Source organism: Bacillus sp. 05T22, from assembly GCF_056396765.1.
This window is the reverse complement of the sequence record NZ_JBFTMC010000021.1, coordinates 57,672-102,919: the sequence shown is the minus strand read 5'-3', so window position 1 is coordinate 102,919 and position 45,248 is coordinate 57,672. Positions and strand designations below refer to the sequence as shown.

Annotated in this window: 48 protein-coding genes, 4 pseudogenes and 1 riboswitch; of the genes and pseudogenes, 35 read left to right on the top strand and 17 right to left on the bottom strand. The window is 33.8% G+C overall.

Annotation, left to right across the window (positions count from 1 at the left end):
- Positions 1-184 precede the first annotated feature (184 nt).
- Together AC1DIT_RS09890 and AC1DIT_RS09885 are read right to left on the bottom strand one after the other, a co-directional pair.
- Positions 185-889 (bottom strand): alpha/beta hydrolase, encoded by a 705-nt coding sequence (locus tag AC1DIT_RS09890; RefSeq protein ID WP_033671245.1) that lies wholly within the window; start codon positions 887-889, stop codon positions 185-187.
- 412 nt (positions 890-1,301) lie between these two features.
- On the bottom strand, positions 1,302-1,691 hold the full coding sequence (locus AC1DIT_RS09885; protein ID WP_016115303.1) for a hypothetical protein: 390 nt from the start codon (positions 1,689-1,691) through the stop codon (positions 1,302-1,304).
- A gap of 508 nt (positions 1,692-2,199) precedes the next feature.
- On the opposite strand from AC1DIT_RS09885, the gene AC1DIT_RS09880 reads away from it, so the two are divergent.
- Positions 2,200-2,322: a hypothetical protein gene (locus AC1DIT_RS09880; RefSeq protein ID WP_016115302.1), complete on the top strand. Its 123-nt coding sequence runs from the start codon at positions 2,200-2,202 to the stop codon at positions 2,320-2,322.
- A gap of 139 nt (positions 2,323-2,461) precedes the next feature.
- Here AC1DIT_RS09880 and AC1DIT_RS09875 read toward each other — a convergent pair whose 3' ends face one another.
- The 6 genes from AC1DIT_RS09875 to AC1DIT_RS09850 form a co-directional block, all read right to left on the bottom strand.
- Entirely contained in the window at positions 2,462-2,767 is a 306-nt protein-coding gene (locus tag AC1DIT_RS09875; protein ID WP_016115301.1) for an iron-sulfur cluster biosynthesis family protein, read from the bottom strand.
- A gap of 97 nt (positions 2,768-2,864) precedes the next feature.
- Positions 2,865-3,374, bottom strand: coding sequence for a GNAT family N-acetyltransferase (locus AC1DIT_RS09870; RefSeq protein ID WP_016115300.1), 510 nt, complete (start codon positions 3,372-3,374; stop codon positions 2,865-2,867).
- Positions 3,371-3,697, bottom strand: coding sequence for a GNAT family N-acetyltransferase (locus tag AC1DIT_RS09865; protein ID WP_229161728.1), 327 nt, complete (start codon positions 3,695-3,697; stop codon positions 3,371-3,373). Before AC1DIT_RS09865 ends, AC1DIT_RS09870 begins: the two co-directional genes overlap by 4 nt.
- Positions 3,698-3,717: 20 nt before the next feature.
- Positions 3,718-3,942, bottom strand: a complete 225-nt coding sequence (locus tag AC1DIT_RS09860; protein WP_016115298.1) for a GNAT family N-acetyltransferase — start codon at positions 3,940-3,942, stop codon at positions 3,718-3,720.
- A gap of 136 nt (positions 3,943-4,078) precedes the next feature.
- Complete coding sequence (locus AC1DIT_RS09855) at positions 4,079-5,542, bottom strand: amino acid permease (RefSeq protein WP_476998165.1); 1,464 nt, start codon at positions 5,540-5,542, stop codon at positions 4,079-4,081.
- A 112-nt stretch (positions 5,543-5,654) separates the two neighbouring features.
- Positions 5,655-5,847: riboswitch (Lysine riboswitch) on the bottom strand.
- A 359-nt stretch (positions 5,848-6,206) separates the two neighbouring features.
- Positions 6,207-7,106, bottom strand: coding sequence for a sulfite exporter TauE/SafE family protein (locus tag AC1DIT_RS09850; protein WP_016115296.1), 900 nt, complete (start codon positions 7,104-7,106; stop codon positions 6,207-6,209).
- A gap of 211 nt (positions 7,107-7,317) precedes the next feature.
- Between AC1DIT_RS09850 and AC1DIT_RS09845 the strand changes: the two genes are divergently transcribed.
- The 4 genes from AC1DIT_RS09845 (at position 7,318) to AC1DIT_RS09830 (ending at position 11,211) form a co-directional block, all read left to right on the top strand.
- Complete coding sequence (locus AC1DIT_RS09845) at positions 7,318-8,121, top strand: VOC family protein (protein WP_016115295.1); 804 nt, start codon at positions 7,318-7,320, stop codon at positions 8,119-8,121.
- 14 nt (positions 8,122-8,135) lie between these two features.
- Positions 8,136-9,077, top strand: coding sequence for an aminoglycoside phosphotransferase family protein (locus tag AC1DIT_RS09840; RefSeq protein WP_016115294.1), 942 nt, complete (start codon positions 8,136-8,138; stop codon positions 9,075-9,077).
- A 13-nt stretch (positions 9,078-9,090) separates the two neighbouring features.
- Positions 9,091-9,828: a metallophosphoesterase family protein gene (locus AC1DIT_RS09835; RefSeq protein WP_476998164.1), complete on the top strand. Its 738-nt coding sequence runs from the start codon at positions 9,091-9,093 to the stop codon at positions 9,826-9,828.
- Between the two features lie 495 nt (positions 9,829-10,323).
- Complete coding sequence (locus tag AC1DIT_RS09830; RefSeq protein ID WP_016115292.1) at positions 10,324-11,211, top strand: DMT family transporter; 888 nt, start codon at positions 10,324-10,326, stop codon at positions 11,209-11,211.
- A gap of 390 nt (positions 11,212-11,601) precedes the next feature.
- Here AC1DIT_RS09830 and pdxR read toward each other — a convergent pair whose 3' ends face one another.
- On the bottom strand, positions 11,602-13,044 hold the full coding sequence (gene pdxR / locus AC1DIT_RS09825; protein WP_016115291.1) for a MocR-like pyridoxine biosynthesis transcription factor PdxR: 1,443 nt from the start codon (positions 13,042-13,044) through the stop codon (positions 11,602-11,604).
- 127 nt (positions 13,045-13,171) lie between these two features.
- Here pdxR and AC1DIT_RS09820 point away from each other — a divergent pair, with 127 nt between their 5' ends.
- The 5 genes from AC1DIT_RS09820 to AC1DIT_RS09800 all read left to right on the top strand — a co-directional run bounded on the left by AC1DIT_RS09820 (position 13,172) and on the right by AC1DIT_RS09800 (position 15,752).
- Positions 13,172-14,083 (top strand): DMT family transporter, encoded by a 912-nt coding sequence (locus AC1DIT_RS09820; protein WP_016115290.1) that lies wholly within the window; start codon positions 13,172-13,174, stop codon positions 14,081-14,083.
- Between the two features lie 89 nt (positions 14,084-14,172).
- Positions 14,173-14,241 carry a DUF3980 domain-containing protein gene (locus AC1DIT_RS09815; protein ID WP_139350021.1) on the top strand — a complete coding sequence of 23 codons (69 nt, stop codon included), beginning with the start codon at positions 14,173-14,175 and terminating at the stop codon, positions 14,239-14,241.
- Between the two features lie 362 nt (positions 14,242-14,603).
- Complete coding sequence (locus AC1DIT_RS09810; protein WP_033671254.1) at positions 14,604-14,810, top strand: helix-turn-helix transcriptional regulator; 207 nt, start codon at positions 14,604-14,606, stop codon at positions 14,808-14,810.
- A 2-nt stretch (positions 14,811-14,812) separates the two neighbouring features.
- Positions 14,813-15,247: a hypothetical protein gene (locus AC1DIT_RS09805; protein WP_016115288.1), complete on the top strand. Its 435-nt coding sequence runs from the start codon at positions 14,813-14,815 to the stop codon at positions 15,245-15,247.
- Between the two features lie 28 nt (positions 15,248-15,275).
- Positions 15,276-15,752 carry a small multi-drug export protein gene (locus AC1DIT_RS09800; protein WP_016115287.1) on the top strand — a complete coding sequence of 159 codons (477 nt, stop codon included), beginning with the start codon at positions 15,276-15,278 and terminating at the stop codon, positions 15,750-15,752.
- A gap of 316 nt (positions 15,753-16,068) precedes the next feature.
- Here the strand turns inward: AC1DIT_RS09800 and AC1DIT_RS09795 are convergent, their stop codons facing one another.
- Both AC1DIT_RS09795 and AC1DIT_RS09790 read right to left on the bottom strand, forming a co-directional pair.
- Entirely contained in the window at positions 16,069-17,040 is a 972-nt protein-coding gene (locus AC1DIT_RS09795; RefSeq protein ID WP_016115286.1) for an ornithine cyclodeaminase family protein, read from the bottom strand.
- Positions 17,041-17,182: 142 nt separating this feature from the next.
- Positions 17,183-17,752 (bottom strand): annotated as a pseudogene (locus AC1DIT_RS09790) (MFS transporter); the annotation flags it as partial.
- A 183-nt stretch (positions 17,753-17,935) separates the two neighbouring features.
- Between AC1DIT_RS09790 and AC1DIT_RS09785 the strand changes: the two are divergent.
- The 8 genes from AC1DIT_RS09785 (at position 17,936) to AC1DIT_RS09750 (ending at position 24,997) form a co-directional block, all read left to right on the top strand.
- Positions 17,936-18,406 (top strand): GNAT family N-acetyltransferase, encoded by a 471-nt coding sequence (locus tag AC1DIT_RS09785; protein WP_016115284.1) that lies wholly within the window; start codon positions 17,936-17,938, stop codon positions 18,404-18,406.
- A gap of 31 nt (positions 18,407-18,437) precedes the next feature.
- Positions 18,438-19,007 carry a histidine phosphatase family protein gene (locus AC1DIT_RS09780; protein ID WP_016115283.1) on the top strand — a complete coding sequence of 190 codons (570 nt, stop codon included), beginning with the start codon at positions 18,438-18,440 and terminating at the stop codon, positions 19,005-19,007.
- A 714-nt stretch (positions 19,008-19,721) separates the two neighbouring features.
- Positions 19,722-20,759: an SDR family oxidoreductase gene (locus AC1DIT_RS09775; protein WP_016115282.1), complete on the top strand. Its 1,038-nt coding sequence runs from the start codon at positions 19,722-19,724 to the stop codon at positions 20,757-20,759.
- A gap of 257 nt (positions 20,760-21,016) precedes the next feature.
- Positions 21,017-21,358 (top strand): PadR family transcriptional regulator, encoded by a 342-nt coding sequence (locus AC1DIT_RS09770; RefSeq protein ID WP_033671244.1) that lies wholly within the window; start codon positions 21,017-21,019, stop codon positions 21,356-21,358.
- Positions 21,355-21,867, top strand: a complete 513-nt coding sequence (locus tag AC1DIT_RS09765) for a hypothetical protein (protein WP_016115280.1) — start codon at positions 21,355-21,357, stop codon at positions 21,865-21,867. The genes AC1DIT_RS09770 and AC1DIT_RS09765 overlap by 4 nt, the downstream gene beginning before the upstream one ends.
- A gap of 8 nt (positions 21,868-21,875) precedes the next feature.
- Complete coding sequence (locus AC1DIT_RS09760) at positions 21,876-23,345, top strand: serine hydrolase domain-containing protein (RefSeq protein ID WP_016132951.1); 1,470 nt, start codon at positions 21,876-21,878, stop codon at positions 23,343-23,345.
- A gap of 31 nt (positions 23,346-23,376) precedes the next feature.
- Entirely contained in the window at positions 23,377-23,844 is a 468-nt protein-coding gene (locus AC1DIT_RS09755) for an NUDIX hydrolase (RefSeq protein ID WP_016115278.1), read from the top strand.
- A gap of 169 nt (positions 23,845-24,013) precedes the next feature.
- Positions 24,014-24,997 carry a DUF4003 domain-containing protein gene (locus AC1DIT_RS09750; protein WP_476998163.1) on the top strand — a complete coding sequence of 328 codons (984 nt, stop codon included), beginning with the start codon at positions 24,014-24,016 and terminating at the stop codon, positions 24,995-24,997.
- A 261-nt stretch (positions 24,998-25,258) separates the two neighbouring features.
- Here AC1DIT_RS09750 and tet read toward each other — a convergent pair whose 3' ends face one another.
- Positions 25,259-27,232, bottom strand: a complete 1,974-nt coding sequence (gene tet / locus AC1DIT_RS09745) for a tetracycline resistance ribosomal protection protein (protein ID WP_016115276.1) — start codon at positions 27,230-27,232, stop codon at positions 25,259-25,261.
- 294 nt (positions 27,233-27,526) lie between these two features.
- Here tet and AC1DIT_RS09740 point away from each other — a divergent pair, with 294 nt between their 5' ends.
- Genes AC1DIT_RS09740 through AC1DIT_RS09730 form a run of 3 tightly spaced genes read left to right on the top strand, consistent with a single transcriptional unit; the run spans position 27,527 to position 28,956 of the window.
- Positions 27,527-27,955: a MarR family winged helix-turn-helix transcriptional regulator gene (locus tag AC1DIT_RS09740; protein ID WP_016115274.1), complete on the top strand. Its 429-nt coding sequence runs from the start codon at positions 27,527-27,529 to the stop codon at positions 27,953-27,955.
- Positions 27,956-27,985: 30 nt separating this feature from the next.
- Positions 27,986-28,624 carry a nitroreductase family protein gene (locus AC1DIT_RS09735; protein ID WP_016115273.1) on the top strand — a complete coding sequence of 213 codons (639 nt, stop codon included), beginning with the start codon at positions 27,986-27,988 and terminating at the stop codon, positions 28,622-28,624.
- A gap of 38 nt (positions 28,625-28,662) precedes the next feature.
- Positions 28,663-28,956, top strand: a complete 294-nt coding sequence (locus AC1DIT_RS09730) for a putative quinol monooxygenase (protein ID WP_016115272.1) — start codon at positions 28,663-28,665, stop codon at positions 28,954-28,956.
- 47 nt (positions 28,957-29,003) lie between these two features.
- Here AC1DIT_RS09730 and AC1DIT_RS09725 read toward each other — a convergent pair whose 3' ends face one another.
- From AC1DIT_RS09725 to AC1DIT_RS09715, 3 genes are read right to left on the bottom strand one after another with little or no spacing between them, the layout of a single operon-like run.
- Positions 29,004-30,107 carry a DUF4018 domain-containing protein gene (locus tag AC1DIT_RS09725; RefSeq protein ID WP_016115271.1) on the bottom strand — a complete coding sequence of 368 codons (1,104 nt, stop codon included), beginning with the start codon at positions 30,105-30,107 and terminating at the stop codon, positions 29,004-29,006.
- Entirely contained in the window at positions 30,082-31,245 is a 1,164-nt protein-coding gene (locus AC1DIT_RS09720) for a DUF58 domain-containing protein (protein WP_016132950.1), read from the bottom strand. Before AC1DIT_RS09720 ends, AC1DIT_RS09725 begins: the two co-directional genes overlap by 26 nt.
- Positions 31,242-32,171: an AAA family ATPase gene (locus tag AC1DIT_RS09715; protein WP_476998162.1), complete on the bottom strand. Its 930-nt coding sequence runs from the start codon at positions 32,169-32,171 to the stop codon at positions 31,242-31,244. The genes AC1DIT_RS09720 and AC1DIT_RS09715 overlap by 4 nt, the downstream gene beginning before the upstream one ends.
- Positions 32,172-32,386: 215 nt before the next feature.
- On the opposite strand from AC1DIT_RS09715, the gene AC1DIT_RS09710 reads away from it, so the two are divergent.
- From AC1DIT_RS09710 to AC1DIT_RS09700, 3 genes are all read left to right on the top strand, one after another.
- Positions 32,387-32,704, top strand: coding sequence for a PadR family transcriptional regulator (locus AC1DIT_RS09710; protein ID WP_016115268.1), 318 nt, complete (start codon positions 32,387-32,389; stop codon positions 32,702-32,704).
- A gap of 7 nt (positions 32,705-32,711) precedes the next feature.
- Positions 32,712-33,248, top strand: coding sequence for a DUF2812 domain-containing protein (locus AC1DIT_RS09705; protein WP_016115267.1), 537 nt, complete (start codon positions 32,712-32,714; stop codon positions 33,246-33,248).
- Positions 33,249-33,628: 380 nt separating this feature from the next.
- Positions 33,629-35,014 (top strand): vWA domain-containing protein, encoded by a 1,386-nt coding sequence (locus AC1DIT_RS09700; RefSeq protein WP_154214592.1) that lies wholly within the window; start codon positions 33,629-33,631, stop codon positions 35,012-35,014.
- 78 nt (positions 35,015-35,092) lie between these two features.
- Here the strand turns inward: AC1DIT_RS09700 and AC1DIT_RS09695 are convergent, their stop codons facing one another.
- Positions 35,093-35,338, bottom strand: coding sequence for a hypothetical protein (locus tag AC1DIT_RS09695; RefSeq protein ID WP_003198313.1), 246 nt, complete (start codon positions 35,336-35,338; stop codon positions 35,093-35,095).
- 335 nt (positions 35,339-35,673) lie between these two features.
- On the opposite strand from AC1DIT_RS09695, the gene AC1DIT_RS09690 reads away from it, so the two are divergent.
- From AC1DIT_RS09690 to AC1DIT_RS09665, 6 genes and pseudogenes are all read left to right on the top strand, one after another.
- Positions 35,674-36,057, top strand: a complete 384-nt coding sequence (locus AC1DIT_RS09690) for a VOC family protein (protein ID WP_016115265.1) — start codon at positions 35,674-35,676, stop codon at positions 36,055-36,057.
- 14 nt (positions 36,058-36,071) lie between these two features.
- Positions 36,072-36,614, top strand: a complete 543-nt coding sequence (locus tag AC1DIT_RS09685; protein ID WP_016115264.1) for a GNAT family N-acetyltransferase — start codon at positions 36,072-36,074, stop codon at positions 36,612-36,614.
- The gene (locus tag AC1DIT_RS09680) at positions 36,614-37,198 is read left to right on the top strand and encodes a kinase (RefSeq protein WP_016132948.1); all 585 of its coding nucleotides are present in this window, start codon (positions 36,614-36,616) and stop codon (positions 37,196-37,198) included. Before AC1DIT_RS09685 ends, AC1DIT_RS09680 begins: the two co-directional genes overlap by 1 nt.
- Before the next feature lie 210 nt (positions 37,199-37,408).
- Entirely contained in the window at positions 37,409-37,912 is a 504-nt protein-coding gene (locus AC1DIT_RS09675; RefSeq protein ID WP_016115262.1) for a GNAT family N-acetyltransferase, read from the top strand.
- Between the two features lie 162 nt (positions 37,913-38,074).
- Positions 38,075-38,992, top strand: coding sequence for a phosphotransferase enzyme family protein (locus tag AC1DIT_RS09670; RefSeq protein ID WP_016115261.1), 918 nt, complete (start codon positions 38,075-38,077; stop codon positions 38,990-38,992).
- A gap of 3 nt (positions 38,993-38,995) precedes the next feature.
- Positions 38,996-39,220: pseudogene (locus tag AC1DIT_RS09665) on the top strand (hypothetical protein); the annotation flags it as partial.
- Positions 39,221-39,445: 225 nt separating this feature from the next.
- On the opposite strand, the gene AC1DIT_RS09660 reads toward AC1DIT_RS09665, so the two are convergent.
- Positions 39,446-40,981, bottom strand: coding sequence for a glycosyltransferase family 2 protein (locus AC1DIT_RS09660; RefSeq protein ID WP_016132947.1), 1,536 nt, complete (start codon positions 40,979-40,981; stop codon positions 39,446-39,448).
- 217 nt (positions 40,982-41,198) lie between these two features.
- Here AC1DIT_RS09660 and AC1DIT_RS09655 point away from each other — a divergent pair, with 217 nt between their 5' ends.
- From AC1DIT_RS09655 to AC1DIT_RS09635, 5 genes and pseudogenes are all read left to right on the top strand, one after another.
- Complete coding sequence (locus tag AC1DIT_RS09655; protein WP_016115258.1) at positions 41,199-41,441, top strand: hypothetical protein; 243 nt, start codon at positions 41,199-41,201, stop codon at positions 41,439-41,441.
- A gap of 279 nt (positions 41,442-41,720) precedes the next feature.
- On the top strand, positions 41,721-42,965 hold the full coding sequence (locus AC1DIT_RS09650) for a nucleotide sugar dehydrogenase (protein ID WP_016132946.1): 1,245 nt from the start codon (positions 41,721-41,723) through the stop codon (positions 42,963-42,965).
- A gap of 23 nt (positions 42,966-42,988) precedes the next feature.
- Positions 42,989-43,117 (top strand): annotated as a pseudogene (locus AC1DIT_RS09645) (PPC domain-containing protein); the annotation flags it as partial.
- A 133-nt stretch (positions 43,118-43,250) separates the two neighbouring features.
- Positions 43,251-44,108 (top strand): annotated as a pseudogene (locus tag AC1DIT_RS09640) (glycosyl transferase); the annotation flags it as partial.
- A gap of 78 nt (positions 44,109-44,186) precedes the next feature.
- Positions 44,187-44,951, top strand: coding sequence for a glycosyl transferase family 2 (locus AC1DIT_RS09635; protein ID WP_229161723.1), 765 nt, complete (start codon positions 44,187-44,189; stop codon positions 44,949-44,951).
- Positions 44,952-45,248 lie beyond the last annotated feature (297 nt).

The window sequence follows — 45,248 nt, the reverse complement described above, 5'->3', positions numbered from 1 at the left end:
ATGTATGGACGTGCGAGTAGCAAACTATTAACACAARGGGTGTTATTAACTTTGTAGAGAGAATGCTTTTCTGAAAAAATATCTAAATCTCTTTACATAGGGACATATAGATCATCACCAAAAGTGCGTCAGAACCAATTCTACTTGACGGTTACAATATTCACCCAAGATAAATTGTAATTTGTTAATCGATATGTTTGTGTAACCACTGTTCAAATATCTTTAACTGTTCTTCAGTATGAAAGTAATGTTCACCTGTTTCCATGACTTCTAATTCACAACGATGTTTTTTTGTAAAATAGTTAATAGTTTCAAATTCGCACAGTTCATCCTTGGCTCCATACATAATATATGTATCTGTATTCCATGTATTAATAGGATGTTCTTTTACATAGCATAAATAATCCCAATATAACTTTTGACCAACAGGTGTTTCTATAGTCATTTCTTTTTGCAAAAGCTCTGGTGTTACATTAAACCATTTCATCATATTTTCGATAATTCGTTCCATGTTAACTACTGGTGATAAAAATAATGCCTTTTCTAACACATCATTTTGATAGGCTAAAAGGCTAAAATAAGCTCCCATACTACATGCAAACACGCTTACTTCTTTCCAATGTTCTTTTGCGTAATTCATAACTATAGATAATTCACTAACACAAAACTGTACTTTGCAAGGAGTATTATCATTTTTTCTTTCTCCATGCTCAGGTAAATCAAAGCTTAATACTTGATAACCTTTTTGATTGGCTTCTTCAGCTAATATTTCAATAACTGCATCTTCCTTATTTGACATACTTCCATGTACTGCAATAAAAATTTTTTCACTCTTATCTCCCCATAAAACCGTGGGAATATTACTAATTTTAAAATTATCTTTAAGCATATTTCCTCCAAAGGATAAGACATATAGGACTTGGCAAAAAACCGCACACACTTTATAATCCTCTACTCAGTTTTAAACAAATCAAACTATTCCTAATTTATCACAAATGAATTATAATATCTCTCTACCCCTGTATAACAGAGTCTACTTTGTATTTAAAACCTTTCTTTTTTCCATTTCTTCAGAAGCTACAAATTCTTATTTGTGAAATGAAAATAAAGTTATTTAATTTTAAAAGCTCAAACAAGCATACCCCGTTCTAATTTAGGACGGGGTTAAAAATAAAGTTGTTTAATTTACAATAAAGTCATTTGAAAAATAATAAAGGCATTTAAAAATGTTAGTCATACTATTCATCAAACGAGCCATTTAATGGAGGAACTCCTTTAAAGAAACTTGAACCTCAATAGTGTCATTCTACGCTCTCAAGAGATTCTTTAAGGAATTGAAATTCAAACTTGGTAGCTTCTAATATATCTTTAATATATTTTTCCTGATTTTCAACTCCCGTTACTAGATCTAGTTTATTAAAAAAGATTATCCAGTTTAAATTCTTCTTTGTTTCGAATCTGTATTTTCCTTCTATATCTTTGTTAGGGTAAATTTCGAAATAAACTCTCTCAGCCTTATTTAGGTTCCAATAAAAATGTTTGTAAATATAAGGAAGCCGAGCATCAAGCATACTCTTGTTTTTTTGTTTGGATAATGTTCTATTTAGAGACGCTAAATAGTCATTGATATTTTTAACAATTGCTTTTTCATCTTTTTCGCTACTTAGAATCCCAAATTCAATTTTCGTCATTTAGTAGTCCCCTTATTAATAAGTTATTTTCACTAATATTAACATTTTTATGAAAATAACTTAAACCAAAAGAAGTTGCTATAAAAGTACAATCCTTACTTAAGTATAGGGAGCGATTGTTCAATAAAATTTAGATTTTCAAACGACTTTATTGTTATATTTTTTAGGATAGTGAAGTATCTTAAATTAAAAATTAAACAACTTTATTATCTGTATACATTATTTTGATTCCTTATTGAGCTAATCTACTCCGTTAGTGGAAGAAGGATTTTTAAACAATTATATTATTTTTCAAATGACTTTATTGTAAATTAAACAACTTTATTATCTCTGCACACATATTAGAAGCATAAGTTGGCTGCAAGCTAAAGGAAGCATATGTTGACCAAAACGGCCATCTTATGCTTCTTTTCACATATAATATTATATCCTTTGACTCTATTTTATCCTATAATAATACTTTTTTGGTGTAATTTAGATAATAAGAGAGAAAAAGAGAATAGGAGGGATGGCGTTTTCTATTTCAGATGAAATGAATCTATTCTCTCAAGAACTTCAAAATTACTTATCTTCACTTTCTATTCAACAAATAGCTAAAAAAGTTGGTTTCATTCAACGTACAAGTAAATAAAATCGATTCTTTTAGTTTACTGTAAATGTGTGTCTATCAGATGCTTTCTATTAAACTTTAATTCAAGGAAGCATATTGATAAGATTAGGTAAAAATGAAGAATCCCCCATGCTTCGGTTAAGAAACAAGGGGGGACTCTTCATTTTTTAATTGATAAACCATATACAAGCGTTTCGCTAGGAGTCGTAATACTAAAACCTGTCATTTTATAATCAAGCTTTAATGTATTTCCTATATAGTCTTTTGTAAAATCATCCATTTGAATAATAAGTTGCTCATCTTCATAAGCGATTTCATTTGGATTATACTCATCGAAAATTAAATCCACATCAACAAATATACTACAAGAATTTGTCATTGTACCTCTAATACGTATGATGTTTTTGTTATTTGCGTTTGATTTATGTAATACGGCTTTTGCTTCATCCGTTACGCGAATGTTCATGGAATCCCAACCTTTGTTTATATTTCTCATTCTATTATTGCAAAAACATAAGAAATAGGGAAGTAAAGGGCCTCAATGAATGATAAGCGTATGGGGATTACGATTTGAAAAGTAAGGATGGAACTGTAAATGTTTGTGTTAAGCATAACTCGTCATCACTTATTTTTTCAACTTCTTGATACTTTATCTCATTCTTTTGATAGAATTTTTTCCAAAAGTTCACCGCTGTTTTATTGTTTTTTAATTGCATTACATAATAAGTTCCTTTGTGCTGTTTTAACAGTTCTAAAATTGCTTGATCTGCTATCTTTTTTCCGTGGTACGCTTTTAATAAAAAAAGATCATTAATACAGAAATCTGTTTCAGGTGCTGTGAATGGTGATTTCGCGAATAGGAGAAACCCGACATATTTTTCTTCATATTTAATAAAGTAAGGAGAAAGCTCATCTCGGTTACAAATAAGTTCAAAGGCATCAAATTCAAAAAATCCATTTTCATTCGGATGAAGGGTAGGGGAGAATTCGGATAAATCATGTAAATAGAGAGCATAAAAATTTTTTAACATCTCCATTTGTTCTGTGGAAACAGTTTCTAAGATAATATTCATTTTAATACCGCTTTTTGTAGAAATAACTCTTTCGTAATGTGAAAATAAAGCATACCTTCATACTCTTTGAGTGTCTCTTCTAAGTTTTGTACAGTTTCTTTAAATTGAAATCCAAGCTTTTCTAATACATGAATAGATTTTTGGTTTTCTGGAAAGACAGAAGCGATGATCATTTCCAGTCCAATTACCGAGAACCCATATTGTAAAAGAGCAGACGTTGCTTCGGTAGCATAACCTTTTCCCCATATATCACGAGAGAGTGCGTAATGTAGTTCAGTTGAAGTTGGTTCGAAATCCGATGGTCCTAATCCGCAATAGCCAATTAATTTTTGAGAAGATTTTTCTATAATAGAAAGATTAAACTTAGCGATATGGTTTTTGGAATTTTTTTATTCATTTCGATGCTCCAGTGGATAATATCTTCTATTTCTTTAAGTGAATAAATGGGCTCTGGAATATAGAAGTTTACTTCAGGTTGTTTTTGTAATTCGTATAAGGCGGATGCATCGTGGATCCTATAAGGTCGTATATGTAATCTTTCTGTTTCAATTTGAGAATTTACAAACATGTCACACCTTCTTTATGTTGAATTTCTTACATCTAATACATCATTCGACATAAAATAAACATATCCTTTGAATGTAAAGAGTCATTCTAATAAAAAAATCAGCAAACATGAGTGTGTTTGCTGATTTTTTATCACCTTATAGTTCACATTTATCAAGAGGAATTACTTTTGTTTTCTTTGTAAATTTATATCCTAACCACATCACAAGGAAGAGAGGTAAGCCGATATAGGAAACAAGTACACCATTCCAATCGATAGACTCGCCTATAAATGCTCCGTAATTTTGTCCTAAAATGACAATGACACAAAGTGCAAATGCGAAGATTGGACCAAATGGGAACCATTTTGCTTTATACGGTAAATCATTTAAATCTTTTCCCTGTGCAATATATGCTTTTCGGAAACGATAATGACTAATAGCAATTCCGACCCATGCAATAAATCCGGACATTCCAGATGCATTTAATAACCAAATATATACAACACCGTCGCCAAATAAGGAAGCTAGGAAAGCGGCACAGCCAACTACTGAAGTTGCGATTAACGCGTTAACAGGTACGCCGCGGCTATTTAATTTACCTAAAAATTTCGGTGCTTTTCCTTGTCTTGCTAAATCCCAAAGCATACGAGCTGATGCGTACATACCTGAGTTACCAGCAGATAAAACTGCAGTTAAAATAACTGCGTTCATAACAGAAGCGGCAAATGCAACGCCTGCTTTTTCAAATACAAGTGTAAATGGACTTACTGTTACATCGCTAGCTGCAAGRCTTTCAGTYGTATATGGAATTAATAAACCGATAACRAGAATTGCWAARATGTAGAATAATARAATRCGCCAAAAGATTGAGCGAATTGCTTTTGGAATGCTACGCTCTGGATCGGCAGTTTCACCAGCAGCTACACCTAATAATTCAGTTCCTTGGAATGAAAAACCAGCAGCCATAAATACACCGATAATTGCCATAATACCACCGTTAAATGGTGCGTCTGCAACAGTAAAGTTTTTAAATCCAACAGGTTCGCCACCCATAATACCAAAAATCATCATAAATCCAACGATTAAAAAGATAATAACAGTAGCTACTTTAATAAGTGCGAACCAATATTCCGCTTCACCAAACCCTTTAACAGATAAGTAATTTAAAAGAAACATAATGACTAAACAAAGGCCACTCCAAATAAGGGAAGGTGTATTTGGGAACCAAAACTTCATAATTAATGTTACGGCTGCAAGTTCAGCGGCAATGGTAATTGCCCAGTTATACCAATAATTCCAGCCGAGTGCAAATCCAAGTGATGGATCGACAAATTTTGTCGCGTATGTGCTAAAAGATCCAGTGACAGGCATGTAAGCTGCTAATTCGGCTAAGCTTGTCATTAAAAAGTAAACCATAATTCCGATTGCCGCATATGCGACGAGAGCTCCGCCAGGCCCTGCTGTGTGAATGACACCACCGCTGGCAAGAAAGAGTCCGGTACCAATTGTACCGCCAAGAGAAATCATTGTAAGGTGACGAGATTTTAACCCGCGTCTTAATTCACCTTGTCCTTGTGTAGATTGAGTTTTAGAGGTAGCTTGATTCGTTGCGCTATTCATGTTCAACACTCCTTTTCTTGCAAGATTAGGAAGGAACGGGGAGAAAAATACAAAAAACCGCCAAAGGAATTTGGCGGAACGTTTCACAAATAACCACCCCATCATACCCTTCCGTTAAGATAGCACCCCACGTTTACACGGTACTTTGTAAACGTGACAGTTCTGTTCCTATTCGGAGACAGCCCCAGCTCGTACTTCCAGAGAAGAAATACAAACTTCGGCAGCATTTCCTTTCAAACGGAGTCGTTGACATTCTCTGTGTCTAAGCCGTTCTACTAATAAAAGCCGCAACCTCTACCTCATCGGATTGATGAGGATTTATTTATTGCTGTGATTTTTAATATATGGCAATTGTAATTAGTTTCTGAAAATATTGCAAGGAATTTTTGTAGGAAAATATCAAAAAAATCGGTTATTGTATAGGAAACGTTTTCGAAATTCCACCCGAACCTACTTGATATGTAAAAAATTAAGAAAAAATTGTTATACAAATGTTTCGCAAAAAGATATGGAAAATCCTCTAAAATTAAAAGAAAATTCAGAAAAAAATAAATTCGACACTGATTATAAGCAAAATAAAGTGTGCTAAAGAGATTAAAAAAGGTAAGCAAACTTATCATTTGCTTACCGTAGTATTTCACACCACTTTATAATTATTTCTGTTTTAAGGCAAAACCCGTTTTTGTCCAGTCGTATATCCAACGTTCTGTTTTGTAAGCTGGGAGTGATTTCTAACCGAAATGAAAAGTGCAATGATAACGACAAGACCCACTGCAATATAGGAAAGGTTAATAATTGTTGGATCCACTTTAAATGATGTAAGCAGTGTCCGGATATTTGTAAAAATAATCAGTCCACCAACGAGTACACCAAGTAAATGTGAAGGTACAATTCGTACTAACCATGCAGCAATTGGAGCGGCGATAATGCCGCCGAGCATAAGAGCAAATACCCAAAACCAGCTTACTTGTTCCCAGCCTAATGAAATGAAAAATCCAATAGTTGCAGCTAATGAGACAGGAAACTCACTCGTATCAACGGAACCAATGACTTTTCTTGCTTCATTTCCACGTGCGAGAAGTACTGGTGTAGTGATAGGTCCCCAGCCACCTCCACCAGTTGAATCAACAAATCCCGCAAACAATCCGAGTGGTATAAGTTGCTTACTAGACATACGTTTATTTGATTGGACAATTTGTTTTTGAATAATAAATCGTAATAAAATATAGACACCTAAAGTAAATAAAAAGATAGAAATGTACGGTTTAATTAAATCACCCGGTAAATTGCTTAAAAAACAAGCACCAACAAAAGCACCAATTGCACCTGGTAATGTTAGTCTGGAAACAGTGTATTTATCAACGTTTCCAAATCGAATATGAGATACGCCAGAAGCTGCAGTGGTAACAACTTCAGCTAAATGAACGGATGCGGAAGCGATAGCAGGTGCAATTCCAAACATTAATAATAATGAGGAAGACGTTACTCCGTAAGCCATTCCAAGTGCCCCATCAATCAGTTGAGCAAAAAAACCAATAATAGCAAAGACAATTAATTTTTGCATATAAAATCCCCCTGTAATAATAAATAAAAAGGCTCTTTTCTCGAGTGAGAAAAGAGCCTTTGGTTTTTCCAATCAGCTTAACGTTAATTTTTTTATTATTATAATGCATATTAATCTCATAAATCAACTAGGTTTTAAAAGTTTTTTAAATTGATTGAAATAACGGAATAGTTATATAATAAAAGGATGTAAATAAAGGGAGGGGAAAATTATGTTAGCATTTGATCATCTCGTTCATACCGTTAGGTGCACACCAAAGGAAGCAGAAAAGCGAATGGAGGAGCTTGGATTTCATACGGTACAGGGCGGAGAACATACAAACTGGGGGACATGGAATAGTTTATGTTATTTTGACTTATCTTATATTGAATTTTTAGCAGTGCAACATGAAGATACAGCGAAACAAGCGGATAATCCACTTGTTCAGGAAACTGTAGAGAAATTACGAGATAGAGAAGGAATGCTGCAAATTGCTCTTCGTACAGATCATATTGAAGAACTTGCGGTAAGGTTCATGGAAGAAGGGTTACAAGTTAAGGGGCCGTTTGAAGGAAAACGAATGAGAAATGACGGTCATCTTATCGAATGGAAAATGTTATTTGTGGAACAGGAAGATAGTGGACCGAAATTACCTTTCTTTATACAGTGGGAAGAATCTGATGAGAGTAGGAGATTCGATTTACAAGAAGTGGGCGTCATTGTCCCGCATAGCAACGAGGTAAAAGAAATTCAGACAATATACTATGCTGTGAAAAATGTACATGAAACCGTAGAAAGATGGAAGAAGATACTCGAAGTACAAGTAAGCCTTTCCGAAGTTCATAAAGAATGGAATGCGATTTGTCAAAGTGTATTGTTTGAAAATATAAATATTCAATTTTGTGAACCGATTGGTGAGGGCTTTGTACAAGAACAGTTAGTAAAACATGGAGAATATCCTTTTGCCGTTGAATTTCAAGGGACGAATAAGCAGAAGAACAAAACACATGTGTTAGGTAGCTCATACATATATTAATCGGGGGAATCAATGTGAATGAAGTGTTAATGGAATTAGAAAAACAATTAGATTGGCCTCGTATCGTAAAATGTACGGCTATTCCAAAAGGCTTTTCGCTTGATCAAAAGTATAAAATTGAACTAGCAAATAATGAACGTTATTTTATAAAAGTGTGTGATATTTCAAATCGTGAACGTAAGCTCGAAGAATATGAATATATGAGCCGTTTTGAATTATTAGAGGTACCAATGCCAAAACTGTTTTATTTCATAGATCTCGTTAAATTAAATCAATGTGTACAAGTATTTGAATGGATTGAAGGAGAAGACGGGAAAGACATACTTGGTAAATTGACTGAGAAGGAGCAATATTTAGCTGGAAAACGGGCGGGAGAAGCATTAAAGACAATTCATACAGTGAAGAAAAAGAATGTAGAAGAATCTTGGGGAACAGCTCGATGGAATAAATATGAGAGATATTTGCAAGCATTAGAAGAATATAAGACTGATTTTATTGATCTGAAATCGGTGTTACTCTTTGTAGAAAATCATAAAAATTTATTACAAGGTCGTCCTATCGTATTTTTACATGACGATTTTCACCCAGCGAATCTTATGCTTCATCATAAAGAATTTCGTGCTGTCATTGACTTTGCTAGATTTGATTTTGGAGATCCCATTCATGATTTTTATAAGATGGCTTTATTTACAACTGATATAAGTGTACCATTTGCAGTCGGGCAAGTTCACGGGTATTGTGATGGTGAGCCGCCACTTCATTTTTGGAAATTATATGCATTGTATGCAGCGATGATATTTCCAGCGGATATTGTATGGACAAATCGAATTACGCCTAACTTAGTAGATGAAATGAAAATGAGGTTAAGAAGAATCTTAGAAGAACATAATAATTTTACTTCCTATATTCCAAATTGGTATAAATCTGCTAATAAAGATATAATGAATGTAGAATAATGGAGGTGTACATGTGGATAAAATAGCGGTTATTTCAGATATTCATGGTAATATTCCTGCTTTAGAAGCTGTTCTTGAAGATATCAAATTAAGAGGGATAGAACGTATTATGTGCTTAGGAGATTTGGTAGGGAAAGGGCCACATTCTAGTGAAGCGATTGAGGTCATTCGGAAAGAGTGTAAGCATGTTGTAATGGGAAATTGGGATGATTTTATTACAAGACCTAGTGAATTTGAGACTTTACAATGGCATCAAAAACAATTATCAGAAGAACAATTGAATTATTTAAGGGAATTACCATTTTCAATTGAGTTCATAATGAGTGGGAAATTAATTAGAATGTTCCATGCATCACCTAGAAGCTTATATGAAAGAGTTCAGCCGGGAGCTCCGAGCGAACAACGTATAAGTTTATTTGAAAATAGTGATCTTACAGAAAATATTGAAGGTGAACGAGAGCCTGATGTYGTTTGYTACGGWGAYRTTCATCARGCKTATGTGCAAAATTTTAGAGGGAAAACRTTATGTAATGTCGGGAGCGTAGGTAATCCGCTTGAGATTACACAAGCTTCTTATTTGATTTTTGAAGGTGTATATGGCCAAAAAGAGGCAGCAAGTTTCTCAATTCAACTTGTTCGCGTTCCTTATGATATAGAGCTTGCGATCCGATTGGCTAGAGAAGAAGAAATGCCTGAGATTGATGCGTACATACAAGAATTGACGACAGCTAAGTATCGGGGATTAAAGTAGAATTAGACAAAATATATTCGATAAATCAGTATACAGTTCTGGATAAATACTTGAAAATATTAAATATAGGGGAGATTCAAAAATGATTATTTCGAATATTTAAAACAGGAAGTCGGATGAATGATAGGGAGAGGAATTATAACTTCTAAATAGAGAGAATTAAAGGCTAGTAGCTAGATTTTTCATTACGAATTGGAGAAATCCTTAAATGTTTATATCAATAAGTATTTGTAATGCTAATTTTTCATATTATGGATACTGAATATGAAATTATTTCTTTAAATACTGTTCTTAAAAATAAAGGGATTGAATCTTCCTTATTAAGAAAAGGAAAAGAAATAGTGAAATCATTGGATACAATGGTTTTGCTCTAAATAGACAGGGTTAGAAATCCTAAGGTTAGGTCGACAGCTAATGTCTGTATTCAAAAGGTGTATAGTAACTCTAATCAATTATGAAATATTCTAAAAGCTAAAAATTAACGAGGGAATAGAGATGAAAATACAATTAAAGGCGGATTTAATGTTACTAATGGTTGCATTTTTTTGGGGTGCATCCATCTTACTTACAAAAGTTGGCCTCAATTACATGCAAGAATATAATTTAATATCATTACGTTTTATTATTGCTTTTCTTTTGTCGGGTATAGTGTTTTATAAGCATTTAAACAAAATTGATTTTAGAACTATTAAATATGCTTTTATATTAGCTGCTATCTTGTTTATCGTTTATATTTTTGCGACTTTTGGTACAAAGTATACATCGGTTTCTAATGCTGGTTTTTTAATGAGTCTTACAGTGATATTTATTCCAGTATTATCATCTATCTTTTTAAAACAAAGACCTGAAAAAAAAGTTATATTGGGAGTTGTTTTAACAATAGTAGGGATAGGATTATTAACATTAAATAGCCAATTAAAAATAGGTTATGGCGATATATTATGTATTCTATGTGCTCTATTTTATGCAGTCCATATCATCATTACTGGAACAATAACTAAGAAGGTTAATTCAATTAGCCTTGGAGTTTTACAACTTGGTTTTGTCGGTCTATTTAGTATTATTTTCTCAATGTTTATGGAAAATCCTAAACTTCCTAGTACTGTTGAATCATGGTTTTCGATCTTAGTATTAAGCATATTTTGTACAGGAATGGCTTTCATTGTTCAAATCATTGCACAGAAATATACGAGTCCTACACATACAGGTCTTATTTTTTCATTAGAACCTGTGTTTTCAGCAGGCTTTGCTTTCTTTTTCACAGGTGAAACTCTCACAGTTAAAGGTTATTTAGGTGCAACTCTTATATTATTAAGTGTAGTAATCGCTGAACTAGATTTTAAAAGTTTATTAAAAACAAATTATAGAAAAAATATAGGATAGATGTTTTTTAGAATACGTTCAAGTTGAGAATATTCATTTATATCATTTTAGCTTATATAAATCAGATTTACTTTTGATAAGTAGTTTTATGCTAATAGTTAGTGTTTGTAGCAAATATGATATAATTTTTATAGCAATAAAAATCAACGATAAGATTTCTCAATATTCCGCAAATATCTAACTGAGGTAGACTATTTTTGAAAAAATGTGCTTATGAATTTTTAAAAATAAAAACTTTAAGTAAATAATATTTGATTATAGTAACCAAAAGGTGTTTTCACGTCTAGAAAGCACCTTTTCAGTCCACAGTTATTTGTTATAGTTTCATACTTGTTTTCATAGTATAAAGCATTTTTCATGGAGCATTAATGCTCCATGAAAAGTGTTTTTTTATTTTTGACAAAATTCGATAGCGGTATGTAAACGAGAAATTCCGTCCTCTATTTGATTGATATTTACTTTCCCATACGATAACCGAATATAGCCATCTTTTGCTCCAAAAATACTGCCAGGCATAAAGGCTACTTGCTGTTTTAAACTTTGTATTATAAGCTGTTTTTCGTTAATAGGCTCCTTTAATTTTCCCCATATGTAAATCCCACCATTAGGATTTGAAAAAGAAATCTTATCTTGAAGATAATAATCTAGGGCATCGACAATGACATCTCTTTTTTGTGCTAACTGATTGCGTAATTGTGTTATATGCGTATCAAATGGAACAGTTTCAAAAAATTGCTGCATGAGCCATTGAGGAAATATACTCAGTCCTAATTCCATTTGATGCCGTGCATCTGATAACCGTTCTACTACTGACTGTGGAGCAACAAGCCAACCGATACGAAGGCCAGGTGCAATCATTTTGGATAGTGAATGCACATAGATGACGGTTCCATTTTCATCAATGGATTTTAAAGTAGGGCAAGGCTGTTTATTTTCTAATGTTAATAAACTAGATGGATCATCCTCAACGATTGGAATACGTAGGTCTGCGCATAACGATAAAAGTTTTTTTCTTCGATTTGGATGAAGCATCGTACCTGTTGGGTTTTGGAAATTTGGATTTAAAAAAATCATTTTAATTCGGTGCTTTCGATATAGTTCATGCACATCTTCAGGATTCACTCCATGTTCATCAACAGGTAACGGGAAAATACGAATCCCCGCTGATTGGAAGAGGGGCAATGAGTAACAATGTGAGGGGCTTTCAAATGCTACCGCATCACCTGGGTTTAATAAGCATTGAACGATAAGATGAAGCGCTTGTTGGGCCCCAGAAGTAATCATAATCGATTGTTCTGTTGCTTCAATTTTTAGATAATCTCTCATATATTTCGCTGCCGTTTGTCTTAATGGTAGATAGCCTTGTGGATGATCATAGCTAAGTGATTGCGTTAAAGGTTGCTCACGTAAAATATTTTGTAACTGTTCATGAGGAAACAGGTTACAACCAAGCTCTCCATTTGCGAAATCAATTATATTTTCATTTTGCTGGACTTGCTCTCGAATATGTCGAAGTAGTGGTAAATTCGGTAAAAAAGTACCACCTTCTACGAATCCTCTCCAGTTCGGTGTTAATGTTGGAGAAACGCCCCACATATGTGTACTTACACGTGTACCTCTTCCAGTTGTGCTGTCCACAATTCCCATAGCACGCAGTTCATTATAAGCAGTTGTAACAGTACTTCGGTTTACATTTAGTTGGATTGCTAGTTTTCGTTCCGAAGGGAGAAAACTACCAGGAGGAAGCTCTCCATACATAATACGTCTTTCAATAAAATCAACAACTTGTTGATAAATCGGAATCTTGCTGTCATTATCTAACTTCCATTCCATGTATAACGTCCCCTTATTCTTTATCTAGTTTCATTATAACAAATTGGCTGGGTGAAAAAACAGCCAATTGGACGGTGTGGTATCCAGCCAATTTTACTATGCTAAGATAGTGGAAGGGGAGATTCGGATGAAACGATGGCAAATGGAATGGCTCCTAATAGCAGTTGCTTTAGTATGGGGAGCGAATTATACAATTGGAAAATATGGAGTGGCGTATATGTCATCCATTCAATTTAATAGTTTACGATTTTTAGTTGCATCTCCGGTATTATTATTGATTACATTTTTTATGGAACGATCGCTACGAATTGAGAGAAAAGATTGGTTAAGGTTACTAGTCGTAGGTATAGTTGGCACTACACTTTATCAAACATTATTTATGTTATCTGTAAAATATACATCAGCAACAAATGCGTCACTATTAATTGCGATGTCACCTATTTTTACAGGGATTTTAGCAGTGTTACACAAACAAGAACGTTTTTCGATGAAGATTCAAATTGGTTCTTTATTATCCTTTAGTGGGGCAGCACTTGTTTTATTAACAGGGCATACGAATCAATCTACATATGAGTATGCTTGGCTTGGAAATCTAATTGGATTAGTTGCTGCGATTGCTTGGGGTTGGTATCCAATTCTTGCACAGCCACTTATTACAAAATATTCGGCAATGCGAGTAACTTCTTGGTCTACATTAATTGGTATTGTGCCACTTGTCGTATATTGTTTATGTAACGTAAGTACACTGACATGGCCAACAGATACATTAAGCTGGGGATCATTAGGTTATTCGATTGTATTTGCAACGGTCTTTGGACTAGCGATGTGGTACGTTGGTATTAGCAAAATCGGTTCAACAAAAGTAATGGTATATATGTATCTTGTCCCATTGTTTGCTGTCATTTTTGCCGCAGTAATAATTGGAGAAAGAATAAATACGATGCAATTAGTCGGCGGATTCGTTATCTTTATCGGTTTATATGTTGTGAAAAAAGGAGCTGTAAAAAAGCCAGCTCTCAATTTGAAAAAAGTAAGTTAATGTTAAAATGACCTCTTTCTGTAGAAAGGGGCCGTTTTCATTTTAGGAATGACAAGGCTTGTTTCACTGCCCACTGCTGATGTTCGTGCATAAGTAGATTTTGGGTATTTATTGTTTTAGTAGAAACGGTTATTAAAATTTATGAGAAAATGAAGTGAGAGGATACAGAGGAATAATTTTCAATTCCCCCAAAACGCATTGATTATGTAAGAGGTGTTTTGGGGTGAGCGTGCAAAATGAAAATACATAATAATGCAATGAAAATGTGCAGAGATGATTGCATAAAAAAAGGTTTGTCAAGGCGACTAAACCAATGATAATGATGCTCTAATCAAAATGTTTCATTCCTTTTGTACTAAATTAAATTTAAAAATTCATATAAATGAAACAACACCATTTTAGTTATAGATGGTGTTGTTTATGTTTGTTTAAGCAATTATTCATTACAAAATGAAAATGATTGTTTACATTTTTTTGGTAATCATTTACAATGGTGATAGAAAATGAGGAAAGGGAAATTGTGATGCTTGAAAACAGAGTTAGAGAATTACGGGCACGATTTAGGTGGACTCAGCAAGACTTGGCCGATGCAGTTGGAGTGACAAGGCAGACAATCGGATTAATTGAAAAAGGTGATTATTCTCCATCTGTCACTATGGCGTTAAAAATAGCTGCTGCGTTTCATGTTACTGTAGAAGATGTTTTTTATTTAAAAGGAGAGGAATGATTATGATGAAACATATTTTGAAATCTCCGCTTATAGGCGCGAGTTTATTTGTATTAATCATTGCATTTTTACTGTTTTCTCTTATGAACACACAGGTCGTTCTGGCTAGACTGTGTTTTGGGATTTTGGTAATGTTTACTTTTTTGTGGTTCATTCTTACAAAGCTTTATAATCGAAGGAATTCTGATGATAAGATTAGACTATTTGGATTTACACCGTCCGAATTTCGTGAAATAGATGAAGGTCAACAATGGGTAACCTATAAGGCTTGCAGGAATGTATATATGTACTATAGCTTTGCACTTCCAGTAACGGCGGGAGTTTGCTTCCTCTTTTCTCATAATATTCTTGTTCCGTTTATGTGTATTGGTGTACTGGGTGTAGGTCAATACATTGTCTATTGGTTAACTACCATTCGTGTTTTAAATCGCATTTAATCTGAACAAAAAAGGAGGGGAAACAGGTATGTTGGAGTGGGCTCAAAATGCAGGTGAATTATGGCAATATGTAGTTTTATTTTTATTAGCTTTTGCGCCATGGATGGATGTGTCTATCGTTGTACCACTCGGTATCGCATGGGGATTACAACCATTTGCAGTAGGACTTACGGCGTTTGCAGGGAATCTTATCTTGGTTCTATTACTAGGCTTCTTCTTTAAGCAGTATGCAAAATGGCAAACAGCAAGAAGGTTAAAAAAAGGTATAACAACACCTTCTAAAAAGGAAACTAGATCAAGACGAATATGGGAACGATATGGTATTCCAGGTTTGGCACTGCTAGCTCCAATTCTTGTAGGAACTGATATTGCAGCCGTATTAGCTTTAACATTTGGATCTAACCGGACACACGTCATTAGTTGGATGACGGTCAGTCTAGCAGTATGGACACTTATTTTTGTAGTTGCTTCGATGTATGGATTTAGCTTTTTAAATATTATTTAGTTTAATAGGAAGAGTTTATCCCGCATTAACGGACAGTAACACTCCTACCTCAAAATTCAGCGAAGGCAAAGAAGTTAGGTGGGAGATGAACTGTCCGTAAAAGCCCGATTCGTTCAACTAATAATCAGTGGGGGATGAAGAAAACCCCCACTGATTAAAGTTTCACTTTATGTAATATAAAATCGTTCACTCTTGTACAGAAGTGACTTTTGGTGACAAAAATAATAGAGCGCATAAGATTGCGCTCATATACACTAAGTTATTCCGTATAAACGTTGATTGTTACAGAAGTGACATATGTTTATTTTATCTTATATTAACAGGTCACTTCTATATATTTTTGATAGATCGAACTGGCCACTACTGTATCTAAAAAAGCTACCCCAACAGATTTAAATAAAGTAATTTCATCAGAGTTTGTTCGTCCTTGTTTATGTCCTAAAATAATATCGCCAAGCTCACTGTATACATTTGAAAAATCCCATTCGTTTTTTTCACTCGCAATCAAGAAATCTCCAGCTTCGTGCTGAACTCCTTCTAGTGTATCTACAATAATTTTATCGCTACGCTGTAATGTTGTGAAATCGAGTTCTTGCATATGAGGTTGATAAGACCCAATTCCATTAATATGAGTACCGGGTTTTAAGTGTTTTCCATCAAACACAGGAGTAGTTGAAGTTGTACTACAAATAATAATATCTGCTTCCATAACAGCATCATCAGCTGATTCTATAATCTCAATTGTTCCGTTCCAATTTGGATACAAGGAGAGTAAATGATTTTTAAATTCAAAAGCTTTTTGTATTGTCCGATTAACGAGAAGAATACGAGTTAGAGAACGAACTTCCATAACAGCTTGTATTTGTCCAAGTGCTTGAGCACCACAGCCGATGACAACGCAGACGCTAGAATCTTGACGAGCGAAATGTTTTGTTGCAATACCGCTCATCGCTCCCGTACGAAGTGTTGTTAAATAGGAAGCTTCAATTGTTGCGACATGCTCACCAGTATTCGTTTCTGTTAAAACAATCAAGCTTTGTAGTGCTTTTTTTCCTTTTTGAGTATTTTTAGGGAAGATACTAACGATTTTTGTAGATGCAAATTCGATTGGGGCTACATAAGAAGGCATATAAAGAGAGTTTGCATCTTCTTGAGAGTGTTGTATATTCAGCCTTACTGGTGTTGTAATTTCGTTGTTCATATAATACTGGAATGCCTTTTCTACATCTTGTAAGCAGTCTTTCATTTTATAAATATCTTTTACCATTTCTTCTGTAATATGAATCATTTAGATCATCCTCCTTTTTAATAGAAGAGGGGGAGTTGAAAATCCCCCGATTGACTTAGGCTTGTACATCTTGATTTTGTATATTCTCTGCGATCTGCTTCGTTGAAACGGCAGCGATCGCAATTAAAGAAATACAGCAAGTTAGTACAATATATAAAGCTACTGGAATCCAAGAATTGTTATAAATATTCATGGTCATGAAAGATATAGCAGCAGTTCCCAGTAACATTCCAATTGTAACACCCGTTTGAGGAATACTACCAAAAAATCCTTTTCTTTCCTTCGGTGCATATTCTACAGCTAATAACAATGCACCGCCCCATTCTCCACCAATTCCTAATCCTTGGATAATTCTTAGTAATATTAAAAGAATAGGAGCTAGTATACCGATAGTTTCATATGAAGGAAGCAAACCAATGCATACTGTCGCCCCTCCCATGAGAGATAGTGTTAACACAAGTGTCTTTTTCCTTCCAATTTTGTCACCAATATGACTGAAAATAATGCCTCCAAGTGGACGGATAAAAAATGGAATACCAAAAGAAAGATAAGAAAGCATAAGTGCGACAAGAGGATCCTCGTTTACAAAAAACAATTTGTTAAATACAAGTGCGGCGGCAGTTCCGTATAAGAAGAAATCAAACCATTCGATAGAACTACCAATTAAACTAGCGATGAGTGCTTTTCTTTGGACAGAACTTTGTTGTTGCATAAATTCACCTCTTTTAATTTATTTTTCTAACTATTATGAATATTTTATATAAAAATGATTTTTATGTCAAAATTTGAAGATGGAAGGAAGTAATACAATAAGTAGCAAATATTATAAAGAGTTGCTTTTTATTAGGATGTTACGGTTCTATGTATAGAAAATAGTAGAATGAGAGGGAGAAAAATGAAAGTTAGAAACATACAAGTGGAAGATTATGTCGCAATTCATGCTGTAATTAACGAATGGTGGGACGGGAGAAATATGGCGGATATGCTGCCAAAGTTATTCTTCGTTCATTTTCAAGAAACGAGTTTTGTCATTGAAGAGGATGGAGAGATGTTAGGGTTTTTATGTGGATTCTTATCGCAAACATATGCCGATGAAGCATACGTTCATTTTATTGGAGTGAATCCAAAGTATCGAAGAAAAGGTATAGCTTCTGCGCTCTACAGCTATTTTTTCGATGCAGCTCGCGCAAATGACCGTCACATTGTAAAAGCGGTAACCTCTCCAGTAAATAAAAAATCAATTCAATTTCATCAGGATATTGGATTTGAAATTGAAACAGGTGATGGAGAAGTGAATGGGGTATCGGTACATTTAAATTATGATGGGAATGGGGGGAGTAGGGTATTGTTTATGAAGAGGCTATAAATAACGATAAACTATGTTAAGGAGGGGTATTATGAAAACTTTCATTTACATGGTGAGACATGGTGAATCACCAAAAATAGAAGAAAATGAAAGAACAAGAGGCTTAACTGAAAAAGGGGAATTAGATACTTATCGAATAACTGATATATTACAAGGGAAGGGTATTGATGTTTTTGTTTCAAGCCCATACCATCGATCCATCCTAACGATTCAGGGATTAGCTAAACATTTAGGGCAAGAAGTTATAGTATTTGAAGACTTGAAAGAGAGAATTTTTTCTGCTGAAGACAAGCGAATATCTGATAAGGAATTATTGCCTTTGTTACAGAAGTCGTTTTCTGATCCAAACTTTGCTTTAAAGGGAGGGGAGTCTAATGCAGTTTGTCAGAAACGAGCTATAAAAGTTTTCAAAGAATTATTAAAGACTTATCGAGGGCAAAAAATAGTATTAGGCACTCATGGAGCTGTTATGACTTTGATGATGGGGTATTATGACAGTCAGTACGATTTGAATTTTTTACTACATACATCAAAACCAGATATATACAGAATGGAATTCAATGGTGAGGAATTGGAGGAGGTTAAAAGATTGTGGAAATAAAGTGAAACTTAAAGGTCTCCCCTTACCAAGGGGAGACCTTTAAGTTTAATTGCCCTTGATAAAATGGCATGCTGTTTAATTAAAGGTGGAGACTATTATGTTGAGCAATTTTCACCTGAAATACTTGGAACATACAAAAATGAAGTTGAGCAAGTATTAAATGATTATTATTAAAAAGATGGTGTTCCTCGTGTGAAAATGAAAGTAGTTAGAATAGTGGAGAACAAAGTAGAAATATTTGAATAAAAGATGATTTTTTGGTTATCCCTATGTTATTTGCAAAAAAGGCGTGTGTTTATATGCATACGCCTTTTTTGCTTCTGTTTTTAATGCTAATTAGTACGTTAAATTCTTGTGAATTACAATGCTATTCAGTCGGTTATTTTGTAATTCTGAACCGAACTAGTTAATGAATCAGTAGCCTCTTTTTCTATATGAAATGTTAGTGTTTCTTTTCTGATTTCCAGTTTTGTTTTTTTAGAACGATTAAGGGAAATGAATAGAATAGTAATATGAGCCCTGTAATCCATATACCAAACGGATACAGACTAGGGAAAAATAAACTAGGGATACTATGTAAATCGTTCGGGTAGTATCCTACACCGACAGGGGGAATTTAATTTTTTCGTCATCCCCATAACTTTTTAAGTAGGAAAATCGTTAAATTAAATGAATGCTAATTTTATAGATTATTAAAATGAATGGGGGAAAATTATGAAGGTCCTTATATTAGGAGGTACGCGTTTTTTAGGAAGAGCTTTAGTAGAAGAAGCATTGAAAAGAGGGCATGAAGTCACCTTATTTAATCGTGGCACGAATAAAGATGTATTTCCTGAAGTAGAGCAGTTAACAGGCGATAGAGACAGTGATGTATCATGTTTAGCAAATCGAAAATGGGATGTTGTAATGGACACATGTGGATTTGCTCCTCATCAAATTAAAAAAATTGCTGCTGTACTTGGAGATAACATCGAACATTATACATTTATATCAAGTATCTCTACTTATAAAGATTGGATTCCATTTCATATTAAGGAAGACTATCATGTACAGTCTATGCCGTCTAAGGATAAGTTGAAAGCGGTTGAGGATGGGAAAATATCTCCTTACGAGTATTATGGAGCACTTAAAGTTTTATGTGAAGAAGAAGCAGAAAAACATTGGCCGGGGCGTGTTTTGCATATAAGAGCAGGGCTTCTTGTTGGACCATTTGACTATTCAGATCGACTCCCGTACTGGGTTCAGCGTGTAGCACAGGGTGGGGAAATAATGGTGCCAGGGCGTTCAGACCGTCCTGTTCAACTGATTGACGTGAAAGATGTGGCAACCTGGGCATTCGATATGGCAGAAAACAGAAAAGTAGGCAAGTTTAATGTAACAGGGCCGAATAATGAATTGACGATAGAAGAACTATTAAATACTTGTAAAGCAGTAACAAATAGCGATGCTGAATTTGTATGGGTAGAAGAACAATTTTTAATTGAGAATAAAGTAAAGCCATGGACGGAGTTGCCTTTATGGATTCCTGAAAATTTTCCACTAGAAGGAGAGACAGAACCGTGGAAAGGTAGTTTTTTCATCAGTATAGAAAAAGCTGTTAACGCTGGTCTTTCTTTTAGACCTATTGAAGATACTATTTGTGATGTGTATCTATGGGAGAAATCGAGGCAGGATACAGAACGAAAAGCAGGTATATCCAGAGAAAGAGAGGCGGAATTGCTAGAGGTTTGGTTTCAGAAGGAGAAATTATGATGAGAGTATATACTCATCAAGCTGAGAAAAAATTTGCAAGGAAATAGATTCTGCTAGATTGGGAGTCCAAAAGATCTGATATGATTGTGTAATAAAATTTAGATTTCAAAAAAATATTTTGCCCCGTCTTAAAATTAGACGGGGTTATAYGTATTTGGAGATTCAAAATTTAGTGCGTGTGCTTTCGATTTTAGAAAAGTTAATATTTTCAAAAAAATATACTTGAATGAAGTATATATTTTTGTTAAATTTATCTTATGGATAGAACAAGTTTAATTAAAGGTCATTTAGAGATGTGTGTGTTATCTATTTTGTCAAAGGGAAAAAGCTATGGATATGAAATTATGAAGGAGTTAGAAAAACACAATTTAAAACTGAAAGGAGTAGGAAGCATTTATCCGATTTTGACCAAGCTTAAAGATCAAGAATGGGTTCATACTTACCGTGAAATGACAGAAAGTGGTAAGGTTAGAGTTTATTATGAAATTAATGAACAAGGGGAAATGTATCTTCAGAAAAAAATCAACGAGTGGTTGGAATTACAACAAGATATAAAATCCCTACTGCAAAGTGATTTGAAGGGAGAGCATTTGGAATGAACATGAATTTGACCAAGGAAGAAAAACGGTTTGTAAAAGAAGTTCTGGAAGAATTAAAACAATATCAAGTCAGTTCAAAGAACAGAAGAATCATTAGGCAGCAGCTTTTAGAGCATATACAAGAATGTCGTGAACACGGCCAAGATAGTCTAAAAGATTTAGGAAATACAACAACATTTGTTAAAGATTTTTTAGAAATGAATGGAATAGATCTTCATTCTGAAATAAAACAGATACGAAAATCAAAAAATAGAACAGGAATTTTATTTGTGAGTGGATTCCTTACTTCCATCGTTACCTACCTCACTTCACAACTCTTACTATCTATGTTTTTAACAGAATCATTTAACCCACTACATACTAATAATTCGTTTGACTATAATATTTTGTATCACATAGCAGATAATTCTTGGTGGAATTCCTTACTAATGATTACTAGCATTTCAATTTCCTTACTAATCTCTATGTTGGTAGTGTTTCGTATACGAAAAATAAATATTAGTAGGTGAAACTTTATATGAAACTACTAAAATTCACTATGATTTTAATTTGCTTATTATTTAATGCATGCACTTTATTCCTATCAGCCTCAAAAGTCTCCGCAGAACAAGATATGAAAGATACTATAGACAACTATGTAGAAGCTTTTTTAAAGGAACATCGAATTCCAGGAGCTTCGATTGCTATTGTTCATGGAAATGATTTGTATTATTCAAAAGCATGGGGTGTAACGGGAGAAACTGAAGAAAGAGTAACGATTGAAACTCCCTTTACTATTGGATCGATAAGTAAATCATTAACAGGTTTAGCCATAATGAAATTAATGGAAGAAGGTACCGTTCACTTAGAAGATCCAGTCCAAAAATATATTCCGTGGTTTGCACTTAAAGATAAAGAAGCAACATCAAAAATAACAATTAAACATTTGCTTACCCATTCAAGTGGAATTAGTACTTATTCGGGTTTATCAATATCAGATAAAGAATCTAAAGGTTTCAATGCTATAAAAGACAATGTGAAAAGTCTATCAAACGTTACACTTACCGCTTCACCCGGAGAAAAATATCAATATAGTAATGCCAATTTCTTAATTCTCGGTGCTCTTATTGAAGAGGTTACCAATCAAACATATTCTGACTACATGAAGCAGGAAGTATTTTTACCATTAGGTATGAAGAATGCAGCAGCTGATTATGATACTGCATATAAAAAAGGATATTTAGGTGGCTATCAGTCATGGTTTGGAATCCCTCGGAAAAGTTCGGTAACTTATGATAATGGAGGAGCACCATATGGGTACATAACGGCAAGTGCAGAAGATATGATTCAATACATTAAATTTCTTAGCCGACAAGAGAATGACAATTTTTTAACTGAAAATACTAGGAATCTTTATGTATCACCTCATCTTCAAACCGGTGAAAACCGCTTCTATGGCCTAGGGGTAAGAATCACAAATCCAGATTCTGAGGAGAAAATGATATGGCATTCAGGTTCAACCCCTGATTCACATGCAGAAATGTTTTTTATACCAAAAACAGGTTGGGGCGGCGTGATTCTTACCAATAAAAATCATATTCTAGAAGAAGAGGCGCTTTCATATTTGAAGCAAGGTATTATAAATATAATAAATGGAAATGAACTAGTTGATATACCTTCAAATACTCCAATTGTTCAACTGATTACATTGGGGATAATTTGCTTGCTTTTTATCATGCTTATTTATCTATTGGTAAAGATGAAATCAAAAAAATTTCGTAAAAGAAGTATAGGGTGCATTTCCGGTATCATTTTCTTAGTGCTATCTATTGCTACAATTCCAGTACTAATTTATAGTACGGATTCTCCATGGCATGCGATTTTTGTGTTTTCTCCAGATTTAGCTTATTTATCAATTGGAGTAGTTATTCTTTTTGCACTTAATGGATTGTTTTCTATCATCATCGCTTATAAACAAAATTTACAAGTAAAATATTTTAATAGTTAAATTTCAAATCATATGAAGGTGGCACATAATAATGGATCTTACATTCAAATTAGAGAAAACTTGTTTTAACTACCGAGTTGGTGCAATATGCAAACAAGAAAATAAAATCCTCATGATTCAAAATGAAGGGGAAGATTTCTGGTATATACCAGGCGGACGAGTGCAGATGCTAGAAAGCAGTGAAACGGCAGTGAAAAGAGAGCTTAGAGAAGAGCTAGGAGTAAATGTTGATGTGAAAAAACTGTTATGGACGGCTGAAAATTTCTTTACATATGATACGCATCAGTTCCATGAAATTAGTTTTTATTATGAAGTGAACTTGCTTGAGTTGCCTGCAAAAGGAGAGGATACTTTTGTTCTTGAAGAAGACGGCAGAAGGTATGTATTTCAATGGGTGCTATTAGAACGAATAAGTGAATATAACTTGAAACCGGACTTTCTAAAAGATAAAGTGAATGATTTGCCTATTCATATTGAACATATTGTTAGGAGTGAGTAAAAAGAGATAGAAAGACGGAAATGGGGATTTTACTTATAACTAATAGGGGTATTGTGGAAAAAATACTAAGGGAAGTATAAGCTTACAAATTTTGTATCAAAAACAGTGTTCCTAAATATGGAATAATAGTATGATAGAAGAGAAGCACAAGAAAAACGGGGGGACCACTATGATTACATTGCAGCAGAAGTTGGAGCAGTATACACACATATATACACAGTTGAAGGGAGAACTAAGGTGGAAAACTAGTGATTCTCGGACTGGGATGATGATTGCCGCTATGTATGCAGGCAGCGATAAGCCGTTTGATCTTGGGCGGTTTTTAGAAATTAGTAATTATATTAAGGATCAGGTAGGGATGTTTTCCTATTTGAAGTCYTATCATCGCTTTGTGGTKGCMGCAACATTAGATATTCACTTTACAKATTACAARGAAGCKTTTCARCAGTTTYTAGAYTTATATGAACRATTGGTCGCTGGTGGCTTTAGCCGGAGTATATTYACTTATCTGGCAGCAGCAGTGCTTTTACCAGAAGACAATGGACAGCATGACACACGCATTCAGCGGTCGCTGCAAGTATATAAACGCATGAAAGAGGATCACTTCTTTCTTACAAGTACAGATGATTACCCGCTCGCTGTTTTACTAGCAGGACAATCAGAGAAAGTAGAGACGCTTATGGATCGAGTGGAACGTCTCTACCAGAAGCTGGCGGCAGCTGGTATGTACAAAGGAAATAATCTTCAATTTTTAAGTCATATTCTTTCTCTAAAGAAGGATGTCAGTGAAGATATTTTAGTAGCACGATACACAAACATATGGAATCTGCTAAAGCAAGAAAAGGTAAAAGTGAAACAGATGCATTATCCGGCTATCGGGCTACTAGCGTTGCTTGAGGATAGAGAGAAAGAAGTTCATTCTATTCGAGCATTCATTGAAAAACTGCAGGGGGACAAATTATTCCGCTGGCATACGGATGCAAATATTCTGATTGCCATCCAACTGTTCGTAAGTCAGAAAGGTGCGGAAAGTCACGCTGCCAACACAGGTTTACAAACAATGATAGAGGTTCTCATACAGGCGCAGCAGGCAGCTATGATAGCAGCAATTACCGCTTCCTCTGCAGCAACCTCTGCCAGCAGTAGTTCATAACGTACAATGTGCTACATGAACGCTATATGTAGGATTTCCCAAAAAGGGTTACATACATCATGCTTAACTCAAAAGTCGATTGTCTGCTGACAATCGATTTTTTCAGTTTATCCCGCTATTTTAGGACAGTAACACTCTCACCTCAAAATTCAGCAGATGCAAAGAAGTTAGGTGGGAGATGAGCTGTCTGTAAAAGCCCCATTGGTTCAACTAATAATCAGTGGGGGGAACCACTGATTATTAGTTTCACTTTATGTTAAATTAATAAGCACGAAGCACATGCAATAAATAATCTTTTCGATTAAGTGGATTATAGTCTACTCGTTTTCGTGATGGGAAATTTGATTCGATTTTACTATATCCGCAAGGTCTAGCGATAAAGACACCTTCGCCTTCAGTAAAAGAATGTAGGCCACGCTTAAAGTTCTCTGTTTTGGCCATCGGCAGAGTTCCTGTTAAATAAAAGGAATTGTTATGCAGTACAGGGTCTTTAAAAGTAGCGTGTATTGCCGATAATTTATACATTGCTGTGCTAATTGAATTTGTTGGTACTGTTAATTCAAATTCATTTACTGGTTCGTATACATTTGTTCCAGCTTGCTTTAAAGCATCCATCAAGACAAGAGGTGTTAGTTTTCTAAAATCACCAGCTGTAGTTACCGGACTTGCATAACCGGTATGGGTTAATGTTACGGCAATGTCAGTGACTTCCCATCCATATAAGCCTTGTTTTAACGTTTGGAATACAGTGTCTTCAATAGCTTTATGAAATGCTAAAGGCAATGAGCCAAGCTCGACTTCTAAGTTATAAGTGATACCAGAACCTGGTGCACCAGGTTTCATGTGAAAACCAATTGTTGCATAGAAAGGGTTATTCTTTTCACCCATTATTTCTAGTGCATTTCCGATTCCAATTGGCTTTTCTATACATACAATTCTTGTGTCTGAGAAAGAAACATTTAAATTATATTTTTCCTGTAAAGTTGTTTCAATCACTTCTTTTTGAACTTCACCAAAAAGCCGAATATAGATTTCATTGTGAATATCATCTTTCACTACTTTTATAAGTGGATCTTCTTCTGAGAGTTCTACGAGTGCTTGATATAGGTTGTGATTTTTCCCTTTTGGCCGTGCTTCAATTGCAGCTTCCATTTGAGGTTCTGCAAAGTGAATATCTTTCATTTTATCTGACCATTCACCGATCACGTCACCGATTCTAATGTCGCTAAGCCCCCATACTTTACAAAATTCTCCCGTTCCAGCAGTAGGGGATTGAATAGCACTTCCATTATGAAATATATGAAGCTTTTTGATTTTTTCTTTGTGTGAAAGGGTCTTTAAGTCACTTTGTTTTCGATTAATATCAACATATTTTCTTACGTGTAAACAACCTGAGAATATTCGTACGTAAGCAATTTTTTCCCCGGTAAGTTCTCTTTCGATTTTAAAAACAATACCAGACAAAGGTGTATTTATATCATTGCCACAATCATTTTGGGGAATCATTACTGAAATACTTTCGAGTAATTCAGTGATTCCTATTCCAGTCATTGCTGAACCGAAAAAGATTGGATATACATTTGCATGCTGAATTTGATCCCATAATTCATTTCTTAAAGTGGCTGTAGTTAATACTTCGCCATTTACATAGGATTCAAGTAACGATTCATTATGTGCTGCTAGAAGTTCAATATATTCATCATATATATCAGCATGTACTTCATTTTGAATCATACATGCGTCTTTTGTCCCTTCATTTTTCACTTTATATAATGGGAGTACTTGATTGGTAAGCATTTCCCGTATTTGTTGGATCACTTTAGTAGTTTGGGCACCACTCCGATCAATTTTATTGACGAATAGTATGGTCGGAATGCGCAGTTTCTGCAGAGTTCTCATTAAAATTTTGGTTTGTGCCTGAATGCCCTCAACTGCAGATATAACTAAAACTGCTCCATCTAGAACACGGAAAGATCGCTCCACTTCAGCAATAAAATCCGCATGGCCGGGTGTGTCAATTACATTTACCTTCAGATCATTTATAAAAAATGAAACGACAGATGCTTTAATTGTGATACCACGTTGCTTTTCTAACTCCATCGAATCTGTTTGTGTGCTTCCTTTATCTACTTGGCCGATTTCCTGAATCACATTAGTTTCATAAAGAATACGCTCAGTCAAACTCGTCTTTCCAGCGTCTACATGCGCCACAATCCCTATATTTATTGTTTTCATGTGTTAAAACCCTCATTTCATTTTTCATGTTCATTTCCTCATTTCTTTTCGTAATAAATTGCCGCATTACAATCACTCTCCAGTCTTTTATGATATTTCTATTATAGGGAAATTCGCGTTATTTGTAACGTGATGAAATACTTAATTTTGGAAAATTAACAGGAGGGCAATACTAAAAGTAAATAAGCAAAAACAAAATGAWTGCATTTTAAATTATAATCCGGTATATTAATTGACATATCAATTATTGATGTATCAATTAATATTTGAGATCCTTAATAACGGAGGGGTTATTTGACAAATTCATGCTCAAAGGAAGCCATTATTTTATATAAGCTACACTTTCTAAATAAAGAAGTTAGTTCGAAATTTGAGGGGTGTACTGGTATTAGTCAATCAAGACTAGAGCTGTTACACCAACTATATCAAGTTGAAGAAATGAGTCAAAAGGCGCTTCAACAAGAAGTGAATATTGATAACGCGGCGATTACACGACATTTAAAACAGCTTGAAGCAAATGGAATGATTACAAGACGTAAAAATCCAGATGATAACAGGATTACGCTTGTTCGTTTAACGAAGGACGGACGAGATAAAATCCATGCCTTTCAAGAGGAGAAAGAACGATTCGCAGCTTCTACGTTAAAAGATTTTAGTGAAGAAGAGCGAGATAATCTTTTAAGTATGTTAAATCGCATGCAAAAAAATATAAATGAAGTCTAAATAAGTGACTGAAAAAGGGAGATTACATCTATGAGTAACATAACAAAAACAAATGATTTTACAGAAATTCTTACGGGACGTCGTTCGATTCGTAAATATGATCCATCAGTGAAAATTAGTAAAGAAGAAATGACAGAAATTCTGACTGAAGCAACACTTGCACCATCTTCAGTTAATATGCAACCATGGCGCTTTCTTGTTATTGATAGTGCGGAAGGAAAAGCGACACTTGCGCCGCTTGCTAAATTCAATCAGCTTCAAGTAGAAACATCATCAACTATGATCGCTGTATTTGGTGATTTACAAAACTTTGATAATGCGGAAGAGATTTATGGTACAGCGGTTGAACACGGGTTTATGCCAGCTGAAGTGAAAGAAGATCAAATGCAAAAGCTTTCCGCTTATTTCTCTATGGTTTCACCAGAGGTGATGAAAGATACAGTTTTAATTGATGGTGGTCTTGTAGCTATGCAATTTATGCTGGCAGCTCGCGCTCATGGATATGACACATGTCCAATTGGTGGCTTTGAGAAAGACAAAATTGCTGAAGCATTTGGATTAGATAAAGACCGCTATGTACCAGTTATGTTGATTTCAATTGGAAAAGCAGCTGATAGTGGATACAAATCAGTTCGTCTGCCAATTGATACAATTGCCGAGTGGAAGTAATTTTATAAAGATACGTAGAATATGAGAGGGGAAGCACTATGATTATCATTCACGCAGTATTTCAAGTAGATCCAGCAAAACAACAAGCATTTTTAGAAGAAATTCAACCGTTGATTCATGGTTCAAGAGAAGAAAGTGGAAACGTATCATATGATTTATATAAAGATACTGAAAAAGAAAATGTATATACAATGGTAGAAGTTTGGCAAGATGCAGAAGCGGTTGCTAGCCACAATACGAGTGAACATTTTACTTCTTTTGTTAGTAAAGCAAATCAATTTTTGACAGCTCCATTAGATATTAAGGTTTATGATGGGCAACCAGTAAAATAATAAATACCCCCTCGACTACTCTAAAATAGAGCCCTCGAGGGGGTGTTTTATTTTTTCTTCTTTTTTAAAGTCTTTTGATAGACGTAAAGTTTATTTATTTCTTCTTTAAATTCCCGGAATAGTTCAGTATTCTCCTGATTAGCGTAGCGCACAGTATTGTATGCTTTTATAATTGTATCAATTTCAATAGAGATATCTTCTTCTGTCTGAATTCGCTCCATCCATGCGTCAACCGTTTCACCGCGATTTCTGTTTAAAGGTGGTTTTAATTTCTTTTCTAGTTTGAAAATTTCTTTGCGAATGGCGTTCGTTGGTGGGCGTGTCATTCTAGTTGCTTTTTGTAATATACCTTCTTCTTGCATAACTGTACCAGAGTTATAAAGGGATATATTCTCAAGGTGAAAGGATTTTCTCTTTTTGTACAGCTTCCAAATTACAAATGCAGCAATGATTCCAATGATAGAAGCAGTAACGGATTGAGCAACAAAGGCATCGTATGGGTGATCGGGCTTTGGAAGTTCTGGACTCGTTCCACCTAACTTTTCTATGGCAGCTGTAGCATCATTTGGATTTGTAATAGATAATAAAGCTTCAATACCATAGCCAAAACCAAGTGATACCCAGTAGAAAAGATACGAGAGTACGATGCGTATATACGGAATAAATAAGAAGAACAGAAAACTGATTGTTCCGATTCCTGTGATAGATACAAAACGAATTGCTTTTTGATCTTTATTATAACTAGTAATCCAAAGTGACAGTAGAATAAATAAAGCGAATAAGCCTAGTACCCATAGAGAAGGTAACTTCATTAAATGAAGAAAATAAGAAACAATGAACCATAAAAAGGCACCTAGCATTTTATGGTATGCCGTTAGGTCATCACGTGCATGTACGATGTAAAAGAAGAACGGGAGTAAGATAGAGCTAACGATAGAAAAGATAGAAAATACGTAACAAAGTATAACTTGTAGAATAAATAGTAAAATGAAAGCTCTTCGTTTATTGGTCTTCATTTTATGAATGAGAATCGTACAAAGAAAGCTAATGACTAAAAATAGGATGATGGGAAGTGTTCTTCCTTGCTCCGTCAATAGAGAAAGAAGGAGTAGAAGAAGAAAATCATTAACGTAATGGAGCCATGTTTTCAAGTTGTTCCACCATCCCTTCATCAGTGATGAGATACGTTTGCTGCATCATATTTGGTAAATTGGCTTTTCTTATTCCGACAAAAAATAGTATTGAGGAACGCTCTTTTTTCCTATTCAAATAGTGCAGGAAACTTTCACGAGGGAGTAAAGTACTATCCTCTGAAATTCGGGCAAGTTCTTCTAATGCTTTCGCATATTGTACATGACCATCATTTAATGCGAGATGTAAAGGGCCTTCTTCAGTGAATATGCTAACAAATAATTCAAAAGGAATATTTTTCTCTGTTGCAAATTGACATAAATACGTCGTGTAAGAAATAAGATCCTCGATATTTTCTTTCCAACCAAACCCACGATCTGCTCCTAAGCAAAGAGAAATTGTCCAGCTGTAATTTTTTATCGCTTCATATTGTTTTGCTTGTAAAGTTTGCATTTTAGCAGATGCTTTCCAATGAATACTTCGAAAAGATTCCCTCTCATATTTCTTTATACCAACAATGGAAGATTCATCATGAAAATAAGAAAAGTTTGTTTTATAAGTACCGATTGCTAATTGATGTATCTCCTGTAACCCTGCAACATGCTTTAAAGTAGGATAAACGATAATTTCAGTCTTCAATTTATCTACAGTAGGCAGATGAACTTGAATGATATGAAATGGATCACCTATAATACATTCAAATTGCTCAACTTTAAAAACACCACGCTTTGTAGCTGTAAACGATAGTTCCCATTTTTGTTCTGACTTTGCAGGCTGTGAAAAGCGAAAAGAAAATAACGTTTTAGATATTTGCTCAACACCAGTTGTCTTATTGGGTATTAAGGTTGGATTGATATGTAAAAAGCAAGCACCATTCACTAAAGGAAGCTTAGCTTTGTTTTGTAAATGAATCGATAAACTGCCTGTTTCATCAGGAAATAAGCGTGTTGTTTGTTTTTTATCGATAATTTGAAAATGCTTATCTATGTATGCTGTATAACGATAAATAAAATAAGCAAATAAATAATAAAACAAAAATGGGACAACTAAATATGAATTTGTTACATAGAACGCTAGAAATAAAGCAACTGGAATTGTTAATTTAATAATATGATGCTGGAAAAATAATGGAACAGTTACAATGCGTGTATAATTCATGATTGCTCGATCTCCACAGGAACGTCCACTTCAGTTAAAATACTTTCAATTAACTTCTGTTTTGTTGTTCGCAGCRCACCCTCCATTGATAAAATGAGACGATGTTTCCATACGTAAGGAAGTAAGAATTGTATATCTTCAGGCGTACAGTATTCACGACCATGTAAAAAGGCCAATGCTTGTATCGCCCTGACTAAGGCAAGTGTTGCACGCGGGCTGACACCGTTGGCGATATAATCATGATTTCGTGTAGCGTTGGCTAGTTGAATGATATAGTACTCTAACGATTCAGATACGTATATTTCATTTACTTTTTGTTGTACTTGTAAAATTTCTTCTAAAGTGATAACGGAACGAATGGCATCTAAAGGCTTGTTATTTCGAAAACGGCGCATCATTTTTAGTTCATCTTCTGGAGAAGGATAGCCAATTGAAATGGTCATTAAAAAACGATCTAGCTGTGCATCCGGAAGAGGGAAAGTCCCTTGTGATTCAATAGGATTTTGCGTTGCAATAACAAAGAACGGTTTAGGAAGAGGTGTGGACTGCTTTTCGAGTGTGACTTGACGCTCTTCCATTGCTTCTAATAAACTAGATTGTGTTCTAGGCATAGCACGATTTATTTCATCCGCTAACAATATATTTGTCATGACTGGCCCAAATCTTAATTCGAATTCACTCGTTTTAGGATTGAAATATTCAATCCCTGTCACGTCACTCGGAAGCACATCGGGAGTGAATTGAACGCGAGAAAATCCGCCGCCAATACTTTTTGCAATTGTTTTAGCGAGTAATGTCTTTCCAGTACCAGGTACATCCTCAAGCAATACATGACCATCCGCAAGTAATGAAACAAGGAGTAAATCAACCACGTTTTCTTTTCCGACAAAAACAGAACTTATATTTTCTTTTAATGTATTTATCATATGTATCATCCTTTCAAAAGTAGGCAATTGTATTGTTATATTTTAACAAATTTTTCTGAAAATTAATATAATAATATTTTTGTATAGAATAAATATAAAATTCCTAAGAAAAATTTCATTTTTAGTTGTATTTATTTGGAATACGCTATACAATATCGATATACGATGTATCGCTAGTCGATATATCATATATCGATGTATCGGAGGTAGTTATAATGAGTGTGAAAGCGCAGAAATATATTCCATTAACAGAGGCAACCTATTATATTTTGTTGTCATTAGTGAAACCTTTGCATGGCTATGGGATTATGCAAATGGTGGAAGAAATGACGAATGGAGAAGTAAAACTCGGACCTGGTACGTTATATGGGAATACGACAAAGTTATTGAAAGAAAAACTGATTGTAGAAGTAGCCTCTACAGAGAGAAAGAAATGTTACGTGTTAACTCCATTTGGGAGAGAAGTGTTAGAACTTGAATTTAAAAGGTTACAACGTTCTGTTCAAAATGGGGGAAATATTTTAGGAGAGTGAAGACAGTATGGAGATAAAGAAGACATTAAAATTTTTTGCGGCGTGGAACCTAGAAAAAGAAGAGGCGTATTTAAGAAAAATGCACCAAAAGGGCTGGGCATTCCAAAACTACAATTTTATGTACACATTCAAGAAAACGGAGCCGAAGGATGTTGTTTATAAAGCCGATTTCAAACTGGATAATCGAAACTCACAAATGAATCAAAAAGAATACATTGAAATATATGAGATGTCTGGTTGGAAGCATGTAACCAGCTTTACGAAATGGCACAATTTTTGTAAAGAAGTAGATGATGATAATGAATTACCTGATATTTATTCTGAGAAAGAAACGAAGATTGAAAAACTTATGGATTTAATGAGATTTTTTGCGATTATCTTTGTCATTGAGATGCTAGGGATGTATTTGAATTACTTAGGACCTTCAGAAGCCAATAGTCCCGTTTGGATAAAACTTGTGCTGGGGCTTTGCGGATTTATAAATGTATATGTATTTGTAAGGTTATTTTGGAAGATACGAAAATTGAAAAAAGAGGTTTTGTGAATGACTCGGTTCTAAAACAATAGTACAGTTGCATCTCACTGAGTGTTACTTCGAACAGTTCCTCACGATTGTATGTGACCATAGGATCTATTTATCCATCCATGCTACTACATATAACAATTGATTTACTTGTACTCGTTCGATTATTTGTATTAAAGGGGAAAGTAACTTTACAGTGAGTTTTAAGAATATATGGAGAATGAAAAAAACGTTGCTTGGAAAACAAGTGGCGTTTTTTATTGGTTTAAGAAAGATTTTTTAAGGAACTTTTATAGGAGTATATGTAGTTTTTGAATGATTTTTCTGAAATGAAAGATTATTCTGTTATAATTATACGTAAATGGGATTTGTTGTATGTGAATATGATTGGGGGAAGAAATGTGAAAAGACTTTATAAACTGACATTGATATGTATCATTTTTATTTTTTGCAATGCTTGTAGTACACAAACAGAAACAACGAAAACAGAGAACAAGAATGTAAGTCAGAAAGAAAATAAGAAAAGAAATAATGAAAAACAGGTTGTTCATTCTATTCCTGTTACATTTGAAGATATGGCGAAATATCCGAATGGAAAATATAACGGAAAGTATAAAGTGGGGCTATTAGACATATCGAAAGAATCGGAACCTATTATGAAAGAGGTGGCTCGTGATACGGAATCGAATATAAAATCTGTCGATTTGAAGAATAAATCTAATAGTGAGCAAGCAGAATTATATGTACATACGATGTATAGCTTGTTAAAGCAGGATATTACACCACTTGATAAAATACCGTTACAAATTTTAGAGATAGGTGGATTTGAGGAGAAAGAAAAGAGCAGTACTGGTACGAAGGGGGAGCAAGAAAATAAAGAGAATAGTGGAAACTATAACATTGAAATACTATTAGATGCTAGTGGTAGTATGGCTGGTAAAGTTGATGGGAAAATGAAGATGGATATTGCAAAAGAGGCAATTCAGCAGTTTGTTTCCGGTTTACCAGAGACAGTTAATGTTTCGTTACGAGTATATGGACATAAAGGATCAAATGAGGAAAAGGATAAAGCGGCTTCATGCGGAGCGATTGAAAATGTATATACATTACAAAAGTATGATCAAACGACGTTTCGTCAATCATTAGATGGGTTTCAACCCGTAGGATGGACACCGCTTGCTGAAGCAATTAAAAAATCGACAGAAACGTTTCAATCTGCAAAAACAGACGATAAAAATATAATGTATGTTGTAAGTGATGGAGTAGAAACATGTGGAGGAAACCCGGTTGAAGAGGCAAAAAAAATTTCAAATTCAAACATAAAACCTATTATGAATATTATTGGATTTCAAGTAGATCATGAAGCGGAAAAACAGCTCAAAGAGATCGCGGAAGTAAGTAAGGGGAAATACGTACTAGCAAATAATGCAAAAGAGTTACAAGATCAGTTTGAAGAAACAGGAAAAGATATTACGAGTCGTAGATTAAAGGCTGGTGGAGCTCAAGTAGATTTAAATATGGCTAGCATCAGTGATAAAATGAAACTTGATGAATATGAACGGAAAACGAAAGAAAATATAAGAAGCGTTCAGATTGCTATGAAGTATACAGTTACAATCCTATATAAAGACGAAAAAATGAGTCAACAGTTAGCTGATGAAATAGAGAAAAGGATAAACGATTTAACTAAGAAGCAGGAGAAACAAGTGGAAATGGCATATAGTCAATTCCAAGAAAAAATAAAAAAACATTATGAAGAGATGAGTAGGTCGATTAAAAGCGAGTAATTGATAGATAATCCAAAAGGTAATGAGGGATTTTATGTTACCTTTTGGATTAGGAAATATGAATCAAGTTTCCAAGTGTTAGAATGATTGGTTTTGCGCAGGTTTAATAAATTGTTCTGGGTTTTCAACAAGCCCGCATACTGCACATTGGACACGATAGGAAGGTCCTTGATATGCCATATGAAAAGCATTCATTGTTTCGTTTGTATATTCTTCTTCAATTTGACCAGTTTGTGGATTTAACTTTACTGGTTTTATTTGCTGCTCAAGAATATTAAAGCGAGTGCGATTTGTTTTACAACTTGGGCAAAGCATTGGTTCCATATGTATACACCTCCATTTTTAGCATCTCTTTATATGAAGAAATTTATTCAAAAGCAAAAGTTATTGATGTACAAGCAGTTATATTTAACCATCCTTGTAAAAAAAGTTTCTCAACATAAATCGTCGATTATTATATTTAAAATTCAGAAAAGATAAAATACAATAAAAGTATGAACTGGTTATGTCCAAACCAATCTCCTGTTTTATGCCAATATGTTTGAGACCGAGAAATCGGTCTTCTTTTTTTTGTTTATAATTATGAATACTGTCATATAAACAAKGTTTTCTACGTCCTTTGTCGAATTTTTAGAAGAGAATTTGAAAGGGGGATTACAATGAACTTAAAAATGAAATATGTCATTTTATATGTGGAGCGATATGAAGAATGTCTTCGGTTTTATAAAAATCTTTTATGCTTACCGATAAAAGGCGAACATGGTACATACATTGAGTTTGATACCGGAGCAACAATTTTAGCGATGAATAGTAGAGAGGATGTACGAGAGTTAACGGGATTATCAATTCCAAAGGGTGAATCAGAATCCTCTAATTTTGAAATTGGATTTGTTGTGGAGGATGTTAACGAAACGATTTCGGGATTAAGAGAAAAAGGTGTAAAGGTATTAGTGGAGCCAATAACGAAACCATGGGGGCAAACCATTGCTTATGTGTCTGATCCAGATGGTAATTACATAGAAATTTGTAACTCATTAGAGTAGAGGGAGAAAAGAGAATGGGATTTCCAATCTTAGAAACTGAGCGTTTAAAATTACGGGAATTAACATTATTAGACGCTGAAACAATGTTTTATTATTTTGAGAAGGAGTCTGTTATCCGTTACTTTGGTATGGACTCTTTTCAAAATATGGAACAAGTGAAAAATACGATTCAAACTTTTAGAAAAAGGTATGAAGAGGGAAATGTTTTACGCTGGGGGATAGAGCTAAAAGGAACAAATCAATTAATTGGTACATGCGGATTTCATTTAATCAATCCAAATCATAAGAGAGCCGAAATTGGCTATGAATTAGATGATACATATTGGGGAAAAGGGTATGCATCTGAGGCTTTACAGGCAATTCTTACATATGGATTTGAAACATTGCAGCTAATAAGGATTGCAGCAGTTGTTTATACAGAAAATGAAGCTTCACATCGATTACTGAAAAAGGCTGGATTTCAAGAAGAAGGATTACTTCGAAAATATATGATTCAAAATGGTGTAGCTCATGATACTGTAATCTATTCATTATTAGAAGAAGAGTGGAAAAGATAATGAATTCAAACGAATTAGTAAAAGTGATTGCTGAAAATACAAGTAATCGTTTTATTCTAGGTATAGATGGTCTGAGTCGTTCGGGAAAAACAACATTAGTCAAGCAGCTAGAAGACGAATTGAAACAAAAAGATATTCCATTTCATATTTTTCATATTGATGATCATATTGTGGAGCGTAGCAAGCGCTATAATACGAAACATGAAGAATGGTATGAGTATTATCAACTACAATGGGATGTTGAATGGTTGCAACAGCATTTGTTTCATAAATTAAGGTTGGAAAATCAGCTAAACCTTCCGTTCTATGATCATCAAACGGATTTCTGTGAAATGAGAGAGGTAATCATACCTAATCCTTGTGTGATCGTAATTGAAGGAGTGTTTCTTCAGCGTAAAGAGTGGCGAGAATACTTTGATTATATGGTGTATTTGGATTACCCAAGGGAACAAAGGTTTCTTCGTGAAAATGAAGAAACACAAAAGAATCTCCTAAAGTTTGAACATAGATATTGGAAAGTCGAGGATTTTTACTTGAAAGTGGAAAGTCCGCAGCAAAATGCTGATCTAGTTTTAAAGGGATAGAGACAATGTTTATCAACCTAGGAATGAGAATTTAGTGCATTTTCAGCTTAAGAATGTTAGTTCTTTCGTTTTGGAGGATTAGAATTTTTAAAGTAACAAAAAACATTAGGTTAATTCTAGTGTTTTTTGTTTTTCTACCTATAAATAAGGATTAAATATGTCGAATTATTTATTGCTATGGCAAATTAGTTAAAGTGAGGTTTATATAACATGATTCGATTGATTATGGAAAAAGATGCAGAACCCTTTTTAGAATTATGTAAAAAGATTGATGAAGAAACGGAATTTATGTTATTTGAGGAAGGGGAAAGAACTACTACTATAGAACAGCAACAAAATACGATCAAAAAAATAACTCAATCTTCAAATTCAGCTATTTTTGTTGCTGAGATTGAAGGTAAATTAGTAGGATATTTGATGGCAATTGGTAGTAAACCAAAAAGAACTAGACATAGTGTTTATATTGTTGCTGGTGTAACAAATGAAAATAACGGAAAAGGAATTGGAACCCAGTTATTTAAAGAACTTGAAAATTGGGCAAAAGCGATTGATGTAATTAGATTAGAGTTGACGGTAAGGATAAATAATACATCAGCAATTTCTTTATATAAAAAACTAGGTTATGAGATTGAGGGAATAAAAAAAGCTTCTTGTATTATTGATGGAAACTTAGTTGATAGTTATTATATGTCTAAGATTTTGAAATGTATGTAAAACGAAATTTTTCTAAACATTCATTTTTAAAAATAGGTTTATTTTAGAAGTTGTGCTATTAAACTAACGATGCAGGTTAGTAAATGAAGAGACAAAGAAGTTACAATGCTACCGTTTAAATAAAAGTGTTCTTGTAAATTGAGAGTGTAAGGGGAAAGCAGGATGCTAGAAAATCGTGTTAGGTTGAATGGAGGATTTAATAACGACGTTTTTTATATTAAAGAGAAAGAAAGGGTAGTTAGAATTTCTGATAAGAGTAAAACAAAGGAGATGGTTTTACAAGAAATAGAGTGGATGAACTTTTTATATGAAAAAGGTGTACATGTACCTAAGTCAGTAATTCCTTTAGAGTGTGAGGACGAACGGGTTAAAACATATTTTGAATTTATTAAGGGTGATCAAATTGATGTTACAAATAAATCCCACTGGAATGAAAAGATTTTTAAAAAACTCGGTAAAAATTTAGGGAGAATGCATGCACTATCCAAAGGTTTTAAATTACAAACAATACAACGTCCTGAATGGAAAGTGGAAAGTCCTGATGTCTTTGATATTAGAAGAAAGTTAGATCCATGGATTAAGGAGAAATATGAAAAGTTGGTACACAATCTAACTTCATATATTATTACTCCTGATACTTTCGGACTTATTCATAATGACTATCATCAAGGAAACTTAATTATTAATGAGGAAGGTCGTATAACTACAATTGACTTTGATGACTGTGCATTTAATTGGTATGCTCAAGATATTGCAGTAGCTTTCTATCATGCTTATTGGCAACATAGCTCCTTTAATGGCAATACACATTCTTTTTGTGATATATTTATGAGTAATTTTTTTGCAGGATATAAAACAGAAAATATGCTTCATAAGGATATAATTATACAAATTCCTATTTTCTTAAAAATAAGAGAGATTTATTTGTATCAATTATTCATACAAAAATGGGATATGAATAATTTAGAAGAATGGCAAGAATACACCTTACATAGCTTAGAAGACAAAATCAAGAATCAAGTACCATATGCAGGTATAAATGATTTTTCTATTTTTTTATCCCGCATTAACGGGCAGTAGTAGCTATTTGAAGCAGATCTGTTTAATGAAGAATCATTTAAGGAAATTGTTCGTGGCTTTGAAGTATGGTGGACAAGTTTAGCAGGTGGCTTCTCATTAGAACGTTCTGTCGATGAGTATGGACAACAGCTTTATAATGACTTGGTTTTGTACCTTGAACAAAACCAAATAGAGCCTTTAAAGCAATTGCATATTAGTTTAATTTATGACGAATGTGTATTAGCGTAAACAAAAAGCAACTCCAAAATCAATTTTTATTGTATATTTTGGAGTTACTYTACGTTTACTTTTATCATTGGTTAAATCGCTCTTATCTAAAAGACCATAACCATAAATCACAGCATTAGCTAATAAAATTCCTAATAAACTAAAGCCTCTTAAAGAGTCTATTATTTTAATTCTTTCTTTTTGCACGTGAATGAACATACATAGACCAATTTAAATTGTTGTTAGCTAAAATAATCCTCTTTTTCCTTTCTGTTTGATTAGGTAAGAGATACCTTCTATATGGTCGCCGATAATTTGTTTTGTTGCTGAAGAAAGTTCTCCTTTTTTAGCGAAATGTTTTTCTGGTCGTATACGATTCATTTTATCTACCTCAACAGAATGGACATTTTGAATGTTTAAACCCGATAGAATTGTTTTTACTTGCGCAATGACGGGGGAAACAAGTACATCAAATCCAATTTCATCAATACCTTTTCGGCTAAAAGCATGAGGGATTGCAACTGGTGAACCAACCCCTAAATCTTTTCGGTCACATGCCAGGTTAACAGCATATTTACAGGCTGTCACAATATAGACTGGAGCACGTTTCATAAGATATTCTAAATTATTTAATGCTAGGTCTGTACCATTTTGAATCGCGTGGACAAATGGTAGTAGATCTTGCGAAGGAATAATAATATCACCATCAATAAAAAGTAAAATATCACCTTTTGCGAAATATGCCCCTATAGCCCGTCCTGTATCATTTCCAAGTTTTTCATCATAAACAATGACAGTTGCTCCGCTCTTTTTTACAATTTCTTCTGTATGATCTGTCGTTCCATTAACTACTACGATGATTTCTAAGGGTTCTAGTTTTCGTACCTCCTGAATTACGGCTTCAATCGTTCTATCTTCATTATAGGCAGGGATGATAACTGATAATTGTTTTCCTGCATAAATATTAGAGTGCTTTCCCCAACCAGTAATGATTTTCGGCATAGGTTCTAGTTTGTTTGATTTTAAATTCTCAATGATATCTCTTCTTCTATTTTCATCAGAATAATTTAGCCTTGAGTCGTTAGTCTCATGTATCCAATCTGCAATTGTTTCAATATGATTCCCGATAATTCTTTTTTCACTAATGGAAAGAGTTGTAGGGGTATTTTTATGTTGTTTGGGGTGAACTCGATTAATAGTTACTACATCAATTGACATATGACGAGAGATGCGGAATTGATGTTGAATAATTTTTAATTGTGCATAAATCGGATTTTTTAAACTATCAGAATGAATTTTTTTGATGACTTCCTTTGTCATAGCATGAGGCACAGCAACAAGTGAATCTGAATTTAAATTAGGACAATGTAAGAAGTGATTCATAACTTGTTTCCAAATTGTGATTGAGTGAGGAGGGTACACTTTTTTAAAAATATAATCTAAGTTATTTAATACAACATCTGCAGTTCCTTCTACTAAAGGTTCAAGAAATTGATTTAATGTGGAAGAAGAAATAGTAAAATCGGCATCGATGAATAGTAAGATGTCGCCTTTTGCTTCTTTCGCTCCTATAGCTCGGCCAACATTGTGCCCTAATCGCTCTTTATATATAAGGACTTTACAATTATGATTTTTAGCAATCTCTATAGAACGATCTGTACATCCGTTAGCAACAGCAATAATTTCCATAGGATTCAATTGTTGACATGATTCTAAAACACTAGATAATGTTTTTTCCTCATTGTAAACAGGAATAATAATCGAAACAGTTTTTTTGTTCATATTCATGCTCCTTATTAAATTTTAATATTATCCTTCGATATACATAGTTTATGTAATATTAAGATAGATGGTTAGGGTTATTTAAATAGGAATAGATATTTAGGCTGAATAATAGTTTTTGAATGAATTAAAGAATCTCCGCAACTTAATATCCGCATATACCGTTCCCTCCTTTTGGCTAATGCATATTGTATTAATTAGAAAGGGGGGAATAGATATGGCGTGTACTACGAACAATCTTTGTTTTAATATATGTCTTAAGATTGTAATTACTCCAGGAAATGGGGTAGTAACAAATGTGAATTGTGGTGATGTATGTGGGACAAGCCCTACCATTGAAATAACGCCTGATGGAGCAATTGTAATTACGTTACCATTAGTCGCATGTTTCTCTATCACATTAAATGATGATCTAAGTGTTTCTACCCTATTAACAAGCCTTTCTTTTCATACTTCTTAAATAGGGCATCTTTATTGAACATGAATTAGATGTATATGTAAGGAAATCAGAGGCTGATTCAAAAGATTAATACAAACAATAAATTAATATCTATGTAAGCAAATTTCACAAATAGTTGCAGCGAATAGACAAAGGTTTGTATAGGGAGAGATTCGGATAAAATCAAGATATATTCCCAGTTTATTGCTTTTGAACAGCCTCTATTAATTTGACACTTGTATAATCTATGAAGAATACAAAAAATAAAATATAATTTGAGAAAGGAAGACGGGAATAAAAATGAATGATCGAAGTATCATCACAATTATTGGGTTAGGTTATGTAGGGCTTCCTTTAGCAATCCATTTTGCCAAACGAGGATATATGATAATCGGACTTGATAAAGATAAAAAAAAAATTGAAATGCTCAAAAAAGGGGAGAGTTATATTTCAGATGCCTCTTCAATAGAATTGCAACAATTATTAGAAAATAAAAAACTGATTGTACACACTCCTAGTGAAGGGATAAAAGATTTTCAAAATAGTAATTATGTGATTGTAACCGTTCCAACTCCTCTTGATTCAAGAAATGAACCTGATTTAAGTGCGCTTTTATCTGTATCACACTATATTAAGCAAAATCTTCAAAAAGGACAAACCTTCATTTTTGAAAGTTCCACCTATCCAGGTACATTAGAAGAAGCGATAATTCCAATCATTGCTGAAACAGGTAATAAGGTTGGAAAAGACTTCTACATTGGATACTCTCCTGAACGAATTGATCCATCCAATCAACAGTACACAGTACAATCTATTCCAAAAGTCATTAGTGGTCAAACGGAGATGTGTAAGCAAAAAGTACAACAATTATATAGCTCCGTCTTTGATACGATTGTCCCTGTTAGTTCACCAAAGGTTGCTGAGATGTGTAAGCTTTTTGAAAATATTCAGCGTTTAGTTAATATTTCTTTAGTAAATGAATTAAATATATTATGCAAAAAAACAAACATTGATTTTCATGAAGTGCTAGAAGCAGCAGCAACGAAACCATTTGGGTATACCCCATATTGGCCGGGGCCAGGAATCGGTGGACATTGTATCCCTGTCGACCCAATTTATTTTCAATGGAAAATGAAACAATATGGTTTAAAAAGTCAATTAATTGAAGCAGCTCATTTAATTAATGAAGAGATGCCAATAGAAGTTGTAAAGCAAGTAAAAGAAGCAACCAAACCTTCAGGAAATATTTTAGTTGTTGGAATTGCTTATAAGAAGGATGTAAATGATTTGAGGGAATCTCCTGCTCTTAAAATTATGCAACTTTTAGTGGAAGAAGGGTTTAGCATCCAATATCACGACCCGTATATTTCTAATGTGAAAATCGGGAACAGAATTTATCATTCGATCCCTTTGGAAGAGATAACAGTAAAACAAGCGGATTCTGTATTAATTTTAACCGATCATTCCACTATTGATTGGGAAATTCTAAAATCAATAAATCATATTATAGATACACGTGGAATTACGAAGAAAGCAAGTGTATAAGTAAATACTGTTTGAAAGGATTGAATCTACGAAACTATGTAGCATATGGACAAAATGATGGTAATGTCATTAGAGGAAAATATGTGGAAAAACCAGGGGAATATTATTTATATATCTATAAGTATGAAAATGGTACTTATTTATTAAACGTAAACTTCATAATGATGTTGGTTGGGAAACATTATTGTGTCCCAGTGTTACACCAACCACTTCACTTATTTTGGGTGACCATCTTGAGGGATTTTCGCATTTATTTCAAGTTCAAAAAGAATAAATTAGACAAATTTGGAGAGGTGGATATTGTTGCTAAGTCAATATAAAAAAATAAAAATTTCATATGATGAATTAGATAAAATCTCACTGAATAGGATAGAGCCCTTTATATTGCATATCGAATGGAATAATGTGTGTTATGAATTTTTAATTCGAATTAAACCCAATGCTTCTAATGTTCTTGTATTTGGTTCAGGAGCAGGAGGATTTCAAGAAGAATCAATTGGTCCACCCATTTTTCACAGGCATTCTTGGATGGTAGAGTTTGAAGATACTGTGATTTATTATAATGATCCAACTTTATATCTTGGAGAAATATCTTTAGGTTGGGGACAGGGGACGATAGATAGATTCTACCTAAAGGATATTGCAATAATACTAATGAAAATATTTAAAAAATTAAAATTCAATCAGAAAAATGTATTATTTTACGGGAGCTCAGGTGGGGGCTTCATGTCTTTAATACTAGCAGGATATGTAAAAGGCTCGACAGCGTTAGTTAATAATCCACAAACAATTTTAACTAATTGGATACCGGTACCAGTAAATCAAGTGTTTAGCTTGTCTTACCCAGGTTATTCTAGGGAGTACATTGAAAAACATTTTGGGTACCGAATTAATGTTATAGATTTTTATAAAAAAATTAAATATGTACCAAATATATATTTTTTACAAAATGTTGCGTTCGAGTTTGATGTAAAGAATCATTTAATGCCTTTTATTTCTCAATTGAAAGAGATGGATGAAAATCTAGCTGTAAATACAATTCAAATAGATTTATATTATGACAAAAAGGCAGGTCATGCAGCTGTCGGGAAAAATGAAACAATTGGATATATAAATAAGATAAAACCCAATAAAAATATGGAAGGAATTAAATCATAGGAGGTGGTTAAATCGCTTAAGCAATTTAAGAGGATAGATATTAGATTCAACCAAATTGAAGAAATGTCTATTATTACATCAGAACCATTTCTTTTAAATGTTCAATGGGATGAAGTAAGTTATGAATTTTTAATTCGTATTAAACAAAAGTCACCAAATGTCATTATATTAGGATCGGGGGCAAGTGAAAATCAGCATCCACCTATCTTTCAGAGGTACACATGGATGGAAGAATTCGATGATTCTTTAATTTTTTATAATGATCCTACTCTTTATTTAGGTAATATTAATTTAGGATGGGGACAAGGAACTATTGAGCGATTCTACTTGAAAGAAATAGCCATCATTTTAGAGAAATTAATACAAAAGCTGAATGTAGCAAATGAAAATATACTGTTTTACGGAAGCTCCGGAGGGGGCTTCATGTCTTTAATATTAGCAGGGTATATAAAAGAGTCCTGTGCATTAGTAAATAATCCTCAAACCATCTTAACAAACTGGTATATAGATCCCCTCAAACAGGTATTTAATATTTCTTATCCCAATCTGTCTTTGGAGGAGATTAACCACTTATTTGCTGAAAGAATAAATGTTATAGCATTTTATAATCAAATAAAACATGTACCACGCATTTATTATTTACAAAATATAGCCGCAGAATTTGATATGAAGAATCATCTAGAGCCCTTTGTTGATGGATTACAACAAATAGATGAAAATTACCATGTAAACCCAGTAAAAATAGATTTGTATTTTGATAAACGTTCGGGTCATATTCCATTAGAGAAAAATAAAATTCTCCGTTATATAAATTTAATAAAACAATAATAGTAACTACAATTTGTATAATATTTTATTTGTTATTTTGAAAAGAAGTATAATCTAAACTCATTTAAAGAAGGAAATTTAGACAAGCAGGAGAATGAAAAGCTATCTTTCGTTTTCAAGAATAATAAAAAATACTATCTCCAAATTGGAGGTAGTATTTTTTAAAACATTTTTATAGAAGTGTGGAATTACGTAATTTTTTTATATCAACTTTGTTTCTTATTTGTTTATTACCTATAAAATCTTGGTATATGRAGAAGAGGAATTTGCACAATTGGTAACAGTTACCCATTATTA

Excerpts from the sequence above, each read along its gene's own strand:
- AC1DIT_RS09890 (WP_033671245.1), bottom strand. The coding sequence starts at position 889 with ATGCTTAAAGATAATTTTAAAATTAGTAATATTCCCACGGTTTTATGG.
- AC1DIT_RS09885 (WP_016115303.1), bottom strand. The coding sequence starts at position 1,691 with ATGACGAAAATTGAATTTGGGATTCTAAGTAGCGAAAAAGATGAAAAA.
- AC1DIT_RS09880 (WP_016115302.1), top strand. The coding sequence starts at position 2,200 with ATGGCGTTTTCTATTTCAGATGAAATGAATCTATTCTCTCAAGAACTT.
- AC1DIT_RS09875 (WP_016115301.1), bottom strand. The coding sequence starts at position 2,767 with ATGAACATTCGCGTAACGGATGAAGCAAAAGCCGTATTACATAAATCA.
- AC1DIT_RS09870 (WP_016115300.1), bottom strand. The coding sequence starts at position 3,374 with ATGAATATTATCTTAGAAACTGTTTCCACAGAACAAATGGAGATGTTA.
- AC1DIT_RS09860 (WP_016115298.1), bottom strand. The coding sequence starts at position 3,942 with ATGTTTGTAAATTCTCAAATTGAAACAGAAAGATTACATATACGACCT.
- AC1DIT_RS09850 (WP_016115296.1), bottom strand. The coding sequence starts at position 7,106 with ATGCAAAAATTAATTGTCTTTGCTATTATTGGTTTTTTTGCTCAACTG.
- AC1DIT_RS09845 (WP_016115295.1), top strand. The coding sequence starts at position 7,318 with ATGTTAGCATTTGATCATCTCGTTCATACCGTTAGGTGCACACCAAAG.
- AC1DIT_RS09830 (WP_016115292.1), top strand. The coding sequence starts at position 10,324 with ATGAAAATACAATTAAAGGCGGATTTAATGTTACTAATGGTTGCATTT.
- pdxR (WP_016115291.1), bottom strand. The coding sequence starts at position 13,044 with ATGGAATGGAAGTTAGATAATGACAGCAAGATTCCGATTTATCAACAA.
- AC1DIT_RS09820 (WP_016115290.1), top strand. The coding sequence starts at position 13,172 with ATGAAACGATGGCAAATGGAATGGCTCCTAATAGCAGTTGCTTTAGTA.
- AC1DIT_RS09805 (WP_016115288.1), top strand. The coding sequence starts at position 14,813 with ATGATGAAACATATTTTGAAATCTCCGCTTATAGGCGCGAGTTTATTT.
- AC1DIT_RS09800 (WP_016115287.1), top strand. The coding sequence starts at position 15,276 with ATGTTGGAGTGGGCTCAAAATGCAGGTGAATTATGGCAATATGTAGTT.
- AC1DIT_RS09795 (WP_016115286.1), bottom strand. The coding sequence starts at position 17,040 with ATGATTCATATTACAGAAGAAATGGTAAAAGATATTTATAAAATGAAA.
- AC1DIT_RS09785 (WP_016115284.1), top strand. The coding sequence starts at position 17,936 with ATGAAAGTTAGAAACATACAAGTGGAAGATTATGTCGCAATTCATGCT.
- AC1DIT_RS09780 (WP_016115283.1), top strand. The coding sequence starts at position 18,438 with ATGAAAACTTTCATTTACATGGTGAGACATGGTGAATCACCAAAAATA.
- AC1DIT_RS09775 (WP_016115282.1), top strand. The coding sequence starts at position 19,722 with ATGAAGGTCCTTATATTAGGAGGTACGCGTTTTTTAGGAAGAGCTTTA.
- AC1DIT_RS09770 (WP_033671244.1), top strand. The coding sequence starts at position 21,017 with ATGGATAGAACAAGTTTAATTAAAGGTCATTTAGAGATGTGTGTGTTA.
- AC1DIT_RS09765 (WP_016115280.1), top strand. The coding sequence starts at position 21,355 with ATGAACATGAATTTGACCAAGGAAGAAAAACGGTTTGTAAAAGAAGTT.
- AC1DIT_RS09760 (WP_016132951.1), top strand. The coding sequence starts at position 21,876 with ATGAAACTACTAAAATTCACTATGATTTTAATTTGCTTATTATTTAAT.
- AC1DIT_RS09755 (WP_016115278.1), top strand. The coding sequence starts at position 23,377 with ATGGATCTTACATTCAAATTAGAGAAAACTTGTTTTAACTACCGAGTT.
- tet (WP_016115276.1), bottom strand. The coding sequence starts at position 27,232 with ATGAAAACAATAAATATAGGGATTGTGGCGCATGTAGACGCTGGAAAG.
- AC1DIT_RS09735 (WP_016115273.1), top strand. The coding sequence starts at position 27,986 with ATGAGTAACATAACAAAAACAAATGATTTTACAGAAATTCTTACGGGA.
- AC1DIT_RS09730 (WP_016115272.1), top strand. The coding sequence starts at position 28,663 with ATGATTATCATTCACGCAGTATTTCAAGTAGATCCAGCAAAACAACAA.
- AC1DIT_RS09720 (WP_016132950.1), bottom strand. The coding sequence starts at position 31,245 with ATGAATTATACACGCATTGTAACTGTTCCATTATTTTTCCAGCATCAT.
- AC1DIT_RS09710 (WP_016115268.1), top strand. The coding sequence starts at position 32,387 with ATGAGTGTGAAAGCGCAGAAATATATTCCATTAACAGAGGCAACCTAT.
- AC1DIT_RS09705 (WP_016115267.1), top strand. The coding sequence starts at position 32,712 with ATGGAGATAAAGAAGACATTAAAATTTTTTGCGGCGTGGAACCTAGAA.
- AC1DIT_RS09695 (WP_003198313.1), bottom strand. The coding sequence starts at position 35,338 with ATGGAACCAATGCTTTGCCCAAGTTGTAAAACAAATCGCACTCGCTTT.
- AC1DIT_RS09690 (WP_016115265.1), top strand. The coding sequence starts at position 35,674 with ATGAACTTAAAAATGAAATATGTCATTTTATATGTGGAGCGATATGAA.
- AC1DIT_RS09685 (WP_016115264.1), top strand. The coding sequence starts at position 36,072 with ATGGGATTTCCAATCTTAGAAACTGAGCGTTTAAAATTACGGGAATTA.
- AC1DIT_RS09680 (WP_016132948.1), top strand. The coding sequence starts at position 36,614 with ATGAATTCAAACGAATTAGTAAAAGTGATTGCTGAAAATACAAGTAAT.
- AC1DIT_RS09675 (WP_016115262.1), top strand. The coding sequence starts at position 37,409 with ATGATTCGATTGATTATGGAAAAAGATGCAGAACCCTTTTTAGAATTA.
- AC1DIT_RS09670 (WP_016115261.1), top strand. The coding sequence starts at position 38,075 with ATGCTAGAAAATCGTGTTAGGTTGAATGGAGGATTTAATAACGACGTT.
- AC1DIT_RS09660 (WP_016132947.1), bottom strand. The coding sequence starts at position 40,981 with ATGAACAAAAAAACTGTTTCGATTATTATTCCTGTTTACAATGAGGAA.
- AC1DIT_RS09655 (WP_016115258.1), top strand. The coding sequence starts at position 41,199 with ATGGCGTGTACTACGAACAATCTTTGTTTTAATATATGTCTTAAGATT.
- AC1DIT_RS09650 (WP_016132946.1), top strand. The coding sequence starts at position 41,721 with ATGAATGATCGAAGTATCATCACAATTATTGGGTTAGGTTATGTAGGG.
- AC1DIT_RS09635 (WP_229161723.1), top strand. The coding sequence starts at position 44,187 with ATGTCTATTATTACATCAGAACCATTTCTTTTAAATGTTCAATGGGAT.